We start from the raw sequence: 57,671 nt of genomic DNA, 5'->3' as shown, positions 1-57,671 counted from the left end.
CTATTACCGAATAGATGCTCCAAACAATAAAACGGTGACCTACTACGAACCAGCCCCAAATAAGGACAGGTAAGTTTAAAACAAAGAATAAAGTCGCTATGTTTCCTCCGGTAATATATCCGATCATCATGGAAATACCGGAAATGCCGCCGGCTAACAGCTGATGTGGAATGAGGAACAAATTGAAACCAAGTGCCACCAGAAAAGCACCTGCTGTCATGATGGGCAATGTGATCAAATACCGCTGTGAGTAGGGGTTCAAATTAATCGCTCCAATGCAATCTGAGTTGTAAAGATTGGTTCATTTTGTCATGAGTAGTATGGCTTTAATTGCATTGCTGGTATTCACGAATGATTCTGTGCTATAATGTTTTAGATATTCTTAAGTAAGTTGCAGATAAAAGGAGTTTGAGAAAAGTTTGAAAACATTTGCTGAATTTGGCTTGGAACCAAAAGTGTTACAAGCAATTACCGAACTTGGTTTCGAGGAATCCACCCCGATCCAAGACAAAGCGATCCCTATTGCTATGGACGGAACAGATTTAATCGGCCAAGCACAAACGGGTACAGGAAAGACAGCGGCATTCGGAATTCCGCTCATTAACAAAATTCCGACAAGCGAGGAACGCATTGTCGCATTAATAATGACGCCAACCCGTGAACTCGCTATTCAAGTGGCTGAGGAAATTGGGAAGCTATCACGTTTTAAAGGAATTCGTTCCTTGCCAATCTATGGTGGACAAGAAATTGGCCGTCAGATCCGTGCATTGAAAAAGAAGCCGCAAATTATTATTGGTACACCAGGGCGTTTGCTTGATCACATCAACCGTAAGACGATTCGTCTTGAAGATGTACAAACTGTTATCTTGGATGAAGCGGATGAAATGCTTGACATGGGTTTCATGGAAGATATTCAATCTATCCTAAAGCAAGTGCCTGAAGAGCGTCACACGATGCTGTTCTCCGCTACTATGCCGATTAACATTCAGAAGCTTGCTCAGCAATTTCTGAAAAATCCGCAGCACATCTCAGTTATGCCTAAAGAGATTACTGCACCGCTTATCGAACAATTCTATATCGAAGTGCATGAGCGTCAGAAGTTTGAAGCTCTTAGCCGTTTGCTCGACATGGAATCACCTGAGCTAGCTATTATCTTCGGCCGTACTAAGCGTCGGGTTGATGAGCTAAGCGAAGCGCTTCAAAAACGTGGTTACACAGCTGATGGCTTGCATGGTGATTTGTCGCAGAACCAACGTGACAGCGTAATGCGTAAATTCCGTGACGGCAGCATTGATGTATTGGTAGCAACAGACGTTGCTGCACGTGGTCTAGATGTTTCCGGCGTAACACATGTTATCAACTTTGACCTTCCGCAAGATCCTGAAAGCTATGTTCACCGTATCGGTCGTACTGGCCGCGCAGGTAAAGAAGGTACAGCTTGGTCTTTCGTAACGCCTCGTGAAACGGATCACCTTCATTTCATCGAGAAAATTACTCGCCAGAAAATGAACCGCAAGCCGCTTCCAAGCATTGCTGAGGCCATTGAAGGCAAGCAACGCATAACGGCTGAACGTTTGCTCGAAGTTGTACAAAATGAAGAGTTCTCAGAATACAAAGCGATTTCCATTCAATTGCTGGAGCAATACGACTCCGTGCACTTGCTATCGGCAGCTATTAAATTGCTGACAGGCGAGAAGAAAAATGTTGAAATCGAATTGACTCCTGAAGATCCACTTCGTGCGAAGAAACGTAGACCGGACGTACGTTCGAGTGGACGTCCATTCAATCGCAGCGGCGGCTCTTCTTCATACGGCGGCAACCGCAGCAGCAGCACTGGTGGTAGCAGCAGCGGCGGCGGATATCGCGGACGCGATGACCGCCGTAGCAGCGGCAGCAGCACTGGCGGCAGCTCACGCGGCGGGTACGAATCACGCGGCGCAAGCGGCGGCAGCAGCGGCGGATATGGCGGCAAGAGAAGCAGTGAAGGACGCAGCAGCAGCAGCCGTCCTAAGAGTTCCACTGACGGATTCTCGAATAATTAACAAATAAACCGAGGAAGTCCGTGATGCCTTACGGGCATCCGGGCCTCTTCGGTTCTTTTATTTTATCCGTTAACTAAATCTGTTAACTAGTAAGATGCAGACCTACTTATAATAACAAGAAATACAGACATAACGAGAATGGAACCTGCAGAGAATGAATACATCGCAGTCTGCGCTGTTCATGCAGACGGTTATATAATCTTTGCAAGCTAGTCTGGTGGGCGTAATCTTACTATACTGGAGGCAGATCAGATGGAACCAAGAGGGCTAATGGGTGGGTTTTACCGTATTTCCGAGTGGATAATGCGATTAGCAGTAATTAATGTTTTGTGGTTGATTTGTTCTGTGCCATTCGTATTCTTTGGTGCAACTTTGTTGCTTTCTGGCGGCACCGGTACGGATGCGCAAATACTCAGTCAGATATACATGACACTTATTATTATGGCAATTGTCGCTCCATTTACTTTGTTTCCAGCTACTGCAGCAATGTTTGCAGTTGCTCGTAAATGGGTAATGGGAGAAACGGATGTATCTTTGTTTAAGACGTTTTTCAAAGGTTATAAGGAAAACTATAAACAGAGTATGATAGGCGGATTGCTTTACACGGTACTGCTAGCCATCATGGTCGTAGATTTTATTGTTTATCGTGAACAATTAAACTTATTATCATACATTTTCATCGCCTTTCTAGTACTGTTAATCGTATCGCTGTTTAATTTTTTCTCTATGCTTGTCCACTATCATATGAAAACGTTTCAATTGCTTAAAAATGCTTTGCTTATTACAATAGGTAAACCTTTCCGTTCTTTATCAACCGCTTTAATGAGTGGAGCGGTCGTATATTTTAGTACGAAGTTTACTTTTCTAATTCCATTCTTCATGGGCAGTATAATTGCTTATCTAGCATTCTGGAACTTCCATTTAATTTATACGAAACTCCAGGATCAAGCAGAGAAAGCTCGTTTAGCTGAGGAAGAAGAAGCGGAGCAAGCAGAACAAGCTGCTGAAATAGACCGAATCGATTTAGTGAAAAGCGATTCGAGCAACTCCAATAAATAACTGCGAACATAAGTTTACTTTTCTTGATGTTCAGTCTATAATAACTATACCTCCTGCGATGTTCGTTGCGGCTTTACGCTGTTTTGAACCAATGGCTGTTTCACGGGAGACCAAAATCGAAACGTAGCTGACATGCCCCCGAAAGGGGATCTCAAAAGCGGTTCTGCGGTCACCCACCTGCGTAAGCGGGTTCAGAAACATGTGAGTCGGACGGCATAGGCGGGTACTTATTTTATAATCAAGAGCATTTACTGGTTAAATCCAGTAAATGCTCTTTTTTCATGGGACAAATCATGGTATCATATAGAGTAATGTACATAGATTCCGGAGGGGGAGATCGTTGGTGTTGAAGCGGACCTTGATCGGGTTGCTGCGCAGTCACGAACAGACTGGAGACAGGGCTAAGGATCCAATGCTCAAATCGCATTTCTACAAGCTGTCTAGAGAGAAAGCTTGGGATGAAGTGGTTTCGACTCTTAAGAAGATTCAAGGCTATAAGATATTGCACGAGGTTCAATCAGTTGGAGAAATTGTGCTTGAGAAGCGTACCGCATTTGGAAGAACGATGGACATTACTGTATCCGTCATAAGTGTTACACCATTACAGTCAGCGGTTGATATCTACTCTGCATCACGCGGCTCGCTTGGGGATCTTGGATCTAACTACAGAGTGATTTTGGACCTCTATCGTACGCTCGATAAGAAGCTTGCGGCATTCAAAGTGTGATTCGAATAAATAAACAAAGCGAGGAAGGATGTCCTTCACTCGCTTTGTTTGCAATATTAGAGTATTAAGGTTCTGGAATTAGGGAATTATACGAGCGCCTGGGCAGCGTTTATCGCTTGCTCATAGTTAGGATGCTCTGTCATTTCAGTTAAGTATTCAATATATTGAATCTTATCGTCAGCATCAAGTACAAAGATCGCGCGATGATCAAGACCGAATTCTTTGATATACACGCCATAAGATTCTCCGAAGCTATGTGCTTTGTAATCAGAAAGCAAGACTACCTTGTCGATACCGGCAGCACCGCACCAGCGTGCTTGTGCGAATGGCGTGTCTACACTTACAGTAAGGATAACGACGTTATCTCCTAGTGCTCCAGCAGCTTCATTGAAACGGCGAGTTTGTGCATCACATACGCCAGTGTCGATAGAAGGTACTACACTAATTAATTTAACTTTACCGGAGTAATCTTTCAAAGAAGCGGTTTCCAGCAGTGATTTGTTCAAATTGAAATCCGGAGCTTGGTCTCCAACTTTCAATTCAGGTCCAACTAATGTGATTGGGTTGCCTTTAAAAGTGGCAGCACCATTACGTTCTTGTGTCATGTGTAAACTTCCTCCTCTTATTTGATTGGTCGATACCAGATTAATTATAATCGTAATGAAATGACATTGTCCAATTGTTGAGGGGAAAAAATAGGGGGCAATTTAATGATCTTCTTAAGATATGAAAGTTTTCGCTCATATTTGCGGCTGTATCCAGTGACGTCTGCGTTGATAGCCTTGAATATCGCTTATTATATTGTAATCGTTTGGAATGGCAGTTCAAACAATACAGGGCATTTGGTAGAATTTGGGGCTTTTGTTACGAAGTGGCCAGAAGACCCTTATGGAATGTTCCAGCCATGGAGATATATAACTTCGATGTTTATGCACAGTGGTATAGATCATATTCTCTATAATATGTTTGCTTTACTCGTGTTTGCTCCACCTCTGGAGCGGTTAATGAGATCTCTGAAATATGCGATTTTTTATTTACTATGTGGCGTAGCAGGCAATGCAATGAGTGCTTTAGTAAATGTGATAGGGCATGATCCTTCTTGGAATATAGGTGTGGGAGCCTCAGGGGCTATCTATGGCATTTACGGTGCCTATCTGTATCTTTCGTTATTCAGAAAGTCGCGGCTTGATGAGGGCTCGCGTAAAACGGTATATACGATTTTGATTTTTGGTGTTATCTATTCCTTTGTTGTGCCAGGTATTGGGGTATGGGCGCATATAGGGGGGGGTATTGCTGGCTTCTTGCTTTACAGCATACTTGAACGAAGTAATGTACGGAAGCAACGGTATCGAAACTAAAACTACTTGTCGACGGGAGAGAAACGAACCGTTATGGAACTTCGTCAGCTTTATTATTTTGTTAGAGTTGCAAGGAAAGAACATGTAACAAAGGCTGCGGAAGAACTGCATGTTGCACAATCGGCGGTTAGTCGCCAAATTCATCAGCTCGAGGAAGAGCTTGGTGTTAAGTTATTTGCTCAGAAGGGTAGAAATCTTCAGCTAACACCTGTTGGTCAGCTATTTCTCAAGAGGGCTGAAGTCATTTTGTCTGATTTAGAGCGCGCGGTGATTGAGATCCATGAATTTCTTGATCCTGAGAAGGGTGAGATTAGACTTGGATTTCCGCATAGCTTAGGCACCTCATTGATTCCGCAGGTAGTTGCCGCATTCCGCAAGCAGCATCCAAATGTAAAGTTTAGATTCAAGCAAGGGATGTATCCATCGCTTATTAGAGATATGGTTAAAGGCGAGATTGATCTGGCGTTTATATCTCCGTTTCCGGATGATCATGAATTTGTCTGCGGCGAAGTGGTTTTGACAGAGGAGTTATATGCCATATTGCCTCCTGGACATCACTTATCTTTGAAAGAATCCATTGAATTAAATGAATTGGAAAATGAGACGTTTGTATTGTTCAGCGAAGGCTACTCATTGAGACCTATTGTGTGGGAAGCTTGTCGAGAGGCTGGTTTTACACCGAAAATTGGTTTTGAAGGTGAGGAGACTGATACGATCCGTGGATTAGTTGCTGCGGGAATGGGTGTAAGTTTGCTGCCAGAAATGGCACTGCATTATACAGGGCCTTTGCAACCGGCAAAAGTTCGTGTAACTAATCCTCATGTAACGCGCACAATAGGACTTATACAACGTTCTAACGAGAAGCTGCCATTGGTAGCCAAAGTATTCCATGGTTTCTTGATTCGTTACTTTCAGGATCGAATGAAGTAATCGCTCATAATAGAAAGAGCAGCTCCGATTGGTCGATTACTGACCGGTCGGAGCTGCTCTTTCTTTGCTTTTTGCAACGGTTGTGCATTAATCTCGATTGTTTAAAAAAATCATAATGTATCGAATTAGCTCGAGTAAGGATAAGAGGGCTGCTGCAACGTAAGTTAAAGCTGCTGCATTCAGTACCTTAGCTACGCCGCGTTCTTCATTATTAGTAATGAATCCTTCAGATATCATCAAGTCACGTGCGCGATTGCTAGCGTTAAACTCGACAGGAAGTGTAATCAACTGAAATGCTACCGCTACTGAGAAGAAAATAACGCCTAGACCGATTAGATTTACAGCAGAGAATAAAAAACCACCGATAAATAAGAAAGGGGCTATGCCCGATGCGAAATTGACGACTGGGAAAATGCGATGACGCAGCACAAGCATGGGATAATGCTCAGCATGTTGAATGGCATGACCGATCTCGTGACAAGCAACGGAAATGGCGGATATTGATTTTTGGTAATACACAGGCTCCGATAAACGCACTACCCGGTGAATGGGGTCGTAATGGTCAGTCAGTGTACCTCGTACCGGTTCGATTTGTATATCGTGCAGCCCATTAGAGTCGAGCATTCTTCTCGCTGCTTCGTAGCCAGTTAGACCACTGTTTGCTTCGACCTTTGTCCATTTATTGAATGTACCCTTGACTCGAAATTGTGCCCAAATCGTTAGTATGAATGCCAGTATAGTAAGAGCGTAAATAATAATCATCGAATCATTCCTCCATTATGGTGTAATCGTTACATTAGATTCCCTTTGTTAATGAGCAGCATGATAGCCTCGATACAAGCAGCCGTTTGAGGCATTAGACGCGTATATAAATGATTGGCTTGGCGTGGCTTCAAGTTTTGGATAACGGGCTCTAATTCCTTCACTTCACGCTCAAGCTGACTTAGATGAAGCTGTAAATCCGTCAGCTTACGAGAAAGTTGCTCCTCTTGGGTTAATTTGCTCCAGCTGTTCAATTGAGCCTTAATCTCATCTAATGTATATTTATCTTTTTTCATCTCTTCAATACGTTCCAAGCGTACCAAAGTTTCATGTGCATATAATCGATAGTTCTTGTCAGAACGCGTAGCTGGTGCAATTAAACCAAGTGAGGTGTAATAATCAATTGTCCTTGGATTAATCGATGCAAGCTTAGAAAGCTCCCCGATTCGATACATTAATATATTCTCCATCCGATCACCTTCCTTCCATAACAAATACTAACTTACATTATAAGAAAAAATATCTCTATACTACTCATGATAATAGGAAGTAACCATACAGTCAAACGTCATACATGACTATGTTACTAGAAAGCGAGTGTTTTATGAGAATTGGGACAAAATCGTTTAGAAAAGCTAAAATGCGAAGGTTGTGTCCTTGTGGATAGCATATTGATGTATGAATTATCAAAAATCTTAACGTTCGTGTTAGATTTCATGCCGAACGTTAGATTTTTTTTTGAAAAAATTATGAAAATGTATTGTCAAATCAAACATTATTGACTATAATGACATTAAGTCTTTCGCAATGTGTTAGATAATATAACATATAGGGAGTGGTCGTGATGTTCAAGAAAACGATGTTAGGTTTATGTGGTTTGACACTTTTGTTCCCTACAATGGTATTCGCAGAGGATCCATCAAATGCAACTTTGAACATGGGTCTGGACGCGCTTTGGGTTATGCTATCTTTTATCTTAGTTCTACTTATGCAAGCTGGATTTATTCTTCTGGAAGCCGGCTCTACTCGAATGAAAAACGCAGGCCATGTAGCAGGTAAAACAATTTTCACTACAGGCTTAGCTGTACTTATCTATTGGGCTTTCGGTTACGGCTTCTCATTTAGCGGTGATCATGCATTTTTTGGCTGGGGCAACTTCTTCTTCGATCCAGCACGTACTTCTGTAGAAAATGGCTTGCCGAGTTCGATTCACTTCTTATTCCAATTAGCATTCGCGGCAGTTTCGCTTTCCATCGCATGGGGTGGCTTCGCAGAACGCGCAAAGCTTTCGTCTTACATTGTATTTACGGTATTTTTCGTAGCTATTATTTATCCTACAGTTGCTCACTGGATCTGGGGCGGAGGATGGCTTGCTAAAGACGGTGCACAAGATTTCGCAGGCTCCACTGTCGTTCATTTAACAGGTGCACTTGCAGCTTTTGCGGCAACAGTGCTGCTTAAACCTCGTATTGGCAGATTTAATAAAGATGGCTCAGCAAACGAAATTTTAGGGCATAACCAAGTGTTTACAGCACTATCCGTTTTACTCTTATGGGTGGGTTGGTTTGGTTTCAACGCTGGCTCCACAGTAATGATCGGTGACGGATTCTTCGGATATGTAGCATTTAATACGATGCTTGGAGCAGGTGCGGGTGGAGTTGCAGCGCTGCTTATTTCCTGGGCAGTATCAGGTAAAGCTGATATTACAACCATGCTAAACGGTACACTGGCAGGTCTTGTTGCCATCACGGCGTCTTGTGCATTCGTTGATCCATGGGCAGCGGTTGTTATCGGTCTAGTAGCTGGAGTGCTTGTATTCTACAGCACGAAGTTTTTTGAGAAAATTAGAGTCGATGATCCAATCTACGCAATGTCCGTTCACGGAGCTGCAGGTATTTGGGGTACTCTTGCTAATGGTATTTTTGCAACACAAGCTTTGGCTGACAAAGTGGGTGTAGGTACTGGTGGTTTGATCGATACTGGCAGCTGGAAGCAATTATGGGTGCAATTTGAATCTGTAGTTGTAGTAGGTGCATTTGTACTCGCAGCGTCGTTCCTAATTCTAGGACTTATGAAACTTGTTATGGGCTTCCGCGTAACGGAAGAACAAGAAATTGTTGGTCTTGATCTAAGCGAGCATGGTACTTACGGCTATCCAGAGCAAATGAAAAAGTCTGGACAAAACTTGCAAAGCTAATTAATCTGACAATAATGGAGTGACCGAGGGGAGAGCGCTTAGCATGAGTGATCCGGTACGGTTGCAGTTACTGAAGCAGATTAGTTCAACTGATCATGTTGAAGGGTTGCGCAGCTTGCGGGATCAAGCACACGAACATATGGAAGCTCTTCTGTGCTCGCATCCGGTTGAACAATTTAATGAACAATTGAATGAGGTCTATGACGCGGTCATTAATCGCGCGATTATCCTCGGAGAAGCGGATATGGCACGGATGGGGAGGGGTTCTCCTCCCGTGCCTTATGCGTATATATTGTTTGGCAGCGGTGGGCGGGAAGAGCAGACATTGTCTAGTGATCAAGACAGCGGAGTTGTCTATGAGGATCCAGTGTCTGATCCGGAGGAAGTTCAGAAATATTTTATGGAATTGTGTAAGCATATTGTCAATTATTTAGAAAAAGTAGGCTACCCGCGATGTGAAGGTAATGTGCTTAGTGATAATTCGGAATGGTGCTTATCATTATCAGCGTGGAGTGCGAAGTTGAACGCTTGGTTCGAGGAGCCAACTTGGGAGGCCGTTCGTTATCTGTTAATCGTTGCAGACGGGCGCTGTATTTATGGAGAAAAGCAGCTCATGGATTCGCTGAAGGATCTCTTTTTTACCGATACGCTTAATCATTCGATTATTGTGCGTCGTATGCTTGAAAATACAATGAGGCATAAAGTGCTGTTAGGAATATTTGGTCAATTATTGAAGGAGCAATACGGTGAGGATGCGGGCAGCTTAGACATTAAATATGGAGCTTATATTCCAATGGTGAACGCTATTCGTCTGTTTTCCATTCAAACGGGTATTCGGGAAACTTCAACGCTGGAACGGATTAGGCGACTTGTTCAGCTTGGTAAAATGTCCGCGGGAGATGCGGCGATTTATGAGCAAGCTTTTCGATTGTTTCTGCGTCTGAGGCTTATGACGACGGAGCAGAGGGAAGAAGGCTTGTATGCAAACAACGGCAAGCTTGCGAGTAATAAGCTTACGAAAGAATTGACCGATGAGTTAAAAAGCAGTCTGCGACTAGGCAAGAAGCTGCAACGTGCGGTATTCAAGCAAACAATGGGCAGGCTTACGTAAGGCGGTGGTACTTCGATGAAAGAACAAAAAGGCGTCGGCCGTATGTGGAACCTTTACAAAATGGGGGGAGTTACGCCTGCCATCGCCTCAATACTAGGCTCGCCCAATGCACAGCAAATGGCGTTTATTCGTAATGTGAATCGAGAGCAGCGGAAGCAGTCCGTGATCGATACACCCCTTAAGGAGCTTGAAGTTGTCGTATTTGACTTAGAGACGACAGGTTTTTATCCCAATAATGGCGATGAGATTATTTCTTTTGGGGCTGTCATTTTTCGCGGGGGAGAGTTGATTGAGAGTGAGTCTTTCTATAGCTTAGTTAATCCAAAGCGACGAATTCCAAGAGCAATCATTGAATTGACAGGCATTACGAATGAGATGGTTCAGGATGCTCCTGATTTGATGCAGGTGCTTCACGACTTCATGGAGTTTGTTGGCAGGCGCTTGCTTATTGCACATGCTGCCGGACATGATAAACAGTTCCTTCATGCTGCGCTGTGGAGAACTTCGAAGGTTAGCTTGAATCATAGAATATTGGATATGATGATGGTAGCGAAGTGGTTAGAGCCTAAGCGAGAAGGGTATAGTCTGGATGAGTTGCTCGAGAGCTGTGGAATACCGATTACGGAACGTCATCACGCGCTGCATGATTCTATTATGACGGCGAAATTGTGGAAGAACTATTTAGCCCGTATTATGGAGAGGAATATTATAACGCTTGGTGATTTATATGCTTACTTAAGCAAACACTAGTTGAAGCGGAACGAATATATTGCCCTCTCGAAAGTAAGGCTGAACATCTGGATTAGATGGATTTTTGAGCGAGATGATCCAGTAAGATAGATTGGAAGCTGGCAAAAAACCAGCTAAGTCACTTGTAGATGGAATTGCATCTGTCTTTGGGTGAGAATGGAATAAGCCGACAAGCGATTGTCGGTTTTTTTGTATTTCAAAATAAATACGCGTCCACTCAGCAGGATCGAAGGAAAATGATTGTGTCGGGTTGATATGAGTATTTCGAACTGGAATGACAATATCAATTATAAGGGAGCCAGATGTGCCGATGCCGCCGTTAGGATCAGATGGGTGTGAATGGCTGCTGATCAATATGCCACAGGCTTCGTAGGGCATTTCAGCTAAGCTCAGTTGGATTAGCATGTTATAAGCTTGCTTGGTTATGATGGCTCTTGTTAGATTAGCTTTCATGAAATCGCCCCTGAAGTAGGTATTGCGGATCTTGGTTTATTATAACTTCACATAAGGGGTATAAACAAATCTACGTATACCTAGAATAGATATATGGTAATAAAGGCTGTATAGCGGTGTTGATTTGAGAACTCCTCATATCAAAAGCAAAAGTGACGGATTTAAGGCTTTATGGCTCTGTGCCTTGAGCTTGTAAACGGTGCATGATAACATATATGCAGTTGAATTTGTTTCGGAAAGAAGGATTGCTATGAAGCGCGTCTTTACGCTGTTTACGATTGCATTTGTATTTGCCGGATTAGCTGTTTATCAATATATGAGTGATGATCCTAAGACCGTCACTTCAGCAGCATCCTCAGGAGACTTCAAACCAAAAGCTGATTATCAAGCTTTGACTTTTGAACTTCCGGATCTAGAGGACAAAAGCTATAAGGTTGGAGACAAGCAGGGGAAGTTGATGTTCGTCAATTTCTGGGCGTCCTGGTGTGGGCCTTGTGAGCTGGAAGCTCCTGATTTGCAGCAGTTGCATGAAAAATACGGAGAAACTATGCAGATGTATGGAATAAACGCTACGAAATATGATAAGGAGCGTTCTGCCCGCGAGTTTGTTGTAGAGCATGAATTTACGTTTCCGATCTTAATGGACCGTGTGGGTGATGTGACGAAGCAATACAAAGTGGATACATTCCCCACTACTTTTTTGATTGATGGTGAAGGTGTAATACGTGAACGTATTAACGGTGTCATTCCTTATGAGGAATGGGAACGATTAATTAAGAAGTGGATGTAGCAGGAATGAAAGAAAAGGGTTGCGTTGCCATTCAAAATGAGGCAACGCAACCCTTTTTCAATTTAGTGATTGATAAGACCGATTCGATCCTGTGTATCAGTAAGACCGCTGTCCACCTTAACCATATTAAGTAGTGCGTACCGAATGCTGTCAACGAGCGCTTCCCAGCTTGCTTCAATGACATTGCTGGAGACACCGACTGTACTCCATGTGTTGTCTAGTCCGGTTGATTCAATGAGTACGCGTACTTTGGCAGCTGTAGCGTCTTTCTCGTCAATAACTCGAACCTTATAATCGGATAAATGTATGCCTTCAATCTTAGGGTAAAATTGTACGAGTGCTTTGCGCAGCGCGTTATCAAGTGCATTAACGGGCCCATTACCTTCAGCGACGGTGTACACTTGTTGACCGCCGACGGTAATCTTAACGATAGCTTCTGAAACCATTTGTCCATTTGTTTTTTCGACGAGCATTTTAAAGGAATCGACCTTGAAAATCTCCTTCGTTTCACCAAATGCTTCCCGAAGCAGCAATTCCAAAGATGCGTCAGCACCTTCGAATTGATAGCCTTGATGCTCGAGCTCTTTAATTCGATCCATGATAAGCTTCGTTTTCTCGTTATTGGCGTTAATGTCAAGACCGAGCTCCTGCGCTTTGGAAATAATATTGCTTTGTCCAGCCAGCTCTGACACGAGAATCCGCTGTTTATTGCCGACAAGCTCAGGTTGGATATGCTCGTATGTTTTTGAATCCTTCATGATTGCGGATACGTGAATACCGCCTTTGTGCGCGAAAGCAGCGTTGCCGACAAAAGCTTGGCCGACAGGCATATGTACATTTGCGATTTCGCTTACAAAACGTGCTGTTCCTGTAAGGGAACGAAGTTTATCATCAGGCAAGCAGTTATAGTTCATTTTGATTTGGAGATTTGGAATGATGGAGCAAAGATTAGCGTTGCCGCAGCGTTCGCCATACCCGTTAATCGTTCCTTGTACTTGACGGACCCCAGCTTGTACCGCCGCTAAAGTATTCGCAACAGCGAGCTCGCAGTCATTGTGTGTGTGAATGCCGATTGGCGTTGTTAACTCCTGCGAGATACGAGCTACAATCTCACTTATTTCGCCTGGCATAGTGCCGCCGTTTGTGTCGCAAAGCACAAGCCAGTTTGCACCTGCATCCTGAGCTTTCTTTAGAACGGATAACGCATATTCCGGGTTGTTCTTGTAGCCGTCGAAAAAATGCTCCGCATCGAACAAAGCTTCCATGCCGTTGTGCCTTAAGAAAGCAACGGAATCGTAAATCATTGCCAAGTTCTCTTCAAGCGTTGTTTGCAGGGCAGTATGTACATGGAAATCCCATGACTTCCCGACTAGTGTAGCCGCCGGAACGCCAGATTCAGCGATACGAACAAGGCTTGCATCATGCTCCGCAAGACTGTTCTTACGTCGTGTGCTGCCGAAGGCGGTTATCTTGGCATTCAGGTTCAATGTCTTGACTCTCTGGAAAAACTCAATATCTTTACTGTTGCTTCCCGGATTGCCGCCTTCAATATAGTGAACCCCAAGCAAATCAAGCTTCTGGGCAATTTTTAGTTTGTCATCCGCTGATAGGCTAATTCCTTCACCTTGAGTACCGTCACGCAGCGTCGTATCAAATATTGAAATGTTTGTTGTCATTATCGGGACGCCTCCTTCACTGATTACCTATACAAATCATAATTTAATATTATAACACTTAATGAAGCGAAAGTAGAGAGGGGAACTACATTTTTTGTTGTCGTAAAGGAAAATTTAAAAGAATGAAAGTAATAAATCTAATTATATTTTGCTCGGATACGAGTTTTTACAGTGAAGGAAAGTATAGGTTTCTTTACTCTTCATTACGCCYTGACTTCGTTGACTTAAGCCAATTGGAATTGTATGCTGGGGGTGGTTGATCTTATATAGTTTTTTTATAGTTAACGCTTTTGCCGCAAGGACGGCGATAGCTGTTTACGCTTGAAGTGAATAGGCGGTGTTAGTTGCTGTTATGATAAATGTGAATGAGCATTACCCAGCCAAAGGCCGTGTCATCATTCATTTAGATATGAATGCTTTTTACTGCTCCGTGCATGAAGCGGAGCAGCCAGAGAAATATAAGGATAGGCCAACTGCTGTATCGGGAAGTGTTGAGCAACGCAAAGGGATTTTGGTCACCAGCTCTTATACAGCTAGAAGGCTAGGCATAAAGACGGGTATGACTGTTCATCAAGCTTTGAAAATATGCCCAGACCTTATTTTGATCAAGCCAGACTTTGATTTGTACCGTAAATATTCGCAAGGATTCATGGCAATTGCAAGGCAGTTCACCCCACTGGTGGAGGCAGTTTCGATTGATGAATGTTATATGGATATTACAGGATCCAAAATGTTTGGATCGCCGCTGGAAATCGCCGCGATGCTGCAGCAGCGTATTCAGTCGGAGTGGTCACTGCCCTGTTCCATAGGCTTAGCGCCTAATAAACTGCTTGCTAAGATGGCGTCTGACATGAAGAAGCCAAACGGTCTGACAGTATTGCGAATTCGTGATGTGAAAAAGGTTTTATGGGATAAGCCTTGTGATACGTTGTTTGGTATCGGCCAGAAAACGGCTGTTAAGCTCCAGAAGCTTAACATTCACACGATTGGACAATTAGCAGAGACTGATGAATCGGTGCTCATCAAGCAATTTGGTGTTGTCGGTTCTTGGATGAAATCGGCAGCATACGGTATTGATCACTCGATTGTTAATCCGAATAGAGAGCGCAATAAGTCAATTGGTCATACTACAACGCTTCCAAGTGATATTACAAAACAAGAGGACGTCCATCGCGTACTGCTCAATTTATCAGATCAGACTGGTCGAAGGCTGAGACGGCAGAAGCTTGTTACTACGACGGTGCAAATTACAATTCGTAAACCGGATATGACGACCATTGCGCGGTCACATACGATGGATGCGCCAACGCAGTCAACGGATGATATTTATAGAGAAGCATGCAGGCTTTATGACAAACATTGGAAGTCTGGGGAATCCATTCGTTTGCTTGGTGTAACTTTGCAAAATTTATCGTTATTAGATGAAACCGGCCTGCAATTGGACTTATTCAGCTATGAGCAGCAGCCTCGTAAAGAAGCGTTAACGAAAGCAATGGATCTATTGCGGGATAAGTTTGGGGAAGATGCTGTTTTGACAGCGGGAATGCTTGGTGATGATCCATCTACCTTAATTAGGAATAAACGAATTCGCGGGACATCCTTGCAAAAGGATGATAGTATGTTATATATTGATGAGTGAATGTTTATTATGTAGAATGATCAGAGAATGTATTATTCGATACATTTATTTTAGGAGGGAATTTCCATGGGTAAGTTTACTTGGGTAGAAAAAGATACGTGCATCGCTTGTGGAGCTTGCGGAGCTACTGCTCCTGACATTTATGATTATGATGATGAGGGCATTGCTGAGGTTATATACAAGGCTGATGGCAATAAAGGGAATACAGAAATTCCAGAAGATTTGTATGATGATTTGCAGGATGCGGCTGACGGTTGCCCGACAGACTCCATTAAAATTGCAGACGAGCCATTTAACTTTTAATTTACGTTATTGAGTATAGGTCCTTCTCTTTTCGCACACGCGATGGAGGAGGACTTTTTTTGCTTGTTCATCCACTAAGAAACGTTCGATAAAATGAAACGCGTCTTCTGCCGATAAAAGAAATATAGCTGTCGCAGGGGGGATAAGGATGGACTCGCCAGAGGATATATTTTATTTGAAGCAATTCGTGAAGCAGCATCCCGATAATCAAATGGGCTGGTATTTGCTTGGGAAGCAGTACTTGCTCGCGGGAAAAGAAGGCAAGGCGAATTATTGCTTTATTCAAGCAGGGGACGTCTATGATGCCTTCGAACAAGAAAGTCACCCGATTGCGGAGTATCAGTTGCAAATGCTGAAGGCTTGGGATAAAGATCAAAAGAAAAAGAAATTAGCGGGAAGAACAAGAGCTTTAGCTTTACTTTTATTGTTTATTGCTTTTTTTATACCTGCGAATGGAGCCTTATACAATAAAGAGACGCAGCAGTCAATTCCAGAAATAATAGATGATGCTTCTCCATTTGGTGTCGTATTCGTACCTCAGAAGGAGCTTCGTCCAATCGGAAGGGTATGGGATACTCTAATGAGCGCGGGGAGGGAAGCTCCGTTGGTTACTTTAGCAGTTCGTATGGAGGAAGAAGCAGGCTGGCGTAAATGGACAGGCAAAAATAAATTTATTATGGCTGTACAGAAGCAGGATACGAGCAGTGAGCAGCTAGTTACGATGTACGATCGGGGTATTTGCGACTGTGAGCCTTCAGATAGGGAGAGGATAGGTGAGCAGTTCCTTGAGTGGAGCAAGCAGCAGGAGCTGCATTGGACGCTTTCCAGCGCGCTGCAGCACTATGAGAGGAAGTATGGAAAGTGGCCTCAGAAGCTTGATGATCTTATACGTCCTTATCCGGATAATGTGTTGTCGGGGGAGAAACAGGGGATGAGGACGATGTTCGATAAAATGCTGACCAAGCTGAAGACTGTCCAGTCCAAAGAGGTTGAGGGAAAGTCTGAACAGACGAATGATAAAGCTCATCAGGAAAAGCAGTCAAAGAGTCAGCTAATAGGGACTAATGGATTATTAGAGCAGCAATGGAGTAAACCACTTGAGGTTATTGTGGACAAAGCGACGCATAAGCTAGCGGTCATACAAGGCAATATCATAGTGCGCAGCTATAAGGTGGGATTGGGGGGAGAAGAAACCCCAGAAGGCAACTTCTATATAAGTGAAAAGGTCAGAAATCCGAATGGGAGCGACAACGGGATTTTTGGAAGCAGAGGGATGACCTTGTCTAACACTCTATACGCAATTCATGGAACGGATGAGCCTGATAGTATGGGTAAAAACGAATCGTTAGGCTGCATTCGAATGAAAAAGGAAGATGTAGAGGAGTTATACGATATGATTCCGCTCGGAACGATAGTAAAAATAAAAAACGGGACGCTCCCGTTAGATTCTCCTGCTCCAGCTGAACGTTTCCAGCTAGAGCCGAGACATAACGAAACTAATCCCGCAAAAGTATATAAATGGTTATAATGATCTAACTACGAACCGACAATCAAGAGAACTGCAACTGTAATAACAATAACTGCAACTACAACACCAATCCAGATCAAGGCTTTTTTATTGACCTCTTCTTTTGGCTTTACTTTCATTGTTGCGGGTTTTCTTTTTGGTGAACTCATTGCGAATCAACCTCTCTATTTTTAAAGTTATGTATATGCTAGTTTCATTGTAATCGTTTTCTACATAAGCTGCAATATAACGGATGCTTGCATATGAGCTGCAAGCTCTTTTCTTTTTGTTTCAAAAAAGTTAAAATGTCAGATAGAACATATATCTTAGAACGGAGTGACTAAGTGCTCTATACATCATTTTTAAAGCCTATATTTTTCAAGTTAGACCCTGAGAAGGCACATCACCTAGTTATTGACGGTTTAACCATCGGCGGACGGGTACCCGGTATGAACGGAATAATGAACGCTATGTACGGCGTAAAGAAGTCGCCTGAGCTTGCGACAGAGCTATTTGGACTGCAGTTCCCTCACCCTGTTGGTTTAGCCGCAGGTCTTGATAAAAATGCAAATGCAGTAGACGGGTTTTCAAGTATAGGTCTGGGATTTGCCGAGGTTGGCACAGTTACTCCAAAAGGACAGGCTGGAAATGAACTACCAAGATTATTCCGCCTTCCATCGGATGAAGCCCTTATCAATCGAATGGGCTTCAATAATGAAGGTGCGCAAGCGATGGCAGAGAAGCTTGCTAAGCGCAAAATAAGCCGTATTCCGATTGCTGTTAATATTGGCAAAAACAAAATAACGCCGAACGAAAAGGCTCACGAGGATTATCAAGCCTGTATTCGAGAATTATATACATATGGAGATTTTTTTGTTGTGAATATAAGCTCTCCGAATACACCCGATTTGCGTGATCTGCAGCATGGGGAAGAATTGCGGACATTACTTCGTGCGGTAAAAAAGGAAATGAGCATTCAAGCGGCGAAGTTAGGAGCTGAAACGAAGCCTGTACTCGTTAAGATAGCACCTGATATGACGGACGAGCAGCTCGAGCTCACAGTTGCAACTATAATGGATAGCGGAGTATCGGGTATTATTGCAACGAATACTACGTTATCACGAAAGGGTCTTCAGCATGCAAACGCAAGCGAAGCGGGCGGATTAAGTGGCAAGCCAATGCGAGACCGTTCTACGGATGTTATTCGTGCAGTTTATCGGCAGACAGGCGGGAAGCTGCCGATCATTGGATCTGGCGGCATTTTCACAGCACAGGATGCATACGATAAAATTCGCGCAGGAGCTTCTTTGGTTGAAATTTATACAGCGCTTATTTATAAAGGACCAGGAGTGTTCCGCGAATTGGCGAGCGGATTGAAGGAATGTTTGCGTAAAGATGGCTACCGAAATATTGCGGAGGCAGTAGGGGCAGAGCATCATTAGAACAGGAGGCGGCCGGATGGACGGTAGAGACTGGAATCTTTTTTTACAGCCTTATGAGCAAGCCGTTGAAGAACTGAAAGTGAAGTTTAAAACAATGCGGGTTGAACTGAAAACAAGAGAATCTTATGCACCGATAGAGTTTGTCACCGGCCGGGTAAAGCGTATTTCTAGCATTCTGGAGAAGGCAAAGCGCCTTAATGTTGCTCCAGATCGGTTGGATGTCGGAATTGAGGATATTGCAGGCATTCGAATTATGTGCCAATTTGTCGATGATATACATCGCGTGGCTGGTTTGATACGTACCCGTAGAGATTTAGTGCTTGTATATGAGAAGGACTATATTACAAATTTTAAAGATAGCGGATACCGCAGCTTCCATATGATCGTGGAATACCCGGTTCAAACGGCATTAGGCTATAAAAAAGTATTGGCGGAAATCCAAATTCGTACACTAGCGATGAATTTTTGGGCGACGATTGAGCATTCCTTAAATTATAAATTTAAAGAGAGCTTGCCAGAGGATGTACGCGATCGATTGAAAAAAGCGGCCGAAGCGGCGTCGCAGCTCGACACGGAAATGACAAGCATTCGCAAAGAAATTTTGGATGCACAGACGGAGTTTGAAGAGCAATCCAACGTCGTGTCAAAAGTGCTTAGCTGTATTCAAGATTTATACTTTTATAATCGTGTGCGTGAAGCGGCACAGTTCCAAATGAAATTTAATGAGCTGTTCGAGAAAGAAGACATACACGGGCTAAGTCAGCTGTCACTCGATATACAAGCGGCTATTAACAAGGCGAAAAAAGGAAGTCAAAATATATAAACCAGCATTTTGATTCCTTTAGCGGTTAACGATTAGTAGGATTATATAGGCGAAAAAACCTCCAGCCTTATGCGTCTGGAGGTTTTTTTATTAATTTGTTGAGGTTAAAAGGGTGAGAACTGATTATTCAGGCAAGACTAACTGCTGATTTTCTTAGGCTTAAAAGCGGCGTCGATGGCGACGCGTATTTCATCAGCTGTCTTGCCTTGTTTGCTTAAAGCGACAACCTGCTCCATTTCCTTCTTGCAAATACCGCAGCTCGTACTATGATTGGTCCAAGTTACGCTGCCTTCATCGGCAGGATGCTCTGCAATATAACATCGCAGCAGAGAATCATGCGGAGTTTCGACAGCTAAACCGTCCATACAGCCGCAATAACAATTAATGCCGCTCATAATATCGGCATGATCATGAACAGCGGCGTACAGCTCGCTAGTATAAGGTGTATAATCGGAAAGAAATCCTGGAAGCTCATCGTAAGAAGCTGTTTTCTGCCAGGTTTCAGAGCCGTGCATATGCTCAGCGCCGTCCTTATCACCGTCAGACATGCCGCAAGCTGTTAGCAGTGTTATGAACGCGAATGCAAGCAGCATAGCATACATGATTCCGCGAATTCGTGAGCTGCGAACTTCAGCGGCAGCTTGCCCTTCGATCTCTGTAGTTTGGCGCTGACGCTTCATCATTTTGCCTCAGCTCCTGAATATTTGTTGAAGAATGCTCTGAAATCATCCAGCGTATACCCTTGTGTGGTACCTTCTGCTGCAAGGCCGCCTTCCAATGTCTCAACTTGAACGCCATCCTTGAAGTAAGCCAGTGTTGGCGTGAATTCTACATTATACTTGTTGAAGTATTCTGGGAATTCTCGTAAGTTGAATTGCGGAAAATCGATGCCTAGCTCATCCACAAGCGGCATAAGTTGAGGCGTTGTATTTTTGCAATGAGAGCAGTCGGATGCGAAAAAGTAGACGAAGAAGTCTTCTTTATCGGCGACCTTCTTGTCCAATTCAGCCGGTAATATGATATTCTGGTAATTAGGATCGTCAAGCAGCTTGCGTGTTTCTGGATTCATTTCAGAGACTGGCTTGTCATACAAGGCGTTAACAGGTTCATTTTTATTCAATACAAATATAGCTCCGAATAAAATGACAATAATTCCGATGTACACATAAATCATCTTGAACTTATTTTTCTTTTTCATTTGCGTGCCTACCTCCGAATCAAATTTATAAGACATTATTATTGCAGCAAGTCCTTACTGTATTTTATTATATAACAAAGTACTATACAAATGTAAGTGTGACAGATAGAAGATAATTGGCAGGAGGAAATCAGGATGAGCGGCAATTTGCCGCGTAATTTCACAGACAAGATGGAGAAGCTGTTAGGTAATGAGTTTGACAATTTTATGGCGTCCTATGATGCACCGCGCGTATATGGCCTTCGGATAAATCGATTAAAGCTTAGTGTGGAGCAGTGGAGAGATCTATCACCGATGGGTGATGATGTCAGACCAATCCCTTGGACCGAGGACGGCTTGTATTATAAAGAGGGTGAGCGACCAGGAAAGCATCCGCATTATCATGCAGGCATCTATTATATTCAGGAGCCTAGTGCAATGGCGCCTGTAGAGCTGTTAGACGTAAGACCAGGTCAACGCGTACTTGATCTGTGCGCAGCTCCTGGCGGTAAATCGACTCAAATTGCTGGGAAGCTGCAAGGAATCGGTGTACTTGTAACGAATGATAACGCGAAGGAACGAACGAAAGCATTAGTGAAAAATGTAGAACTCGCCGGTATTCGTAACGCGATTGTATTAAATGAGGAGCCGGCAAAGCTTGCTCCTGTATTTAAGGAATGGTTTGATCGCATTCTTGTTGACGCACCTTGCTCTGGAGAGGGAATGTTCCGTAAGGATGAATCGATGATCGCGGAATGGGAGAAGCATTCAATCGAGCGATGCTCTGTCATGCAGAAGGATATTTTGCGGCATGCGGCATCCATGCTTGCGCCTGGTGGGAAAATAGTTTACTCAACCTGTACTTTTTCTCCGGAAGAAAATGAAATTCAAATTGCTGCCTTCTTAGCAGAGAATTTGGAGTTTCACATAGAAGCTGTGCCGCACCTCTATGGTTGGACGGCTGGCCGATCTGATTTGGCTGATGATAATGGACAACTGACTGGTGAGCAACTAAAGAGCCTAGACGGAACTGTTAGGCTATGGCCGCATCGAATTGAAGGAGAGGGCCATTATGCAGCTGTGCTAAGGCGTGATGGTGAACGTAATCAGGAGCTTGAAGAAGCAGGTTTTGCTAATAAAGAGACTAACCCTTCCGTGCGTAAGGAAGATAGGTCAAATAAGAGTATGAATATAAAATCAAGACCAGATAATTCGAGTGCAACGAATTCAAATGGTGGAAGTTTAAAGCGTCAACGTCCAGGTGATGAACGAAGAGGAGGCAAGCGACAGACGGCCGATGCTTGGAAAAATATCGGCATGGACAAGCAGTCTGGAAAACGGAATAAAACACAAGGTAAAGAAGATAACAGCAAGACAATTGCGGAAGAGGTAAATCCGGTACAATTATGGCGACAATATGCTGAAGAGTATGTTGTTGATGCATTAGCATGGCCGGGAAAATATGTTGCATACGGCTCTAGAGTATATATTCAACCCGCTCAACTGCCTTCACTAGACGGACTTCGTGTTGTAAGAGCGGGCTGGTATTTAGGAGAAGCTGTGCGTGATCGGTTTGAACCGTCTCACCCATTAGCGATGGGACTAAAGCGGAATGAAGCAGTCAGATCGGTTAATTGGAATTCGGACGATCCGCAGACGCTGCGTTTTTTAAAAGGAGAAACTTTATTTATAGAGGAATCTGAATTATCGATACAAGCAGATGCTCCGGCTAAAGGATTTGTACTTATATGTACGGACGGGTTTCCAATAGGTTGGGGGAAATATGCTGGAGGCATGATCAAAAATGCGTTACCTGCAGGATGGAGAATGATGTAAGATGGCGAAACGAATAAGAATTGACAAGCTGTTAGCACATATGGGTCTAGGAACACGAAGTGAAATCAAAAAAGCAGTGAAGCTTGGAAAAGTTTCTGTTGACGGCCGAGTAATTAAGGATAGCGGATTAATTGTCGATCCTGAGCTTGCAGAGGTTGCTTTTGAAGGTACTCCTGTCGTATATCGGGATGTTGTGTATCTCATGTTGAACAAGCCAGCGGGTGTCATATCGGCAACTGAAGACAGTCGCGAGCGAACAGTGATTGATTTGCTGGAGCCGGAAGATCGTTTGCTGGAACCATTTCCAGTAGGCAGACTCGATAAGGATACTGTTGGGTTACTGCTTCTTACAAATGACGGTCAGCTTGCGCATGAGCTGCTTTCCCCTCGAAAGCATGTTGCAAAAACGTACGAAGCCGAAGTTCACGGCAATGTTGGAGAAGAGGATAAGCTGCTTTTTGCAACTGGAGTTACATTAGACGATGGATATATAACGATGCCTGCGGAACTTCATATCTTGAGTAAAGAGCAGAGGGAAGAGGATATCTTTTCCACCATTTCACTCACGATTATGGAAGGTAAGTTTCACCAAGTGAAAAGAATGTTTGAAGCGGTTGGCAAAAAGGTCATTTACTTAAAACGAGTGTCGATGGGCCCACTTAAGCTGGATGATACACTTCCTGAAGGCTCGTATCGAGAGCTGACTGAGGATGAGGTGGAGCTGCTTCGCTTGCATAAACGAATAGGTGAATAAGTGGAATAGGCCAATTTGGATAAAATTATTGTAGAGGTAGATATAGAGAAAAAGTGGTATAGGAGTGAAGGTATGGCTTTACATTATGATTTGATTGCGCTAGATGTGGATGGAACATTATTGACGGATGATCATGTATTGACGGAAGGAATAAAGGAAACGGTTCGCGAAGCATCAGCTCGCGGCGCACAAATTGTGTTATGTACGGGCAGAGGCCCGCTTAGTACAATTCCTGTTCTAGAGGAGCTTGGGCTTGGTGGTATTTTGATTACACATAATGGAGCAGTGACAATTAATGCTGACGATCGAACCATTTTACATCAATTTGCTATGGAACCAGATCATTTATTACCGTTCATAACGTATTGTCGAGACCGCAATATCCATTTTGATTTGAATACAGCTTTTGGAATGATGACTGAAGGAATAACGCCTGAGGCTGAGGTGATGTATAACCATTATCAAGCTAATCCGGTCATTCAGGATTTTAAATTGGGTTTGCCAGAAGGACTTGTGAAATTTACTGTGTTTGGAAGTAAAGAGAAGATGGATGAGGTTCAGCAGGAATGGGCCGATTGGACGCCATTATTACAATCGATCCGCAGTGGAGATTACTTCATTGATGTCCATCATGCGGAGGCCAATAAAGGTAGAGCTTTGCAGCAATTCGCTGACAGCCGTGGAATAGATCGAAGCCGCATATTGGCAATTGGTAATTATTTTAATGATATTACGATGCTGCAATTTGCTGGGATGGGAATTGCAATGGGCAATTCTCCTGATGAAGTGAAGCTTGCTGCTAATGCAGTGGCTCATTCAAATAGCGAAGATGGTGTAGCCATTGCCTTGCGCGAATATGCTTGGAGCTAATGAATAAACAGGTGTTGCTTCAAAGAAATAATGGAAAATCGAGCTGTTTGTTTACAAGCTAACTAATCTTACCTGATATCGAGCCATGATTAAATACTCTCCTCTAGAATGGTCTGAGCAACGCCCTCTAGATAAGTATTTATTTCGTGGCTTTCTTATTAAGAAGTTCATCATTTAAACAATTATATGGACTCAGCCCAAGGGGAGCGCATTGTGTGAGTTTCGTAATTTACTAATGAGGAATTACCCATAAGCTTAATAATCGAGCTTACAGCCCAGAAACTAACCAGAAAACAGGGCTTAAGCTCCATAATCATGCTTACAGAGTCACTTTATGTAAATTTCTTGCCGAATAATGAGTTGTAAGCATGATAATCGGTCTTACAGACAAAAAAGTAACTAAAAAGCGAGCTATAAGCACGAAAATCAAGCTTAAAGAAAAAGAGGCTGCGCCAAGGTAAGTATTTATACTTACGGAACAGCCTGGTTTTATAACTACGTTTATTATTAGCTTATGAGTTGGTTGGTACTAGCTAATTCGAATCATTCATGTGAATGACTACGCGCTTTCATTTATCGATAGCTTCGTATTCTTAGTAGGTTTGTGATAGCTTGTAATTGTAAGATTAGTACAGCACTGATCTGGTGATGATAACCAGAAGAATGAACAATACCAGGATTACACCTATTGAAGTAAAACCACCGTGTACACCGGACATACCAATTCCTCCTAAAGGATATTTCCGATTTTGGGCTGTTGACCTCGTGGTTGATGTCCCACTGATCGGTATATGTTATCGTATGTTTGTTACTGAAAAACGTCTAGGCTGATGTCACGGCTACAGCCTATTTGGGCACTCTTATCGGTTAATCAATCAGCAAACAATATTAAAAAGGTTAATGAGGTGTTCATAATGAAAGCCATACTTTTAAAAAGCTTTGGAGGGCCTGAACAATTATATATGGGCACAGCACCTGAGCCGAAGCTTGGTAAAAATGATTTGCTTGTACAAGTGAAAGCTGCTTCATTAAATAGGGCAGATCTACTCCAAAGTAAAGGACATTATCCGCCGCCGGAAGGAGCTTCTGAAATTTTAGGTTTAGAAATGGCGGGAGAAGTGATCTCAATAGGTGATAATGTTGAAGGCTGGAAAAAAGGGGATCGCAATTGCGGATTGCTTCCTGGGGGTGGTTATGCAGAGAGGGTTAGTATACCCTCGGAGATGGCCATTCGGCTTCCTGATCACTTTAGTTTCGAGCAAGGGGCAGCGGTTCCTGAAGTTTTTTTAACAGCGTATATGAATTTAGTTTGGCTTGGTAAGCTGGGTAAAGGTGATAAAGTTTTGGTTCATGCAGGGGGGAGCGGTGTAGGTACGGCAGCGATTCAAATCGTCAAAGAATGGGGAGCAGAAGCAATAGTAACAGCGGGTTCTATTACTAAGCTCCAGCGATGTTTCGAATTAGGCGCAACTGCAGGTTGGAATTACCGAGATGGTTCCTTCGCACCTTGGGTCCAAGAATATACAGAGAGTAAAGGTGTTAATGTCATATTGGATTTTGTCGGTGAGCCTTATTTTGCTAATAATATAAAATCGCTGGCTACGGAAGGCCGTTTAATAATTATTGGAACGATGGGTGGAGGGAAGGTTCGCGAGCTTAATCTTAATGAAATTTTATCTCGTAAGCTGCAAATTATTGGTACAGCGCTGCGGTCAAGAAGCCAAGCGGATAAAATGAAGTTAACTGCTGACTTTACAGAGTTTGCTATGCCTCGGTTTATAGATGGAAGAATGATTCCAGTAATTGATTCCGTTTATGATTGGAGAGAAGTGGACAAGGCACACGAGTATATGGAGTCTAATGCGAGTGTTGGGAAAATAGTATTGTCTATGACATAAGAAACGCAAAAAATGGAGTATCAAAACTGTTTCCAGCTGATACTCCATTTTTCTTTACCTGTTTGGGTGGATGTGTCCAAATTAATTCTTGATTACTTACGACCGCGAGGACCGCGGGGCTTGCCAAAAGAGTTCCCACCGCCACTGCTTCCGCGTCCGCCAGTTTGGAATCCGCCACGTGAACTACCGCCGCGACTAGCACCGCGTGAACTGCTGCGTTCACTACCAGGTGTAACGTTAGCTTTCCCTTTTGCTGCAGTCCAAGGACTATCAACAGAGGCACCTGAACGACCTGCGCTGCTGCGGTTCTCAGAGCGGAAGCCGCCACGACCAGCGCTGCTGCGGTTCTCGGAACGCTCACCGCCACGACCAGCGCTGCTGCGGTTCTCGGAACGCTCGCCGCCACGACCAGCGCTGCTGCGGTTCTCGGAACGCTCGCCGCCACGACCAGCGCTGCTGCGGTTCTCGGAACGCTCGCCGCCACGACCAGCGCTGCTGCGGCTCTCGGAACGCTCGCCGCTACGACCAGCGCTGCTGCGGTTCTCGGAACGCTCGCCGCCACGAGCAGCGCTGCTGCGGCTCTCGGAACGCTCGCCGCCACGAGCAGCGCTGCTGCGGTTTCCAGAGCGTTCGCCGCCGCGACCAGCGCTGCTGCGGTTCTCGGAGCGTTCGCCGCCACGACTTGCACCCCAGCCAGTGTTCTCTCCTGCGTTCTCGGTTGCTTGGCTGATAGTATCGGCATTTCTTTCATTTCGTTTGCCGAATGCAGGGCGAACGTCTTCACGTTGGCCTCTGCGACCACCAGGTTTGGAATTGCGGTCCTGTTGACCTGAACGGCCTCCACCGCCGCGACGCGCGTCTGAACGCTGTCCGCCACTTCCGCTGCGAGGACGATCACTGCTGCCTGATGTGCGAGCTTTTGCTTTATAGGTCCCCAATTGAACACTACCTGCTGACTCTACACCATTACTATCAATTGAACGGCGGAGCAATCTTGCATTAATGCTTTCTTCAATAAGGATTACTGTGTTTTTATCATATGGTGTTGCAAGAGTGACTGCCATACCCTCGTGACCAGCACGACCAGTTCTGCCGATGCGGTGAATATATAGCTCGCCGTCTTGAGGCACATCATAGTTATAAACATGCGTTACGCCTTCGACATCTAGACCGCGCGCGGCAACATCCGTCGCGACTAGAACTTGTAGACGAGCATCTCTAAAGCGTTTCATTACTTGCTCACGCTTTGCTTGTGTTAAATCGCCATGTAATTCATCGGACTCAATACCAAGCTCTTGCAACGCTTCATTTAGTTTTTTGGCACGAACTTTTGTCCGGCAAAAAACAACTGCCAAATAAGGCTGATGACGCGTCAATAAGTGTACAAGCGCTTGCTGCTTGCAACGGTCAGTTGTTTCAATAACAACCTGTTCGATGCTATCAAGCGTTACGTTTGTACTGCGTACACGAATATCAACAGGCGATTTCATGTAGTCAGCCGCTAACTTACGAATTGCATCCGGCATCGTTGCAGAGAAGAGCATCGTTTGACGTGCTTTTGGCGTTTGTGTAATAACGCTCTCAACATCAGGCAGGAAGCCCATATGAAGCATTTGATCGGCTTCATCAAGAACTAGCATTTGAAGCTTTCCAAGGCTAATCGTTTCACGTCTCATATGATCCAGAAGACGTCCCGGTGTAGCAACTACGATATGCGGGGAACGCTTCAGCTTACGATTTTGTGCTTCGACATCTTGACCGCCGTAAGCAGCAAGTACATCAGCCCCAACGGACGGAGCTAGTTTTTTAAGCTCGCTCGTTATTTGAATGGCAAGCTCCCTTGTTGGTGTTAAAATCAGAGCTTGAACCTGTTCTTTTTCTACATTGATACGTTGCAATATTGGCAACACAAATGCAATGGTTTTACCAGTTCCTGTTTGAGCTTGCGCAATGACATCCTGCCCGTTCATAAGCAGAGGAATGGCTTGCTTTTGAACCGGAGTTGGTTGAGTAATACCATCTTGATGAAGCAATTCGCTTAACTTGGGTGATATACCCAGAGCGCTGAATGCGGTAGACATTAGTACATTTCCTCATTTCGTTTACATCGTTTGATGTTAAGTATAACAGTTGTCCCCTTATTGTGCATCATAACCTTATATATGATATGCTAAAACTGACATCAGCCAGAAAAGGAATGATAATATATGAACGGAACAGAACGTTCGGCAATTAGAGCAGGGCTTGCAGTGCAGATTGTTTTAAAGCAAGATCAGCGTACGGGAAAGCTGACACAGGGTATCGTGAAAGATATTTTGACGAATTCACCAAAACATCCTCACGGCATTAAGGTACGACTAACCGATGGTCAGGTAGGACGAGTAAAACAGATCATTTCATAAGCGTGGGAGTATATGCTTACGGAGTTAGTTTTGCTTTGCAAAACCAAGTTTATGCTTACGAGGCTAGTTTTGCTTCGCAAAACTTTAAGGAGTGTCGATGCAATGGCATTTGGCATAAAAAGAAAAGAAATGGAGCTATGGAAGGCTAGAGTCGCAAGCCGCGAAATCGCTTTTTTGACACACTTTTGGATTGATCCTCGGTTTCCTGAAATGAGAACAGTGACGAAAGTCGGCTGTGCCGATTTGGAAAAGCTGTCTCGCTGGTGTCTAGATAACGACTTAAATCCTCGGTATATTCATAAAAGATCACAGTATCCTCATTTCGATTTATTTGGACCTAAGCAGCGTGAGATATTACTTCGAGCAAACTATCTGGACCATCTTGAAAGATTTGGTATAAATTAAGGAAGTCCGCCTTCGAGCTGATTGCTCTTAGAGCGGCTTTTTGTTTGATTTAATCAATCGAATCGTATTACTATCTTATTTAATAATAAAGGGGATAGGGGAATGGTCGTTAGCCGAACTGAGCTATTGAGAGATTTTGGTGAGTGGATAGCTTTTATAACTGATCTTGGAAGGTTCAACGAGCAGATATGGAATCAAAGTATTGCACCGGGAAAATGGTCTGTTCGCGAAGTAACAGCGCATATTTTGCAGTGGGATCACTATTTTTATGAAAATGCCGTATCTATATTAGGATCAAGTTTGCCATTGACGCTAAAGCATTTGAATTATGATACGTTTAATGAGGATGCCAAAATTTACGGTAAAAGTGTTTCAGTACCAGAGCTTGTTCAAAAAGCTGTTCAAATTCGTATGGAAATATTGAAAAAACTTACTGAACTGACAGATGAGCAATTCGAAGTCCTCCATATGGATGCGGATGGACAACCCTTTCAGGCAGCTCAATATGTACAAGACTTTATTTGGCATGATCAGCATCATATCAATCAAATAAAAAAACGGCTTCATTTTCGAATAGAGGAAATGAGTCTGAATGGCTGGCCTGCTTTGCAGACTATGACGTATGACGGGTGGCTGCTGCGTTTTTCAGAAGGCTATACAAAGCGGTCGAATTCAATTAATCCGATTTATGGCCACCAATTAGAGCTGGATTCGAAAATCAGTGAATGTGAGCAGCTATATACTAATCAACAATTACGCACTGTTTTTAAAATAACGCCATTTGCACATCCATTTAATCTAGATGAAAAGCTAAATGATCGAGCTTATGAAAAAATCGATCATACGCTTGTGAAAACCATCCATTTAGAAGATGTAATTGAGCCTGCCCATTCGGACATTTGGATCGAAGAGCAAGTATCCGAATCATGGCTTGATGCAGTTACTGCTTTTAGTGAATTAAATGAGCAGCAGAGAATCATTACTCGCAAAATGATGGAGCGCTCTCCGTTAGTCAAATGCTTTGCAGTGCTGCACGAAAATGGTATACCTGTCGCTTGCGGACTCGCTGTGATTGAGCAGGGTTGGATCGGTTTATACGATATCGTGACTGATCCAAGTAAGCGGGGCTGCGGCTATGGGGAACAGCTTGTGTTAAATATTTTAGATTGGGGCAAGAAACAAGGAGCAACCGAGGGATACTTATTGGTAGTGAAGGATAACGCTCCTGCGAACCGCTTGTACGATAAAATAGGCTATTCGCAGCGATACGATTATTGGTACAGAGTCCAAGCGGATTGAATTTAACACTCATCACCTCAGGATTTACTACAGCGAGAGAAAGTAGGATTTTTTTTGTGAAGAAGTACAAAGCAGATTTAACAAAAGTGACACCCACAACCTCATCACCAGTCGCTATAACAAGCTCGTGGTTATTAATTATTGGGATTTTGCTAATAGCGGCTAATCTTAGAGCATCTCTTACGGCTATTGGGCCTATCATATCTGATATACAGCAAACATTGGGCATTTCAAGTACACTAGCCGGCTTGCTTACTACACTTCCGCTTCTTGCATTTGCGGTTATATCTCCTTTAGCACCACGGATAGCACAGCGTATTAGTGCAGAGAACACGTTGTTTATAGCTATGATTGTACTTACGGGAGCTATTTTAATGCGTTCATTGTCATCCATTGCAGCTTTGCTCGCAGGTACGATTTTGCTTGGAATGGCAATCGCAATAGCTAATGTGCTGCTGCCGAGCTTGATCAAACGCGATTTTCCAACGAGAGTCGGTCTCATGACCGGCTTATATTCCGTGGTTATGAATTTAGGAGCAGCCATTGCTTCTGGACTTAGCATTCCGATTACAAAGCAGCCTGGTATTGGTTGGCAGGGGATGCTTGCTAGCTGGTCGATACTAGCACTTATTGCTACTGTGGCTTGGCTTCCGCAAGTACGCAGGGTTGGTCGTGATCAGTTACTTAGCACGAAGAGCAATAAAAACAAGACTAATCTATGGACTTCAGGTTTGGCTTGGTATGTGTCGTTATTTATGGGAATTCAATCTTTTTTCTTCTATGTAAACATTTCATGGATTCCGGAAATTTTACATAATCGTGGAATGAGTCCTGTCGATGCTGGATGGATGCTTTCCTTGCTGCAGTTCGTAAGTTTGCCGGCTACGTTTATTATTCCTGTGCTTGCTGGTCGGAAAGCGAGTCAACGCGGTTTAACTCTTATGACTGCTTTACTTCTTATCATTGCATATTTAGGGTTGCTAAGTGGAGGAAGTGTAGCTCTTATACCGTTATGGATGATATTGCTTGGTATTGCGGGCGGGTCAGGATTTAGCTTGGCGGTTATGTTTTTTGTTCTTCGGACAAGCAGCACAGCACAATCTGCCGAGCTATCGGGGATGGCACAATCGATGGGTTACTTATTAGCTGCTGCTGGGCCGTTTTTATTTGGTTTATTCCATGATTTAACGAAAGAGTGGACGGTATCCCTAGTTATGCTTATTGTCTTAACGATTATGTATGCGGTCGTTGGCTATGGCGCAGGTGCAAATAAAACAATTCAAGATTGCAACAAATAATGGTAATTATTCGTATGAATAGGTACATCGGTTAAGTTTGGAGGTATTTTCCTATGAAAAGAAAAAAATGGTTGATCTTGTTTGTGAGCATCTCGTCTATTTTGGTTGGCATCGCATATTTGTATGGACTTATGATGGGCTTTCAATTTCTCGGCTCTGAAGCGGGGTCTGAACAAGAAGTCGTTCAATATTGGGGGAAGATATCGCTTGGACTTGGGCTTACGCTTCTTATGACGATCCTTACTCGAACAAAAATGAAAGAGAAAGTCAATGATGGGCTGTTGATTTTCATTTTGATACTTTTATTTATAACTCAACTGCCTCCTATAGCATTATGGTTTCTTGTTGTTATTTTTGGTTTCTGGGGCGGGATTACCGGACTTATCCTACACAGTCTTTTACTTCTATTTATTGTTAGAATTGTTACGCTGGGTCACCGGCAAGACAAGGTGATCAAGTTGGTAAGCCCGGACCCTGTCTCTTGACATGGCGAGGTAGGAACTTTATAATCGTGAATAATCATGTTTAATTCATAAATAAGCGTTGAAGAGGAACAGTAGTTTCGTAAGTAAGGCCTAGAGAGCCGGTGATATTGGTGTAAGCCGGACCTACTGCGGAATGAATCTCGCCTTGGAGCTGTGCGATAATCTTGTCGATTCTAATCATCGATAATGAAACGTACCGTTTGGCCTGCGATAAAGGCGACAAGTGAGTAATGGGCAAAGCATGCCTGTTGCTAACTAGGGTGGTACCACGGGAGAATTGCCTCTCGTCCCTAGCGTTAATCGCTAGGGACGAGGGGCTTTATTTGTTTAAATATAAGAAAGTAGAGTTTCACTATATACTCAGCTTATATTTCAACATTAGGTCAATGCTTACGAGGTAAGTTTTACTTCGTAAAACTTTAGGTCAATGCTTACGAAGTAAGTTTTACTTCGTAAAACTTTTGAGGAGGATTCAAATGAGTCAGGAACAGCAAATTCAAGGCTATAATCCACTTGTTGTCGAGCCGAAGTGGCAGCAATTTTGGGATAAGAACAAAACTTTTCAAACAACAGAGGATGCAAGCAAACCGAAATTTTATGCGTTAGATATGTTTCCTTACCCATCAGGAGCGGGACTGCATGTAGGTCATCCAGAAGGTTACACAGCAACAGATATCGTATCTCGCTATAAAAGAATGCAAGGTTACAACGTTCTTCATCCAATGGGATGGGATGCGTTCGGCTTACCTGCGGAGCAGCATGCGTTAGATACAGGTCAGCATCCGCGAGATATTACATTCAAAAATATCGATAATTTCCGCAGACAAATTAAGTCGCTTGGTTTCTCTTATGACTGGGACCGCGAAATCAGCACAACAGACCCTGAATACTACAAATGGACACAATGGATTTTTATCCAACTGTATAATCGAGGACTTGCTTACGTAGCTGAAGTATCAGTGAACTGGTGTGAGGCGCTTGGCACGGTGCTAGCGAATGAAGAGGTTATTAACGGTCTTAGTGAGCGAGGCAATCATCCGGTAGTTCGTAAGCCGATGCGCCAGTGGATTCTAAGAATTACTGAGTATGCAGATCGCTTGCTAGATGATTTGGAAGAGCTGGATTGGTCAGAGAGCATTAAAGACATGCAGCGCAACTGGATCGGGAAGTCAAAGGGCGCAGAAGTAACGTTCGAGATTGATGGTCATGAAGGTGCATTGGTTGTATTTACAACTCGTCCTGACACATTGTTCGGCGCGACATATTGCGTGTTAGCCCCTGAGCATGAGCTAGTTGCCAAAATCGTAACGGGCGATCAGAAAGCGGCTGTAGAAGCATACCAGACTGCAGCTTCACGGAAAAGTGATTTGGAGCGTACAGATCTAGCAAAAGATAAATCAGGTGTATTTACTGGTGCGTATGCTATTAATCCTGTGAACGGCGTGAAAACACCTATCTGGATTGCTGACTATGTATTAGCTGGATACGGTACGGGTGCCATTATGGCAGTGCCGGGCCACGATGTTCGCGACTGGGAATTTGCAAAGCAGTTCGACCTTCCGATTGTTGAGGTTGTTCAAGGCGGCGATATTTCAAAAGAAGCTTATGCTGGTGACGGACCTCATGTGAATTCTGAATTTTTGAATGGATTAACAAATGTTGATGCCATTGCTGCGATGATCGAGCATTTAGATGCTTCGGGTAAAGGTAAAGGCAAGATTACTTACCGTCTTCGTGACTGGCTGTTCAGCCGTCAACGCTATTGGGGTGAACCGATTCCGATTCTTCACCTGGAAGACGGCACTATGAAGCCTGTACCAGTTGATCAGCTTCCGTTGTTGCTTCCAGATGTTGATGCGATCACGCCTTCGGGCACGGGAGAGTCACCTCTAGCAAATGTAACGGAATGGGTGAACACGATTGATCCGGAGACGGGTATGAAAGCTCGTCGCGAGACGAACACGATGCCACAATGGGCAGGAAGCTGCTGGTATTACTTGCGGTTTATCGATCCGAAAAATGACAAAGAAATTTGTTCCCCAGAGAAGCAAAAGGAATGGCTGCCGGTTGATCTGTACATCGGTGGTGCTGAGCATGCAGTACTGCATTTGTTGTATGCACGCTTTTGGCATAAAGTGCTTTATGATATCGGTGTTGTTCATACGAAGGAGCCATTCCATAAACTAGTCAATCAAGGGATGATTCTTGGTAACAATAACGAGAAAATGTCGAAGTCACGCGGCAACGTTATTAATCCAGATGATATCGTAAACGAGTTCGGTGCAGACACACTTCGCATGTACGAAATGTTTATGGGTCCGCTTGAGGCGACTAAACCTTGGAACACAAATGGTGTAGAAGGAACATACCGTTTCCTAAGCCGGGTATGGCGTTTGTTTATTAGCGAGGATGGCAGCCTAAGTGCCAAAATTGGCGATAGCGAGACCAGTGAGGCTTTCAAACGTACATGGCATCGCTCAATAAAGAAAATTACGGAAGATTACGATAACCTGCGCTTTAATACAGTTATTAGTCAGCTGATGATTTTTGTCAATGAAGCTTACAAAACGGATGTGCTTCCACGTGAAGCGATGGAAGATTTCGTACAAATGATCTCGCCAATTGCTCCTCATATCGCGGAAGAGCTTTGGGAGAAGCTAGGACGTAATGATTCCATTTCCTATGCAGCTTGGCCAACGTTTGAAGAAGCTTGGACAATCGATCAAGAAGTAGAAATCGTTGTACAAGTGAATGGTAAAATTGTTGACCGCGTATCGATAGCGGCTGACATGGATGTTGCGGAGATGGAAAGCATGGCGAAGGAGCTCGAGAAGGTACAAGAGCTCATTGCCGGCAAGACGATTCGTAAAGTTGTTGCGGTAAAAGGTAAGCTTGTCAATATAGTCGCGAATTAACGCAAACCGAAGAGGTGAGCGGGCTCTAGCTGAAGAACAGCTATTGTCCGTTCACCTCTTCGACGATAAAGGCAGTTGAAACCTTCGTTAAATCTTCATTAAACTTGGAATGTGTTGTCCGAATAAGCTGGTTAAATACGCCGCTTGTTTCACGCTGCAGCAAGGCGAGTGCCTGCGCTGTAATACCTCCTGGCACGGCGACTCTTTCTTGCACTTGTGCAGGTGTCAGTCCACCTTGTGTGAGCAGCAAGCCGGTTCCAAGCAGCATAGCACTAGCCACCTGTAGAGCTTCATCTCGTCCAATGCCCGTTTCATCTACTGCCGCTTCTACAAATTGTTCGAGAAAAAATGAAATGAATGCGGGCCCACAGCTGGATAGGTCAGATACAATTCGCGTATAGCTTTCGTCAATTCGCAGCGGTTCGCTAATAAAACATAACAATGTCTCCAGCGCAGTCATATCTTCTTCTTGCATTCTTTTTCCATAAATACAGAGAGAAGCTCCACTCCATACATAATTTGTAATGCTAGGTATGACTTTTGCTATTTTGCAGTCTAATTCTCCCTCTAAATGAGCAATCAGTACTGGACTCGTAATGGAGACGATAATTTGATCAGAGCTTATAACAGGCTTTAAATCGTCAACTACTTTTTTGAATTCATGCGGCTTGACACATAGAAAGACGATATCGTTGCCGCAGGCAGCTTCGGCATTCGTATGTTCGGCCCTAATGCCGGAATAACGGTCGGCCAATGCTTGCGCTTTTGCAAAAGTACGGTTGCTGACAGTAATTTGAGCAGGCGAAAGAGCGCCTGAAGAAATAAAAGCTTCTATGAGCAGGCTTCCCATCGTGCCCGTTCCGATAAACCCGACATTCATGCTGAACCCTCCTATATGGTTTCGCACTTGCAAAACCAGTGTCACGTGAAAAAGATTCTAAAAAAGATAGGCATTGCGAAGCATAGTCATTCCCTGAAATTAGGATTGTGCTTTGTATGCTCTCTTACCTTATTCTCTAGGACTTGTTTCATATGTCAAAAAATCCTAAATGATTTTTTCTGTTAGAAAGGAGCTTCGCTTTCATGAAGCAACAGTTAGGGGGATTATCGGTGAAGCAAATACTGATTGCGGCTATTTGTATTTTAGCAGCGGTCAGTTTATTGATTATCGCATTAATGGAACCGAAACAACCTCAAGAGGGAAAATGGATTGTGTTAAATGATGAAGTGGAGAGAGCGTTGGTCGCAATGGATAATGTAGAGGAGAAAGCTGATACGGGAAAGTTGGATGTTGGAAAAGGTTCAAAGGATGCAAAGGATTCGGAAGAAGTTGGGGCGGGGAAAGTACAAAATTCAAATGCAGGGAATGTAAGCAAGCTAGAAGGCCATGAAGCAATTGGATCTGCAACTGAGGACGCTGAAGTTGTAAAAGAAGATTCTAGTGTGAAAGAGGAATCAGGCACCTCTGAAAACGAGAAGTTGGACGTTAATAGAGCCACAGTTGCTGAGCTGGACCTGCTGAAAGGAATTGGACCAGCTAAGGCGCAAGCTATTGTTGCAGATCGGGAGAAAAATGGTTATTTTGAGTCAATTGATGAGCTGCTGCGGGTAAAGGGAATTGGCAATAAATTACTTGCAGGTATTGAAGAAAATATTGTCGTTCGTCCATAATTGTGAGAGAATGGAAGGAAGCGGGGTTTTGATAGATTTCGTAAATTTCGCTTATATTACTAGTTTTGATAAGCAAATTGTATAGGAGGAATTATTAAATGTCAGAACAACGCAAGCTCTCGCTAGAAACGCTATCCGTTCACGGAGGCCAACAAATCGATCCGACTACGATGTCACGTGCGGTACCTATTTACCAAACGAGCTCATTCGGATTCAAAGATACAGAACATGCTGCAAATCTATTTTCACTATCGGAATTCGGCAACATTTATTCTCGCATTATGAATCCGACATCGGATGTATTCGAGAAACGTGTAGCGGAGCTGGAAGGCGCTCCTGCAGCTTTGGCTGTTGCATCCGGACAAGCAGCTACTACATATGCAATTCTTAATATCGCAGGCGCTGGTGATGAAATCGTATCCTCCTCAAGTATCTATGGTGGAACGTATAATTTATTTGCAATTACGCTCAAGAAACTAGGCATTACTGTTAAATTCGTAGACCCATCCGATCCTGAAAATTTCCGTGCTGCGATTACAGAGCGCACGAAAGCAGTGTTCGCGGAAACGATAGGTAATCCAAAGGGTGATATTATTGATTTAGAAGCGGTTGCTGCTGTTGCTCATGAGAACGGAATTCCGTTTATTGTTGATAACACTTTCCCAAGCCCATACTTATGCCGTCCGATTGAACATGGAGTAGATATTGTTGTTCATTCTGCTACTAAGTTTATCGGTGGACATGGTACATCTATCGGTGGCGTAATTGTTGATGCGGGCAAGTTTGATTGGAAGGCCAGCGGTAAATTTCCTGGCTTGACTGAACCTGATCCAAGCTACAATGGTGTTGTATATACGGATGCAGTTGGTCCGATTGCGTATATTATTAAAGCGCGTGTGCAACTGCTTCGTGATATGGGAGCGGCATTGTCACCTTTTAATTCGTTCTTGCTGCTGCAAGGACTTGAAACTCTTCATTTGCGAATGGAGCGTCATAGCTCAAATGCACAGAAGGTTGCTGAGTATCTAGAAGGGCATGAAGCAGTAGAATGGGTTAATTATTCCGGATTGCCAAGTCATTCTTCCTACGAGCTTGCTAAGAAGTATTTACCGAAGGGTCAAGGCGCGATTATGACCTTTGGTATAAAAGGCGGAGTTGAAGCAGGCAAGAAGGTAATCAATTCGGTACAGCTGTTCTCGCATCTTGCGAATGTCGGCGACTCGAAGTCACTTATTATTCATCCAGCAAGCACGACGCATCAACAGCTAACTGCTGAGCAGCAGTCAGCCGCTGGCGTATCCCCAGGAATGATTCGTTTATCGATTGGAACAGAAGGAATCGATGATATTTTAGCGGATCTGTCGCAAGCGTTGGCAGCAAGCCAATAAAAATGGTTTAATTAGCTTGAATGACAACTAGAAATACAGATGCAGTAAGAGAAAGGAAGTTTATGCAATGACTACCCAAACAAAGGATACCCTTCGTAAGGACTGGGACACGTATTTTATGGATATCGCTTATATGGTATCGACGCGTTCACGCTGCCCACGCAGACATGTCGGAGCTGTGCTTGTACAAGGGAAAAAGCTGCTAGGTACCGCGTATAATGGTGCTCCAATGGGCGTGCAAGACTGTCTAGAGGCAGGCTGCATGATGACTGAAGAGGCTGAAGTGAAGGTTGTCGACGGCGAGGAGCATGTGATTAAGAAGCAGCGCTGTATTCGAACGATACATGCTGAGCAAAATCTGCTTATGTTCACTGACCGAGCTGATCGCGAGGGCTCAATCGTCTATGTAACCGACCAGCCTTGCTGGACATGTGCCAACATGCTTGCAAACAGCGGCGTCATTGAAATCGTGTACCATCGCACTTATGCAAAGGACAGCGACAAGGTCGAGAGGCTGATGGAGCAGAAGGGTATTGTTTTCAGATGTTTGGCGTCTTTTGAGCCTTCCGCTGGAGAGCATATGGAAGTCATTTCCTAGTGATGATTGCTCTTTAATAATTGAATAAAGTTTAGTAGAGGAGGAACCTCTGGCTGCAACGGTTGATGCGGCTGGAGGTTCTTTTTTTGATATATAAGAATTTATAAGCATTCACTTATAAATGTGCTTATATAACTCCGCGAAACGAATGCTTTTGCCGAAGAGGAAGGCGACAGCCGTTTACGCTTGTTTGGGAGAAGGGAGGGACAATATATGTTAAGGATGAACCGGCGGCCTTTGATCTGGTTTGTATTGAGTTGGGTTTGCGGCAGCGCCGCGGCTGCGGGTCTGAGCAGTCGCGGCGCTGTGCTTATGACGGGTGCGCTGGCTTTGCTAGCGCTGGCCGCTGCACTGAGCAGGCAGGCATCATGGCCGCTGGCTGCTGCCTGCGTGGTTGCGGCAGGGCTTGCCGCAGGGGAGAGAATGTGGGCGGATGCCCGCAATGTGACCGCGCTGCCGGCCCTGCTTGCCGCCGCTGAGGCGGATGGTCAGCAAGCTGCGTATGCAGCGGAAGCGGTGGGCACTATTGTGTCCGCGGTGGAGGTCGACGGCGACCGCGTTATGTTTCGCGTAGCGGCGAATAGCGTCCGCGTCAAGGGTGAAGCTGCGCCGCGAGAGCTTCGCGAGCGCTTGATCGTGCATGTCCGGCTTGCGGAGCAGCCGGAGCAGGCTGTCGCCGCGAAGTGGCAGCGCGGCGATCTAGTTCGCATTGCCGGCGAGCTGACGCGGCCGGCTGGCGCATCCAATAGCGGCGGCTTCGACTACCGCCGCTACCTCAGCAGCCAGCGCATACATTGGCTGCTCAAAGCTAAGGGCACCGCCGCCGTAAAGTCGGCGCCGGGCCCCAAGCTCACCGCGGCCGCGCTGCTCGGCCGCGTAGACGAGGCGCGCGCTGCGCTGGGAGCGCGCTTCGACAGACTGTATCCGTCCGATCAGTCCGGATACATGAAAGGTCTCGTCCTCGGAATTCGCGAGGACCTCGACCCCGAGCAGTTCCAGCAGTTTTCGCGGCTTGGCCTCACGCATATATTGGCTATCTCAGGCTTGCATGTTGCCGTGTTTATCTACGTATTCAGCGGTCTTCTTCGAATGATGCATATGACTCGCGAAAGAATACTGCTTCTCCTCATATTTGCTGTTCCTCTTTATGTATTGCTCTCTGGCGGCTCCCCCTCCGTCGTACGCGCTGGTGTAATGGCTGTTCTCGGCTTGTTTGCTGCTCGGTTCGGAAAGCTGAAGGATGGCTTGCATCTGCTTGCTGCAGCTGCTTTACTTATGCTGGTGGTAGACCCTTTCTTTATCGAAAATGTTAGTTTTCAGTTATCTTATATCGTTACGATTGGCTTAATTATAGGTGTTCCGCCAGTTAGGAAGGTGATGCCGCAATCAAAAAAGGGAAAGGCATGGTTTGATTTGGCAGCTGTTACAATCGTCGCACAGCTTGTTTCTTTTCCGGTGTCGATCTATTATTTTAATCAATTTCATGCTTTATCTATACTCGCGAATTTTTTGTTAGTGCCGTTTATTAGTTTTGTAGTTATGCCGCTTGGCGCGGTATCGTTAATTATTGCGATCCCATGGGAGCCAGGGGGCAAGCTGCTTGCTTATGCGTCGCATTATGCAAATGACTGGACGTTTTTATTAGTCGATAAGCTCTCGCAGGTCGATTCGCTGCGTTCTATATGGCCCTCTCCCCCTTTATGGTGGATGGCTTTATGGTTCGTACTGCTTGGTGCTGTTTTTTATACACTTAAAATAGGGTCAGAACACTCCAATGCTGTAATTTCAGATCACTCCTTAATAATGGACGAGACTTTGCCGATAGAGATAAGGACAGTTGAAGCTGTTCCAAAGGCATCGTTGGGACTGGCAGTCTCTGATCCAGATGTGATCCAAAGCAAAAAGAGATTCCGATTGGGTTTTTCAATGCTAGCTATAAGCGCATTTGGATTGCTATTCTACGCTTATCAGCCTCAACTATGGAACAGGACGGCAACCGTCAGTATTCTGGACGTTGGTCAAGGTGATGCAATCCATATTCGGACCCCAAGCGGCAAACATCTATTGATTGATGGAGGAGGAGCGGTCTCCTTTCGTAAGCATGGCGAGGAATGGAAGGAGCGAAGTGATCCTTTCGAAGTGGGTCGCAAGGTTATCGTACCTCTGCTGATGAAAAGAGGGGTTCAGCAAATAGATCTGCTCGTAGTTTCTCATTTAGATAGTGACCATATAATAGGGTTGAAAGCGGTGTTAGATACCATTCCAGTTCGCCGTATATGGTGGAACGGTACAGTAAAGGATGCGGGAGACGCGAAAGAGCTGCTTCAGCAAGCAATTGATTTAGGTATTCCTTTATATGCGGCTTACGAGGGCTTGGATTATAAGCTAGATACAGATTTACAGTTGAGGGTATTATGGCCTGAAGCACCTCGGAATGATGATATCGCAATTGCAGAAGATCAGAATGAAAGCAGCGTTGTCTTAAACGTTGATATATATGGTAAGTCGTTTTTATTTTCAGGTGATATAGGGAATGAAACGGAACGGACCATTGTTAGGAAGCTGCAGGATAAAGACCAAAACCAAGCACGTCCAACCATTTCCATTATGAAGGTAGCGCATCATGGCAGCCGTTTTTCGACAAGCAGTGAATGGCTGGCATATTGGAGGCCGTTTGGTGCGGTGACATCTGTAAGTGCGAAGAATAGCTACGGTCATCCACACCCAGATGTATTAACGCGAATAAAGGAAGCTGGCACTCAGAATTGGCGAACAGACAAGGATGGAGAAGTACGCTTCGCAGTGACCAATAAAGGATTATACTTAATTGAATAGAACGATTTCTATATACGGAATACCATTAATTTGGTATTCTTTAATGTGGAGTTCGTTTACTAGCAAATACGAAAACTTTAGTGGAATACCCACTATTTCACACAGCTAATTCGTTTTAATAGAAACGCAAGCACAGAACTTGAAGCAAGTAATGGCAAGAAACTATTTCCACTAAAAAAAATTAAGTTAAATTATCTTTTATCTGCAACATTTAAAGTAACCAGTTCGTCAGAATGGTTGCAAGAGAGGGGGATCCTTCGTGGTGGAGCCGGGCATTATACGAGCCGCTCAGTCGGGAGATCGCGACGCATTAATTACTCTATTGCGAGAGATTGAAACGCATGTTTATCGGACAGCCTACTATATATTAAATAACGAGCAGGATGCACTTGATGCAGCTCAGGAAGCATTAATCCGTATTTATACTAAAATAGGCTCGTACGAAGAGAAAGCACAATTCAAAACATGGATTCAACGTATTGTAACGAATATTTGTATTGATAAATTTCGGAGAAATAAACCGACAGTATCCATAGATGAGCATGACATGGTTTTCCATGAGAAGCAGAACGTGGAAGACGAGGTGATGACCGCCTATGCCGTACAAGATATTCGTACAGCGATTGATAAGCTGCCTGAGCATCATCGTGCGGTAGTCGTACTTAGGTATTTACAAGATTTTTCATACAATGAAATTGCTGATTCACTGGATTTGCCACTCAATACGGTGAAATCTTATTTATTCAGAGCTAGGCAGCAGCTGCATACTTTACTTCATGATTATCAGAAAGGTGGTGTCCGGGGATGAATTGTCAAGAGGTGATGGAATATATGCAAAGACAGCTTGACGACGATCTCGATGAACACGAGAACGAAGTCTTGATAAATCATACTAGACATTGTCCGGACTGTGCAGCCATGTTTGAGCGGCTTCAGCTTCTCTCCGCGGAATTGACTAGTTTACCAAAGGTTATTCCCAGCTATAGCTTAGTTGATGCTATTATGCCGCAGCTAGAGCGGATGGAACTGTTTAGTCAGCAGCAAACTGGAACAAATTTCACGGAATCGGACATTAAACCGGCAGAGGTTTTATCTCGTCGTAAGATACAGAATCGCCGTTGGCCTTCTATGAAAGTGATGAGCGGTGTGATAGCAGCTAGCATTGTTGCAGGCCTTTTCCTAGTAACCTATGGTTCGGGCAATGGGCCAGACTTTGCAAGAATGGGCTTGTTCAGTGCAGATGGTGCGAAAAGCAATGCGGATACGGCTTCTTCTCCACAATCGCTCATGAGTGAGACTTCTGAGTCATCGGACGTCAATACTTTATCAGCAGAAAATCAAGCGGGTGGCATGGAAAGTCGTAAAAGCGCAGAAGAGCCTGAAATGGCTTCAAGTGAAAATGGAAATGTTTCTGATGATAAAACTAAAATTGCCGCCAAGTCGGGTGCTGTAGCACCAGATGCAATTTCAGACTTCGGTAACAATTCGGGCGAGGCTGATGTTCCACCGGCCCCGGGATTTCAAGGTTTAGTAACGGGCAGTGGTCAGGAAGAAACACCATTGACCGGATATGAATTAAATCTAAGTCTGCCTCAAGTCTCCTCCCCAGACGGGAAATATATAGCACAAGTATCAGGCAATAAGGTCATCCTATTTACAGCAGGCGATCAAGCCCCTGTAGGTGAATCTTCTCCGAGGAACGGAACACTGGAAAATCTGGTCTGGTCAGAGGATAGTAAGCAGTTGACTTATGAGGTTCACTTGGAGCAGGCCGCAATTGAGAAGTATGTTCTTGATCTTGCAAGTGGGAAAGACGAGAAGGCTGCACATTAATAATAAGGTGTTCGCACACATTTCTCAGGCTTTGCATATTGTATAAGCAGTGAGAATGTCTGCGACGAGGCCTTGACGTCGTATGACCATCAATTGGAAGGTACCATGGACCTGCCATTGATGTTTATATAGATGCTCGGCAAGTGGGAACGAGCAAGTCGCCCAAATGCGTTGGGCGGCTTTGCTTCGCGAAGGAAGATAAGAAACGCATCATGCCATGCATGTGCGAGCTGATCTTTGAACAAAGGGATGATGCCTTCAAATGGCTCATCCCTTTATTGCCGTTTATTCGTACATAGTCATTAATGAGGTGATAAAATGGATGCAAAGGAAGCATTGAAGGAAATAAAAGGCGGGAGTTTTCGCCCGATCTACGTATTATACGGCAAGGATCGTTATCGCTTGCAGCATTTTATTGATAGCTTAACAGACGCTATGTTTACAGCAGAGGAAAAAGAGCTAGGCATTGTGAAGTTTGATACGGCTGAATCAGCCATTGAAGAAGCGGTATTGGAAGCAGAGACGCTGCCATTTTTCGTTCCGCGTAAGCTCGTACTCATTCGGGATGCTGCTGTACTTGCCGCTAGCGTCAAGGAAAACACGAAGATTCAGCATCAACCCGAGAAACTTATTCAATATATGGAATATCCTGCAGAAACGTCAGTAATCGTGTTTGCTGTATTTGCTGAGAAGCTGGATGAAAGACGGAAGCTGGTTAAGTTGCTGAAGGAGCGTAATGCTCTTGTGGCCTTTCCGGAGCTGGATGCTGCCCAGCTTAAGCAGTGGATGATTAAACGGGCGGCAGAGCAAAAGCGCACGATGAGTGCTGAAGCAGCTGATTTGTTACTCGTTCGAGCGGGGACGAATATGCAGCAGCTTGCTCAAGAAGTGGATAAGCTATGTCTTCATGCTGGCGTAGGCGGTATGATTGATTTGGAGCAAGCTTCCTTACTCACAGCAGCAACAGTCGAGGAGGATGTGTTTGCTTTAGTCGATTCGATTGCAGAGCTGCGAATTGACCGTGCGCTGCGTTTGTATAGGGAGCTGCTCGTACGCAAAGAGGAGCCTATTAAGATAGCGGCGCTGATCGCCAGGCAGCTGCGTATCATGCTGCAAATTAAAGAACTGGAGCAGCAGCATTACTCCCCACAGCAAATGGCAGGTCAACTGGGTTTGCATCCTTATGCGGTCAAGCTTTCTGCGGAGAAGAGCCGCAAGTTCACTGTACCTAGGCTAGGCCAGCTGCTTGCATCATTAGCTGATCTGGATTATAAGATGAAAACGGGAGCAATTGATAAAACGCTCGGCTTAGAGCTGTATTTATTGTCTCTTGGGGTAGAGAAACGTACTTAGCGTTTCTCTAACTAACAAAAAAAGGCTTCACATGCTCTATTAGAGCAGTGAAGCCTTTTTTGCATCCATCTTATTAAGCTTGAGCGGAAATTGCGTTCACTCTTTTAGCAAGACGAGATTTTTTGCGGGAAGCCGCATTTTTATGAATCAGGCCCTTAGTTACTGCTTTGTCCAATTTTTTCGTTGCAGCGATTAGAGATGCTTTAGCAGCATCAATATCAGTGCCAGCGATAGCTTGGTCTGCAATCTTGATGGCCGAACGAAGTGCGGATTTTTGGGAAGCATTTAAAGCACGACGCTTTTCGTTTGTCTTAACGCGTTTAATCGCGGATTTAATGTTTGGCATAGAATTCACCTCCTAAACTGGTTAAAGCGGTACACATTCTGTTAAAAGCTAGATAACACAACTTAAAATATATTATCATGCCCCTGCCCAAAAAGCAATAGTACTACCTCCAGTGTCCATTGGAATTCATCATATCATATTAGGTATGAAATGGGCGCTCTTGCAAACAATAACGAAAGTACATTTGCATGAAGGGAGATTGAACAAAAGTGAACGAGCTTGACTTGCAGTTATATAACGTAAGAACCGATCTAGCGCTTGAAGCGAAGGAGATAGCAGAACAGCCGCTTGGTGGAAATATACCGGGGATTCAATCCGAAACAACAGAGGAAGATGGTATTACAATAACGCAGCTGCATGTGCAAAATGAACAAGGCGCTCAAGCGATCGGTAAAATGCAGGGACGTTATGTGACAATCGAGGTGCCGGCTCTGCGCAATCAGGATACCGTATTGCAGGATCGTGTTGCCACCCTGTTTGCTAAGCATTTTGAAAGCTTTCTAGAGGATCTATCCATAAGCAAAACGGCGCGCGTGCTGATCGTAGGATTAGGTAACTGGAATGTAACGCCGGATGCGCTAGGTCCAATTGTAGTAGAGAACGTCATGGTGACCAGACATTTCTTTGAGCTGATGCCAGATCAAGTGGCGCCTGGTTATCGACCGGTCAGCGCGGTTGCGCCAGGCGTACTTGGGATTACGGGTATTGAATCAAGTGAAATTGTACAAGGGATCGTAGAACGCACAAAACCTGAGGTTGTTATTGCGATAGATGCGCTCGCCTCGAAAGCGCTTGAGCGAGTGAATACAACGATACAGATAGCCGATACAGGCATTCACCCAGGTTCGGGTATCGGGAACAAGCGGAAGGGTCTGACGAAAGAAATACTAGGCGTACCTGTTATAGCAATCGGAGTACCAACGGTAGTGTACGCTTCAACGATTGTAAATAATGCGATTGATATGATGCGTACACATATGGAAACGCAAAAAGGTAACAATGATCAGATTTTTGGCTTAATGAATCAAATGGCGGAGAATGAACGACTTCAACTGGTCAAGGAGGTGCTCAGTCCGCTTGGTCATGATTTACTTGTAACACCTAAGGAAATTGATGAGTTTATCGAGGATATTGCTAATATTATCGCCAGTGGGCTAAATGCTTCGCTCCATGAGGCTGTCGATACCGATAATGTAGCAGCTTATACACATTAGAATTTTAGACATGTCTATCCAAAAAGTCGTCTCTATATGAAGAGGCGGCTTCTTTTGCATGTACATTTATTTATTATTTTTATTTTCCACTCTCATGTTGAACTCTAGTAAATTCGAAACTTTCACTTCCAGCAGGTTCTATGAACTCTATTACTCTCATAAATTAATAGTAACTTAGCCGAAGGAATAGAGAATCGGGAGGTAATGAATCAATGAAACGTAACATTATGCTGCTGGATTTCGGGAGAGAAAGTAAAAGAATGAGACAGTTGCTAGCTACCGGGCGGACATTTGCGCTGCTTTCTTTTAGTTCCATGTTGTTTTTTGTTGTAATGGGGCTTGCAGGTATGGTTCATCAGCAATCGACGATCGTACCCGTTAATTCGATGAAAGGTTTTGCGGCTGCTGTATCGAGCGGGTTTTTTGGGGATATGCTAGAGATAGAGATGCCAGCCTTCCAGAGCAGTATACAGTCTGACTCATTTAATACAAAACAGATGAGCGCTTTTCTTATGAGGGCGCTAACCGAAATAAATCCGAGCGATCCGAAAAGTTTGCTGGCAGGTGAATTGCCTGGACTAAGTGTGAATGATGCTTTTCTTATTCGAAAAGGAATTGGTACAGATACAGCTGTAGGACCTGAGGACAATGCGCCCATCCCGCACGACTCTAGCGATGGTTCAAGCAATGGGGGCGAAGCAGTGAATAATGACCCAGGCAATAGTGGCACGGTAAAGCCGCCACCTGGCGAGGTAACTTTACCTGAAGACGAAGGAGAAGAGACAGTCAAGCCAGAGGCCACCAAAAAGCCAACAAGCACGAAAGCGAAAGTAGCATTCATTTATCATTCTCACAATCGAGAATCCTGGTATCCAGAACTAAAGGAAAAGTCTAAGGATCCTAACTCCACCACCAAAAATATTACGTTAGTAGGCAAGCGGCTCGCAACCAAGCTAGAGGAGCGAGGGGTTGGCGCTATTCACTCCAACACCGACTACCCGACAACCATGGAGAAATATAGATGGGAGCTGTCTTATAAATATTCGATGAAGACGGTGAAGGAAGCAATCGCGAGCAGCAAGGATTTGAAATTCTTTTTTGATATTCATCGCGATTCTCAGAAACGAAAATATACGACCATCGATATTGACGGTAAAAGCTATGCGCAGGTTTATTTTATTATCGGTCATAAAAACCCGAATTGGGAGCAGAACGAAGCGTTTGCTACTAAAATCCATCAGGCGTTAGAAAAAGAATACCCCGGGATTTCAAGAGGGATTTGGGGGAAAACGGCTGCGACCGGCAATGGAGAATATAACCAATCGCTTGCTGAGGATAGTGTGCTGGTTGAAATTGGCGGGGTAGATAATACATTAGTGGAATCTTACCGTACGGCTGACGCTCTTGCTAAAATCATTGCGGAAATTTATTGGGCGGATGAGAAGGCGTAGGCGTCGAGGATAGGGGTGAATAATAAATAATAAGAGGGGGATTGCTGCAATGAAACGGAATGCACTAAAATTTACGGCGCTGGGCGGGGCAATAGTCTTTATTATTTTGTATGGTATTGAGATGTCCTCTACGGGGATTGAGCGTATATATGGACCAATTGAGGGAGGAGAAGCCTATGTGGAAATGGAGTCTCCAATACAGACGAAGGATCCTTCGACAAGACTTGTTGCTCTTAAGCAGCAAGCAAAGATTGCAGAATTAGAAAAGCAATTAGAAGAAGTAAAACGATTGGCTCTATTAGCTGAAAAGCAGGACGACCGTTTGCTTGGAATTCCGTTTGAAGGAGAGCAGCCTGCCGTCAATAAAATTGCGGATTCAACGTCTGGAATGCTGCAAAACGTCTCAAGTGAAGGGATTCGTTTTGTCGTATCTCTGTTTGATGGATTAACGAAATAAGAATGCACATTGCTGGGTGACCCCTTAGCTGGTATAATACTAGGAATGAATAGCATTATTGGACTTGTGGGGGTTAGGCATGGCTGACGTACGTGACCGACAAAAAAGAATTAGAAATTTTTCCATTATCGCGCATATCGATCATGGAAAATCGACTTTAGCTGATCGGATATTAGAATTTACAGGCGCTTTGTCATCTCGTGAGATGCAAGAACAGGTTCTAGACAAAATGGATCTAGAGCGCGAGCGCGGCATTACGATAAAACTGCAAGCGGTTAGACTTTCCTATGTTGCAGATGATGGTATTGAATATCTCCTTAATTTGATTGATACTCCGGGGCATGTCGATTTTACATACGAGGTTTCACGGAGCTTAGCAGCTTGTGAGGGAGCTTTGCTCGTAGTAGATGCTGCGCAAGGGATTGAAGCACAAACGCTTGCTAATGTCTATTTAGCGCTAGATAACAATCTTGAAATCATACCTGTTATTAACAAAATCGATTTGCCGAGTGCGGAGCCCGAACGGGTGAAGCAGGAAATTGAGGATGTAATCGGAATTGATTCCAGTGATGCGGTGCTGGCATCTGCTAAAGCGGGTATCGGGATTAAGGAAATATTGGAGCAGGTGGTTGCGAAAGTGCCTGCACCTACTGGTGATCCAGATTTGCCGCTTCAAGCACTTATTTTTGACTCGCATTATGATCCGTACAAGGGTGTAATCGTTTATGTGCGAGTTATGGACGGAAGCATTCGAGCCGGCAAAAAAATTCGCTTCATGGCAACAGAAGCTGAATTCGAGGTTATTGAGGTTGGTGTGTTTAGACCAAGCATGACGATCGTAGACGAACTTGCTATTGGTGATGTAGGGTTTGTTGTAGCCGGGATTAAGAATGTGAAGGACACGCGCGTAGGGGATACGATTACTGACGCGAAGAAGCCTGCTGCAGAACCATTACCAGGTTATCGCCGAATTAATCCGATGGTTTACTGCGGATTGTACCCGATCGAAACACAGGATTATAACGATCTTCGCGAAGCGCTAGGTAAACTTGAGTTGAACGATGCATCGCTTCGATATGAGCCTGAGTCATCTACAGCGCTTGGATTCGGTTTCCGTTGCGGATTCCTTGGCTTGCTGCATATGGAGATCATTCAGGAACGGATTGAACGTGAGTTTAATATACCGCTTATTACTACAGCGCCGAGCGTTATTTATAAAGTAACACTAACGAATGGCGAAACAATGGAAATCGATAATCCTTCGAACTATCCAGAGGCAGGCAAGCTTGATTATGTGGAAGAGCCTTATGTGAAAGCAGGCGTCATTGTACCTAATCAATACGTTGGTACAATAATGGAACTTTGTCAGAACAAACGCGGCGAATTCGTTAACATGGAATATTTGGATACGAATCGCGTAACTCTTACTTATCAAGTACCGCTGTCTGAAATCGTTTATGATTTCTTTGACCAACTGAAATCGAGCACGAAGGGTTATGCTTCGTTTGATTACGAAATTTCTGGCTATCGGAAATCTAGTCTAGTCAAAATGGATATTATGCTTAACAACGAGCAAGTAGATGCTCTCTCCATTATTGTCCACCGCGATCGTGCGTATCATCGCGGGAAAATTATTTGTGAGAAGCTGAAAGAGCTTATACCTCGTCAAATGTTCGAGGTGCCGATCCAAGCATCAATCGGTAATAAAATCATTGCGCGTGAGACTGTAAAAGCTATGCGTAAAAACGTACTTGCCAAATGCTACGGCGGTGACATTAGCCGTAAGCGGAAGCTGCTTGAGAAGCAGAAAGAAGGCAAGAAGCGTATGAAGCAAGTTGGTAACGTAGAGGTGCCGCAGGAAGCGTTCATGGCGGTGCTCAAAATCGACGAGGATTAAAACGTACGAGGATGAGGGAGGGCGCTGCTCTCCCTCTTTCCTATTTAAAGATTTATAAGATTTAAATGGTAATAAAAGGAGGTATCATTGATGATCGTACAGCAATCACCACGCGCTTTATATATACACATCCCATTTTGTACAAACAAATGTCACTATTGTGACTTTACATCATACGTGCTCAAGGGGCAGCCAGTTGATCAGTATTTGGATGCTCTTGAGATGGAGATGCAAAGAACGGTTAGTGAACTGCCTCCAGTAGAGATCGATACCGTGTTTGTGGGAGGCGGTACGCCGACAGTGCTGACACCTGTTCAAATGGAACGGTTTCTGAAGTCGGTCCGTACCTATTTTCCACTTGCGGCTGATGTAGAGTTCACAATGGAAGCGAATCCTGGAACAACAGACATCGATAAGCTTACAGCCATGTTTGAGGGCGGCGTGAATCGAATCAGCTTTGGCGTCCAGTCATTTGATAATGAATTATTAGAGCGTATCGGACGAATTCATAGCGTAGATGATGTTTATCGCAGCCTAGAAAATGCACGAGCTGTTGGCTTTACGAATATGTCGATTGATTTAATGTTTGGGCTGCCTGGTCAAACCTTAAAGCATCTTACTGATAGCGTTGATCGTGCTTTGGAGCTCGGACTCAAGCACTATTCCATATACAGTTTGAAGGTTGAAGAAAATACATTGTTCCATAAATTATACGAGAAAAATGAGCTGCCACTGCCTACTGAGGATGAAGAGTTCAATATGTTCATATTGCTTTTGGACATGCTTAAGCAAAATGGCTATTCTCATTATGAAATAAGCAACTTTGCTAAGCCGGGATTTGAGAGCCGTCATAACTCCACGTATTGGCGCAATGAAGCGTATTATGGTCTAGGAGCGGGAGCGCATGGATATGCCAATCGTACACGCCATGTGAATCTAAAAGGTATTACACCTTATATAGATGCTGCTGCTGGCAGATTGCCGCGCCTTGAAACGTTTGAAGTGGCTGAGAATGAGGCGATGGAAGATTTCATGATGGTTGGACTAAGGCTGCTTGAGGGTGTGCCTGCATCGCGCTTTAAGGCTCAATTCGGTGGTCAGACACTTGAAAGCAAATTTGGAACGATTATTGATAAATTGCTCAAGGATGGGCTGCTTGAACGAATTCAGACGGAAGATGATACGATCTATCGTCTAACTGATAAGGGCGTTCTTCTCGGTAATGAAGTATTCGGAGCTTTTATAGGCTTTACTGTATAAAAAACTATTGAGAATTAATTCGTCATGTTGTATATTTATTCATATATTTATTTTATGGATTTTTTTACTTGCACCGGGTGGAGGCGAAGGCGATCATGCAGACCGTACAGGTTGTATGCAGAAAAGCAACATCTGCAGATGTTGAAACTTTATTTCTATTGATTAAGGGTTATGCTGAGAAGGGTATCATGCTGCCTCGCACCCGGGAAGCACTCGATTATATGATCGATTCCTTCATCGTCGCTGAGGTAGGAGACGAGGTTGTTGGCTGCGGTGCTCTTACAAGATTAGGTACGGAATTAGTTGAAATTCGCTCACTTGGGATGTCGGAGGGCTTTAAAGGACTTGGTATCGGAAGCAAGATTGTCGATGCATTGATTGACCAAGCAAGAGAACAGCAAATTCCTAAAGTAATGGCACTAACATACGAAGTAGCCTTCTTCGAAAAAAACGGCTTCACCGTTGTMGAAAAGGAAATTTTTCCTGAAAAAGTGTGGAAAGATTGCGTGAATTGTCCGAAACAGCATGCATGTGATGAAATTGCTGTTCTAAGAATGTTGAGTTAACGGCAGCTGTATGATTTTAATAAAATGTAAATCATTGTCCCAAGTAGTGCATGAACATGACTAATGGGAGAGTGATTTTTTTATATTCGCATTAAAAATGCCTAACTGACTTGACAATCGTTAAGCTGGTTTGGTATTTTTGTATTAATGATTAGCACTCGATTCGATTGAGTGCTAACGATGGGAAACCGAAATAGCGGTGTACACCATTTTTGAGGAGGAATTCGAATGCTGACAGAACGACAACGGATGATTTTGAACGCGATAGTGGATGATTATATTCGCTCGGCTGAACCGGTCGGTTCAAGAAGTATTTCGAAGCGCGGTGATGTTGGCTTCAGCCCGGCTACAATTCGCAATGAAATGGCGGATCTTGAAGAACTAGGTTTTTTGGAGCAGCCGCATACGTCGGCAGGACGTATTCCTTCAACGAAAGGCTATCGTTACTATGTTGACCATTTAGTGAAGCTTAGCAAAGTGGATGAGAACGATCTGGGTAAGGTTCGCTCGTTCGTAACCGATAAAATGAATCAAATGGAGCAGGTCATACAGCAAACAGCTATGATATTGTCCAATTTGACGAATTACACATCCATTTTACTAGGACCAGAAATGTTTAGTACTTCACTGAAGCATTTCGGGATTGTTCCGCTTGATCAAACATCGGCTGTTGCCATTATTGTGACCAACACCGGACATGTGGAAAACAGAACTATTTCTATTCCAGCGGGACTTAAGATGGACGACATGGAAAAAGTCGTTAACATTTTGAATGCTAAGCTGGCAGGTGTTCCATTAATTCGTTTGAGGGCGAAGCTTTACTCCGAAATCGGGCAAGAGCTTGAAAGGCATGTAGAGCATTACGAACAGCTATTGCAGGTGCTTGATCACGCTCTTCAGAGTGAGGATGAACATCGCATCTTTCTTGGCGGTACGACTAACATGCTGACACAGCCCGAATTCAAGGATGTTGACAAAGTAAAAACGATTTTGGATCTGCTTGATGAGACACCGACAATTATGAAAATGTTTTCCGGTCTTCCTTCGGGTATACAAGTACGCATTGGAACAGAAAATGACCATAAGGCAATTAGCGACTGCAGTTTAATTACAGCAACTTATGCGATTGACGGTCATTCGCTAGGAACGATCGGTATATTGGGACCAACACGAATGGAATACGGTAAAGTAATTAGTCTCCTTGACCTCATATCCAAGGATATGGCGAGCCTTTTGGGCCGCTGGTACAAATAAATTAATATTATGCCAAGTTTGCATCCGCAAACTTTAAGTTGATGCTTACGATGATAAGTTTGCATTCGCAAACTTTAAGTAACGCTTACGATGCCAAGTTTGCATTCGCAAACTTTTAAGGAGGTGAATTCATGAGTACAAAAGAACAGCATAATGAAGCAGCTGAAGTAGAAGAAGTAGTGGCGGCTGAGCAAATGGAACAATCCACTGAAGAAGCTGTATTAGAAGAAGCAGGCGAAGATCAACGCTATGTGGAACTTGTGAAGCAAGCGGATGAAAGCCAGCAGCGTTACCTACGCGCGCAAGCGGATTTTGATAATTTCCGTCGTCGTACGATCAAGGAAAAGGAAGAGCTTGGCCAATATGCTTCTATGAAGCTAATTGATCAACTGCTGCCGGTTGTTGATAATTTCGATCGTGCAGTAGCTGCAGCATCCGTTAATGGTGACTTTGAATCACTTGCCAAGGGTGTTGATATGATTTTCCGTCAAATGATGCAAACATTGGAGCAAGAAGGCCTTAAAGCGATGAATGTTGTCGGCGAGCCTTTTAACCCTGAATACCATCAAGCGATCATGCAAGTCGAGTCCGATGAGTATGAGGAAGGCATGGTAGTGGAAGAAGTGCAGAAGGGCTATATTTTGAAAGAGAAAGTTCTGCGTCCTGCAATGGTTAAAGTAAGCGGCTAGTTACAACTTTTTTTTCAATATATAAGGATTTATAAGTTTTCACTTATAAAAGTGCTTATATATCTCCGCGAAACGAATGCTTTTGCCGAAGATGAAGGCGACAGCCGTTTTACGCTTGTATAAAATGATAAGAAAGATATAGGAGGAACTTAAACGATGAGTAAAGTAATCGGTATTGACCTTGGTACAACGAACTCTTGCGTTGCAGTAATGGAAGGCGGCGAAGCCGTCGTTATACCAAATCCAGAAGGCAACCGCACAACGCCTTCAGTTGTCGGCTTTAAGAAAGATGGCGAGCGTGTTATCGGTGAAACGGCAAGACGCCAAGCTATTACTAACCCTGATCGTACGATCAGCTCGATCAAACGTCATATTGGTACTAACCACAAAGAAACAATTGATGGCAAAGATTATACAGCACAAGAAATTTCCGCAATTATCCTGCAAAAGCTGAAAGCTGATGCTGAAGCGTACTTGGGACAAACAGTAACACAAGCGGTTATTACGGTTCCAGCTTACTTTAATGACAGCCAGCGCCAAGCTACTAAAGATGCTGGTAAAATTGCAGGTCTTGAAGTTCTTCGTATCGTCAATGAGCCAACTGCAGCAGCGCTTGCATACGGCCTTGAGAAAACCGAAGATCAAACAATCCTCGTTTATGATCTTGGCGGCGGTACTTTCGACGTATCGATCCTTGAGCTTGGCGATGGTTTCTTTGAAGTTAAAGCAACTAGCGGAGATAACAAGCTGGGCGGCGACGATTTTGACCAAGTCATTATCGATCACCTTGTTGCTGAATTTAAAAAAGACCAAGGTACTGACCTCTCGAAAGATAAAGCTGCTGTACAACGTCTAAAAGACGCGGCTGAAAAAGCGAAAAAAGAACTTTCCGGCACATTAACATCAGCTATTTCCCTTCCATTTATTACGATGGTTGACGGCGTTCCTCAGCATTTGGAGCTTAGTCTAACTCGCGCTAAATTCGAAGAGCTTTCAGCTGCACTTGTAGAGCGTACGCTTGGACCTACTCGTCAAGCGCTTAGCGATGCAGGCATGACTTCCAACGATATTGACAAAGTTGTACTAGTTGGCGGATCTACTCGTATTCCAGCTGTACAAGATGCTGTGAAAAAATTGATCGGTAAAGACCCTCATAAAGGCGTTAACCCAGATGAGGTTGTTGCTCTGGGCGCAGCTGTTCAAGCAGGCGTATTGACTGGCGAAGTGAAAGACGTTGTATTGCTTGACGTTACTCCATTGTCTCTTGGTATCGAAACTGCTGGCGGTGTGTTCACGAAAATGATCGAACGCAACACAACTATTCCAACGAGCAAATCACAAGTGTATTCCACTTACGCTGATAACCAGCCAGGCGTTGAAATTCACGTTTTGCAAGGTGAGCGTTCAATGGCAGCAGGCAACAAAACTCTTGGCCGTTTCACTTTGAATGATATTCCTCTAGCGCCGCGCGGTGTTCCGCAAATCGAAGTTACTTTCGATATCGATGCTAACGGAATCGTTAACGTATCGGCTTTGGATAAAGGTACAGGCAAAAGCCAAAAGATCACGATTACGTCATCAAGCGGCCTAAGCCCTGAAGAAATTGAACAAATGATGAAGGACGCGGAACTAAACGCAGAAGAAGATCGCAAGCGTCGTGATCTTGTAGAAGCGAAAAACAACGCTGACCAACTGGTTTATTCTGCTGATAAAACAATCAAAGATCTTGGCGATAAAGTAGATCCTTCTGAAGTTGAGAAAGCAAATGCAGCGAAAGAGAAAGTAGTTGCAGCACTTGCAACTGATGATCTTGAGCAAATTAATGCAGCAACTGCAGAGCTTACTGAAATCGTACAACAGCTATCTGTTAAGCTTTACGAGCAAGCTGCTCAAGCAGAGCAAGGTGCAGAGGGCGCAGGTCCGGATGCAGCTTCAGCTAAAGGCAAAGACAATGTTGTTGATGCTGAATATGAAGTGGTTGACGACAATAAATAAGTAGTAGAGGGGAGAGGTCAAATACAGGCGCTGCCTGGGTTTTGACCTCTCTTTTGCGCGTAAATGCATATAAAATCACAAGCATAAACGGCTGTCTCCGTCCTTGGCGACATAAGCAAAGTTTCGCGGTGAATTATAAGCATATTATAAGTGTGAAACTAATTAATTCTTATAATTTAGAATAACAGCGGAGGTGAGAACAGGTGGCAAATAAACGCGATTATTATGAAGTGCTAGGTATTGGCAAAGAAGCATCAGCAGATGAAATTAAAAAGTCATATCGTCAGCTAGCTCGACAGTATCATCCAGACGTTAATAAAGCGGCTGATGCAGAGACGAAGTTCAAGGAAGTCAAGGAAGCTTATGACGTTTTAAGTGATGACGGTAAACGCTCAACCTATGACCGTTTCGGACATGTAGATCCGAATCAAGGCATGGGCGGTGGAGGCGGTCAAGACTTTGGCGGCGGCTTCGGTGATATTTTTGATATGTTTTTTGGCGGAGGCGGAGGCGGACGACGTGATCCGAATGCTCCACAGCGCGGTAATGACTTACAATATACGATGACTGTCGAGTTCAAGGAAGCGGTATTCGGCAAAGAAACCGAAATCACGATTCCGCGTACGGAATCCTGTGATACTTGTCATGGCAACGGTGCTAAGCCAGGAACGAAGCCTGAAGCTTGTTCGACATGTAAAGGCAGCGGACAGCAAGAGGTTGTACAGAACACGCCGTTTGGTCGTATGGTCAACCGTCGTGCATGTACAAACTGCAGCGGTACTGGACGTGTCATAAAAGAAAAATGCGGAACTTGTCACRGCGCGGGTAAAGTGAAGCGTCAACGCAAAATTAATATTAAAATCCCAGCCGGTGTAGATGATGGCGCTCAAATCCGTATGACTGGTGAAGGTGAAGGCGGGCTGCGTGGTGGTCCTGCAGGTGACCTATACATTGTCATTCGCGTGAAGCCGCATGAGTTTTTTGAACGGGAAAATGACGACATTTATTGTGAGGTTCCACTTACGTTCGTACAAGCGGCGCTTGGAGATGAAGTTGAAATTCCAACGTTAACCGAAAAAGTGAAGCTTAAGATTCCAGCTGGAACACAAACAGGAACCTATTTCCGTCTTAAAGGTAAAGGTGTTCCTAAGCTGCGCGGTTATGGTCAAGGCGATCAGCATGTAAAAGTGACGATTGTTACGCCTACAAGCTTGTCGGATGAACAGAAAGATCTTCTGAAGCAATTCGGTGGACTCAGCAAAGATTCGAATAACGATCAAGAGCATCATGAATCTATTTTTGATAAAATGAAAAAGGCGTTCCGCGGTGAATAACCCGGTACGTCTTTTTTTTCGCAACTTGTATAGTTTTTGCATTGCAATGGTATCCTATGCAGGTAGAAAAACATTCAGCTACCATATAGGAGGCAATAAAAAATGACTTACAATAACGAAAACAATACTAACAATGCCAACAACAGCATGGAGAAAGTAAATTTCGCGAATTTACCTATAGTTGAAAATGAAGATGTTGAATTTGCAGAAGAGTTTGCTGATGAAGCTGACCGCGAAGCGGCAGATCGTGCTGCTGCTGCGGATGCTAGAGCGAAGCAGCAATAAAAGTAATTCTGGCTTATTTGTAGTTTGGGATTTCTGAACTTATTAGGAGGACCTGCTTTGAGCCCTATCGAAATTCAAGCAACATTTAGCGATGAGAGCGCTGCTCAAGAAGCACTCCATAAATTACAGGCGCTGAGAGCTTTTGATGTGAATGGTCTATCTGAGAGTGGTATGTTGACCGCGACAGTTGATGAAGAAGTAGCTGAGCGAGCCATTCATCTTATACACCAGGTAGGCGGACATACATCGATTACTTAAAAAAAGAAGAGAGTCTGCGGGCATTGTGCCTGTAGACTCTCATTTTTTTGTGCAAAGGTACTACTCTGGTGTACAATAG

At 44.1% G+C, this 57,671-nt stretch carries 56 protein-coding genes, 1 other RNA gene and 1 other annotated feature (1 of these 58 running past the window's edge); of the genes, 44 read left to right on the top strand and 13 right to left on the bottom strand.

Going from position 1 to position 57,671, the window contains the following annotated elements:
- Window positions 1-220, bottom strand: the start of a protein-coding gene (locus AC1DWN_RS00955; RefSeq protein ID WP_477557094.1) for a YitT family protein. The gene continues 578 nt to the left of window position 1, outside the view; only the first 220 of its 798 coding nucleotides appear in the window; its start codon is at window positions 218-220; its stop codon lies off the left edge, out of view.
- Window positions 221-419: 199 nt separating this feature from the next.
- Here AC1DWN_RS00955 and cshA point away from each other — a divergent pair, with 199 nt between their 5' ends.
- The 4 genes from cshA (at window position 420) to AC1DWN_RS00935 (ending at window position 3,828) form a co-directional block, all read left to right on the top strand.
- Window positions 420-2,042, top strand: a complete 1,623-nt coding sequence (gene cshA, locus AC1DWN_RS00950) for a degradosome RNA helicase CshA (protein ID WP_477557076.1) — start codon at window positions 420-422, stop codon at window positions 2,040-2,042.
- A gap of 252 nt (window positions 2,043-2,294) precedes the next feature.
- The gene (locus AC1DWN_RS00945) at window positions 2,295-3,101 is read left to right on the top strand and encodes a YesL family protein (RefSeq protein WP_477557075.1); all 807 of its coding nucleotides are present in this window, start codon (window positions 2,295-2,297) and stop codon (window positions 3,099-3,101) included.
- A gap of 47 nt (window positions 3,102-3,148) precedes the next feature.
- A non-coding RNA gene (gene ssrS, locus AC1DWN_RS00940) (6S RNA) lies at window positions 3,149-3,331 on the top strand.
- Window positions 3,332-3,444: 113 nt separating this feature from the next.
- Window positions 3,445-3,828, top strand: coding sequence for a DUF1499 domain-containing protein (locus AC1DWN_RS00935; RefSeq protein ID WP_477557074.1), 384 nt, complete (start codon window positions 3,445-3,447; stop codon window positions 3,826-3,828).
- A gap of 86 nt (window positions 3,829-3,914) precedes the next feature.
- Here the strand turns inward: AC1DWN_RS00935 and tpx are convergent, their stop codons facing one another.
- Window positions 3,915-4,433, bottom strand: coding sequence for a thiol peroxidase (gene tpx / locus AC1DWN_RS00930; RefSeq protein ID WP_477557073.1), 519 nt, complete (start codon window positions 4,431-4,433; stop codon window positions 3,915-3,917).
- Window positions 4,434-4,538: 105 nt separating this feature from the next.
- Between tpx and AC1DWN_RS00925 the strand changes: the two genes are divergently transcribed.
- Window positions 4,539-5,186 (top strand): rhomboid family intramembrane serine protease, encoded by a 648-nt coding sequence (locus tag AC1DWN_RS00925; RefSeq protein ID WP_477557072.1) that lies wholly within the window; start codon window positions 4,539-4,541, stop codon window positions 5,184-5,186.
- A gap of 33 nt (window positions 5,187-5,219) precedes the next feature.
- Window positions 5,220-6,116, top strand: a complete 897-nt coding sequence (gene gltC / locus AC1DWN_RS00920) for a glutamate biosynthesis transcriptional regulator GltC (RefSeq protein WP_477557071.1) — start codon at window positions 5,220-5,222, stop codon at window positions 6,114-6,116.
- An 87-nt stretch (window positions 6,117-6,203) separates the two neighbouring features.
- On the opposite strand, the gene AC1DWN_RS00915 is transcribed toward gltC, so the two are convergent.
- Both AC1DWN_RS00915 and AC1DWN_RS00910 read right to left on the bottom strand, forming a co-directional pair.
- A complete protein-coding gene (locus AC1DWN_RS00915; RefSeq protein WP_477557070.1) occupies window positions 6,204-6,878 on the bottom strand; it encodes a zinc metallopeptidase in 675 nt (224 codons plus the stop codon).
- Between the two features lie 29 nt (window positions 6,879-6,907).
- Complete coding sequence (locus AC1DWN_RS00910) at window positions 6,908-7,348, bottom strand: MerR family transcriptional regulator (RefSeq protein ID WP_477557069.1); 441 nt, start codon at window positions 7,346-7,348, stop codon at window positions 6,908-6,910.
- Between the two features lie 374 nt (window positions 7,349-7,722).
- Here AC1DWN_RS00910 and AC1DWN_RS00905 point away from each other — a divergent pair, with 374 nt between their 5' ends.
- The 3 genes from AC1DWN_RS00905 to AC1DWN_RS00895 are packed head-to-tail and all read left to right on the top strand — an operon-like array spanning window position 7,723 to window position 10,936.
- Window positions 7,723-9,075, top strand: coding sequence for an ammonium transporter (locus AC1DWN_RS00905; protein WP_477557068.1), 1,353 nt, complete (start codon window positions 7,723-7,725; stop codon window positions 9,073-9,075).
- A gap of 43 nt (window positions 9,076-9,118) precedes the next feature.
- Complete coding sequence (locus AC1DWN_RS00900; RefSeq protein ID WP_477557067.1) at window positions 9,119-10,186, top strand: DUF294 nucleotidyltransferase-like domain-containing protein; 1,068 nt, start codon at window positions 9,119-9,121, stop codon at window positions 10,184-10,186.
- Window positions 10,187-10,201: 15 nt separating this feature from the next.
- Entirely contained in the window at window positions 10,202-10,936 is a 735-nt protein-coding gene (locus AC1DWN_RS00895; protein WP_477557066.1) for an exonuclease domain-containing protein, read from the top strand.
- Here the strand turns inward: AC1DWN_RS00895 and AC1DWN_RS00890 are convergent.
- Window positions 10,922-11,389 (bottom strand): M67 family metallopeptidase, encoded by a 468-nt coding sequence (locus AC1DWN_RS00890; RefSeq protein WP_477557065.1) that lies wholly within the window; start codon window positions 11,387-11,389, stop codon window positions 10,922-10,924. The two genes, AC1DWN_RS00895 and AC1DWN_RS00890, sit on opposite strands and share 15 nt — an antisense overlap.
- A 250-nt stretch (window positions 11,390-11,639) precedes the next feature.
- Here AC1DWN_RS00890 and AC1DWN_RS00885 point away from each other — a divergent pair, with 250 nt between their 5' ends.
- A complete protein-coding gene (locus AC1DWN_RS00885; RefSeq protein WP_477557064.1) occupies window positions 11,640-12,179 on the top strand; it encodes a TlpA family protein disulfide reductase in 540 nt (179 codons plus the stop codon).
- A 62-nt stretch (window positions 12,180-12,241) separates the two neighbouring features.
- Here the strand turns inward: AC1DWN_RS00885 and cimA are convergent, their stop codons facing one another.
- Window positions 12,242-13,855: a citramalate synthase gene (gene cimA / locus AC1DWN_RS00880; RefSeq protein WP_477557063.1), complete on the bottom strand. Its 1,614-nt coding sequence runs from the start codon at window positions 13,853-13,855 to the stop codon at window positions 12,242-12,244.
- 352 nt (window positions 13,856-14,207) lie between these two features.
- Between cimA and AC1DWN_RS00875 the strand changes: the two genes are divergently transcribed.
- From AC1DWN_RS00875 to AC1DWN_RS00865, 3 genes are all read left to right on the top strand, one after another.
- Window positions 14,208-15,494 carry a DNA polymerase IV gene (locus AC1DWN_RS00875; protein WP_477557062.1) on the top strand — a complete coding sequence of 429 codons (1,287 nt, stop codon included), beginning with the start codon at window positions 14,208-14,210 and terminating at the stop codon, window positions 15,492-15,494.
- 66 nt (window positions 15,495-15,560) lie between these two features.
- Window positions 15,561-15,797: a 4Fe-4S domain-containing protein gene (locus tag AC1DWN_RS00870; RefSeq protein ID WP_475809482.1), complete on the top strand. Its 237-nt coding sequence runs from the start codon at window positions 15,561-15,563 to the stop codon at window positions 15,795-15,797.
- 148 nt (window positions 15,798-15,945) lie between these two features.
- Complete coding sequence (locus AC1DWN_RS00865) at window positions 15,946-17,325, top strand: L,D-transpeptidase (RefSeq protein WP_477557061.1); 1,380 nt, start codon at window positions 15,946-15,948, stop codon at window positions 17,323-17,325.
- An 8-nt stretch (window positions 17,326-17,333) separates the two neighbouring features.
- On the opposite strand, the gene AC1DWN_RS00860 is transcribed toward AC1DWN_RS00865, so the two are convergent.
- Entirely contained in the window at window positions 17,334-17,474 is a 141-nt protein-coding gene (locus AC1DWN_RS00860; RefSeq protein ID WP_477557060.1) for a hypothetical protein, read from the bottom strand.
- Window positions 17,475-17,648: 174 nt separating this feature from the next.
- Between AC1DWN_RS00860 and AC1DWN_RS00855 the strand changes: the two genes are divergently transcribed.
- Entirely contained in the window at window positions 17,649-18,746 is a 1,098-nt protein-coding gene (locus AC1DWN_RS00855; protein WP_477557059.1) for a quinone-dependent dihydroorotate dehydrogenase, read from the top strand.
- A 16-nt stretch (window positions 18,747-18,762) separates the two neighbouring features.
- Window positions 18,763-19,569 (top strand): GTP diphosphokinase, encoded by an 807-nt coding sequence (yjbM, locus tag AC1DWN_RS00850; RefSeq protein WP_477557058.1) that lies wholly within the window; start codon window positions 18,763-18,765, stop codon window positions 19,567-19,569.
- A gap of 137 nt (window positions 19,570-19,706) precedes the next feature.
- Here yjbM and AC1DWN_RS00845 read toward each other — a convergent pair whose 3' ends face one another.
- Both AC1DWN_RS00845 and AC1DWN_RS00840 read right to left on the bottom strand, forming a co-directional pair.
- Window positions 19,707-20,252, bottom strand: a complete 546-nt coding sequence (locus AC1DWN_RS00845; RefSeq protein ID WP_477557057.1) for a PCYCGC motif-containing (lipo)protein — start codon at window positions 20,250-20,252, stop codon at window positions 19,707-19,709.
- Window positions 20,249-20,767: a thioredoxin family protein gene (locus AC1DWN_RS00840; RefSeq protein ID WP_477557056.1), complete on the bottom strand. Its 519-nt coding sequence runs from the start codon at window positions 20,765-20,767 to the stop codon at window positions 20,249-20,251. Before AC1DWN_RS00840 ends, AC1DWN_RS00845 begins: the two co-directional genes overlap by 4 nt.
- 135 nt (window positions 20,768-20,902) lie before the next feature.
- Between AC1DWN_RS00840 and AC1DWN_RS00835 the strand changes: the two genes are divergently transcribed.
- The 3 genes from AC1DWN_RS00835 to AC1DWN_RS00825 all read left to right on the top strand — a co-directional run bounded on the left by AC1DWN_RS00835 (window position 20,903) and on the right by AC1DWN_RS00825 (window position 24,206).
- Window positions 20,903-22,582 (top strand): RsmB/NOP family class I SAM-dependent RNA methyltransferase, encoded by a 1,680-nt coding sequence (locus AC1DWN_RS00835; protein ID WP_477557055.1) that lies wholly within the window; start codon window positions 20,903-20,905, stop codon window positions 22,580-22,582.
- A gap of 1 nt (window position 22,583) precedes the next feature.
- Window positions 22,584-23,336 (top strand): pseudouridine synthase, encoded by a 753-nt coding sequence (locus tag AC1DWN_RS00830; protein ID WP_477557054.1) that lies wholly within the window; start codon window positions 22,584-22,586, stop codon window positions 23,334-23,336.
- A 72-nt stretch (window positions 23,337-23,408) separates the two neighbouring features.
- On the top strand, window positions 23,409-24,206 hold the full coding sequence (locus tag AC1DWN_RS00825; protein WP_477557053.1) for a Cof-type HAD-IIB family hydrolase: 798 nt from the start codon (window positions 23,409-23,411) through the stop codon (window positions 24,204-24,206).
- A 626-nt stretch (window positions 24,207-24,832) separates the two neighbouring features.
- Here AC1DWN_RS00825 and AC1DWN_RS00820 read toward each other — a convergent pair.
- Complete coding sequence (locus tag AC1DWN_RS00820) at window positions 24,833-24,925, bottom strand: YjcZ family sporulation protein (protein WP_477557052.1); 93 nt, start codon at window positions 24,923-24,925, stop codon at window positions 24,833-24,835.
- A 195-nt stretch (window positions 24,926-25,120) separates the two neighbouring features.
- On the opposite strand from AC1DWN_RS00820, the gene AC1DWN_RS00815 reads away from it, so the two are divergent.
- Window positions 25,121-26,104: an NAD(P)H-quinone oxidoreductase gene (locus AC1DWN_RS00815; protein WP_477557051.1), complete on the top strand. Its 984-nt coding sequence runs from the start codon at window positions 25,121-25,123 to the stop codon at window positions 26,102-26,104.
- A 92-nt stretch (window positions 26,105-26,196) separates the two neighbouring features.
- Here the strand turns inward: AC1DWN_RS00815 and AC1DWN_RS00810 are convergent, their stop codons facing one another.
- The gene (locus AC1DWN_RS00810; protein WP_477557050.1) at window positions 26,197-28,185 is read right to left on the bottom strand and encodes a DEAD/DEAH box helicase; all 1,989 of its coding nucleotides are present in this window, start codon (window positions 28,183-28,185) and stop codon (window positions 26,197-26,199) included.
- A gap of 126 nt (window positions 28,186-28,311) precedes the next feature.
- Between AC1DWN_RS00810 and AC1DWN_RS00805 the strand changes: the two genes are divergently transcribed.
- The 6 genes from AC1DWN_RS00805 to leuS all read left to right on the top strand — a co-directional run bounded on the left by AC1DWN_RS00805 (window position 28,312) and on the right by leuS (window position 34,908).
- The gene (locus tag AC1DWN_RS00805) at window positions 28,312-28,506 is read left to right on the top strand and encodes a YwbE family protein (protein ID WP_477557049.1); all 195 of its coding nucleotides are present in this window, start codon (window positions 28,312-28,314) and stop codon (window positions 28,504-28,506) included.
- Window positions 28,507-28,608: 102 nt separating this feature from the next.
- Window positions 28,609-28,911 (top strand): hypothetical protein, encoded by a 303-nt coding sequence (locus AC1DWN_RS00800; protein WP_477557048.1) that lies wholly within the window; start codon window positions 28,609-28,611, stop codon window positions 28,909-28,911.
- A gap of 102 nt (window positions 28,912-29,013) precedes the next feature.
- Entirely contained in the window at window positions 29,014-30,210 is a 1,197-nt protein-coding gene (locus AC1DWN_RS00795; RefSeq protein WP_477557047.1) for a GNAT family N-acetyltransferase, read from the top strand.
- A 56-nt stretch (window positions 30,211-30,266) separates the two neighbouring features.
- A complete protein-coding gene (locus tag AC1DWN_RS00790) occupies window positions 30,267-31,508 on the top strand; it encodes a CynX/NimT family MFS transporter (protein ID WP_477557046.1) in 1,242 nt (413 codons plus the stop codon).
- Window positions 31,509-31,561: 53 nt separating this feature from the next.
- Window positions 31,562-31,993: a hypothetical protein gene (locus AC1DWN_RS00785; RefSeq protein ID WP_477557045.1), complete on the top strand. Its 432-nt coding sequence runs from the start codon at window positions 31,562-31,564 to the stop codon at window positions 31,991-31,993.
- A 49-nt stretch (window positions 31,994-32,042) separates the two neighbouring features.
- Window positions 32,043-32,288: a binding site (T-box leader), on the top strand.
- Window positions 32,289-32,469: 181 nt separating this feature from the next.
- The gene (gene leuS, locus AC1DWN_RS00780; protein ID WP_477557044.1) at window positions 32,470-34,908 is read left to right on the top strand and encodes a leucine--tRNA ligase; all 2,439 of its coding nucleotides are present in this window, start codon (window positions 32,470-32,472) and stop codon (window positions 34,906-34,908) included.
- Window positions 34,909-34,948: 40 nt separating this feature from the next.
- On the opposite strand, the gene comER is transcribed toward leuS, so the two are convergent.
- A complete protein-coding gene (gene comER, locus AC1DWN_RS00775; protein WP_477557043.1) occupies window positions 34,949-35,788 on the bottom strand; it encodes a late competence protein ComER in 840 nt (279 codons plus the stop codon).
- A 203-nt stretch (window positions 35,789-35,991) separates the two neighbouring features.
- On the opposite strand from comER, the gene AC1DWN_RS00770 reads away from it, so the two are divergent.
- From AC1DWN_RS00770 to holA, 7 genes are all read left to right on the top strand, one after another.
- On the top strand, window positions 35,992-36,579 hold the full coding sequence (locus tag AC1DWN_RS00770) for a ComEA family DNA-binding protein (RefSeq protein ID WP_477557042.1): 588 nt from the start codon (window positions 35,992-35,994) through the stop codon (window positions 36,577-36,579).
- 98 nt (window positions 36,580-36,677) lie between these two features.
- Window positions 36,678-37,967 (top strand): homocysteine synthase, encoded by a 1,290-nt coding sequence (locus tag AC1DWN_RS00765; protein WP_477557041.1) that lies wholly within the window; start codon window positions 36,678-36,680, stop codon window positions 37,965-37,967.
- Between the two features lie 67 nt (window positions 37,968-38,034).
- Window positions 38,035-38,565, top strand: coding sequence for a deoxycytidylate deaminase (locus AC1DWN_RS00760; protein WP_477557040.1), 531 nt, complete (start codon window positions 38,035-38,037; stop codon window positions 38,563-38,565).
- A 213-nt stretch (window positions 38,566-38,778) separates the two neighbouring features.
- The gene (locus tag AC1DWN_RS00755) at window positions 38,779-41,400 is read left to right on the top strand and encodes a ComEC/Rec2 family competence protein (RefSeq protein ID WP_477557039.1); all 2,622 of its coding nucleotides are present in this window, start codon (window positions 38,779-38,781) and stop codon (window positions 41,398-41,400) included.
- Window positions 41,401-41,659: 259 nt separating this feature from the next.
- Entirely contained in the window at window positions 41,660-42,208 is a 549-nt protein-coding gene (locus tag AC1DWN_RS00750) for a sigma-70 family RNA polymerase sigma factor (protein ID WP_475810400.1), read from the top strand.
- Complete coding sequence (locus AC1DWN_RS00745) at window positions 42,205-43,233, top strand: anti-sigma factor family protein (RefSeq protein ID WP_477557038.1); 1,029 nt, start codon at window positions 42,205-42,207, stop codon at window positions 43,231-43,233. The genes AC1DWN_RS00750 and AC1DWN_RS00745 overlap by 4 nt, the downstream gene beginning before the upstream one ends.
- Window positions 43,234-43,551: 318 nt before the next feature.
- The gene (gene holA, locus AC1DWN_RS00740) at window positions 43,552-44,586 is read left to right on the top strand and encodes a DNA polymerase III subunit delta (protein ID WP_477557037.1); all 1,035 of its coding nucleotides are present in this window, start codon (window positions 43,552-43,554) and stop codon (window positions 44,584-44,586) included.
- 73 nt (window positions 44,587-44,659) lie between these two features.
- Here holA and rpsT read toward each other — a convergent pair whose 3' ends face one another.
- Complete coding sequence (rpsT, locus tag AC1DWN_RS00735) at window positions 44,660-44,932, bottom strand: 30S ribosomal protein S20 (protein ID WP_477557036.1); 273 nt, start codon at window positions 44,930-44,932, stop codon at window positions 44,660-44,662.
- 209 nt (window positions 44,933-45,141) lie between these two features.
- Here rpsT and gpr point away from each other — a divergent pair, with 209 nt between their 5' ends.
- The 12 genes from gpr (at window position 45,142) to AC1DWN_RS00675 (ending at window position 57,592) form a co-directional block, all read left to right on the top strand.
- Window positions 45,142-46,146: a GPR endopeptidase gene (gene gpr / locus AC1DWN_RS00730; RefSeq protein WP_477557035.1), complete on the top strand. Its 1,005-nt coding sequence runs from the start codon at window positions 45,142-45,144 to the stop codon at window positions 46,144-46,146.
- A 212-nt stretch (window positions 46,147-46,358) separates the two neighbouring features.
- On the top strand, window positions 46,359-47,597 hold the full coding sequence (gene spoIIP, locus AC1DWN_RS00725; protein ID WP_477557034.1) for a stage II sporulation protein P: 1,239 nt from the start codon (window positions 46,359-46,361) through the stop codon (window positions 47,595-47,597).
- Between the two features lie 49 nt (window positions 47,598-47,646).
- Window positions 47,647-48,054 carry a DUF3679 domain-containing protein gene (locus AC1DWN_RS00720; RefSeq protein ID WP_477557033.1) on the top strand — a complete coding sequence of 136 codons (408 nt, stop codon included), beginning with the start codon at window positions 47,647-47,649 and terminating at the stop codon, window positions 48,052-48,054.
- 79 nt (window positions 48,055-48,133) lie between these two features.
- Window positions 48,134-49,951: a translation elongation factor 4 gene (gene lepA, locus AC1DWN_RS00715; RefSeq protein ID WP_477557032.1), complete on the top strand. Its 1,818-nt coding sequence runs from the start codon at window positions 48,134-48,136 to the stop codon at window positions 49,949-49,951.
- Window positions 49,952-50,041: 90 nt separating this feature from the next.
- A complete protein-coding gene (gene hemW, locus AC1DWN_RS00710) occupies window positions 50,042-51,211 on the top strand; it encodes a radical SAM family heme chaperone HemW (protein ID WP_477557031.1) in 1,170 nt (389 codons plus the stop codon).
- A gap of 95 nt (window positions 51,212-51,306) precedes the next feature.
- Window positions 51,307-51,777, top strand: coding sequence for an N-acetyltransferase (locus AC1DWN_RS00705; protein WP_477557030.1), 471 nt, complete (start codon window positions 51,307-51,309; stop codon window positions 51,775-51,777).
- Between the two features lie 228 nt (window positions 51,778-52,005).
- The gene (gene hrcA, locus AC1DWN_RS00700) at window positions 52,006-53,031 is read left to right on the top strand and encodes a heat-inducible transcriptional repressor HrcA (protein ID WP_477557029.1); all 1,026 of its coding nucleotides are present in this window, start codon (window positions 52,006-52,008) and stop codon (window positions 53,029-53,031) included.
- A gap of 131 nt (window positions 53,032-53,162) precedes the next feature.
- The gene (gene grpE / locus AC1DWN_RS00695) at window positions 53,163-53,720 is read left to right on the top strand and encodes a nucleotide exchange factor GrpE (protein WP_477557028.1); all 558 of its coding nucleotides are present in this window, start codon (window positions 53,163-53,165) and stop codon (window positions 53,718-53,720) included.
- A 156-nt stretch (window positions 53,721-53,876) separates the two neighbouring features.
- Window positions 53,877-55,715, top strand: coding sequence for a molecular chaperone DnaK (gene dnaK, locus AC1DWN_RS00690; RefSeq protein WP_477557027.1), 1,839 nt, complete (start codon window positions 53,877-53,879; stop codon window positions 55,713-55,715).
- 203 nt (window positions 55,716-55,918) lie between these two features.
- Complete coding sequence (gene dnaJ, locus AC1DWN_RS00685; RefSeq protein WP_477557026.1) at window positions 55,919-57,049, top strand: molecular chaperone DnaJ; 1,131 nt, start codon at window positions 55,919-55,921, stop codon at window positions 57,047-57,049.
- Between the two features lie 102 nt (window positions 57,050-57,151).
- Window positions 57,152-57,334 carry a YfhD family protein gene (locus AC1DWN_RS00680; RefSeq protein ID WP_477557025.1) on the top strand — a complete coding sequence of 61 codons (183 nt, stop codon included), beginning with the start codon at window positions 57,152-57,154 and terminating at the stop codon, window positions 57,332-57,334.
- Window positions 57,335-57,391: 57 nt separating this feature from the next.
- Complete coding sequence (locus AC1DWN_RS00675) at window positions 57,392-57,592, top strand: hypothetical protein (RefSeq protein WP_477557024.1); 201 nt, start codon at window positions 57,392-57,394, stop codon at window positions 57,590-57,592.
- The last annotated feature ends 79 nt before the right edge of the window (window positions 57,593-57,671 follow it).

Source organism: Paenibacillus sp. P4_A7 (assembly GCF_056402455.1).
The sequence above is the reverse complement of the archived record's forward strand: the minus strand, read 5'-3'. Positions and strand labels throughout refer to the sequence as shown.

What these genes read in the sequence shown, in the direction of transcription:
- AC1DWN_RS00945 (WP_477557075.1), top strand. Translation starts at nt 2,295, where the DNA reads ATGGAACCAAGAGGGCTAATGGGTGGGTTTTACCGTATTTCCGAGTGG.
- tpx (WP_477557073.1), bottom strand. Translation starts at nt 4,433, where the DNA reads ATGACACAAGAACGTAATGGTGCTGCCACTTTTAAAGGCAACCCAATC.
- AC1DWN_RS00925 (WP_477557072.1), top strand. Translation starts at nt 4,539, where the DNA reads ATGATCTTCTTAAGATATGAAAGTTTTCGCTCATATTTGCGGCTGTAT.
- gltC (WP_477557071.1), top strand. Translation starts at nt 5,220, where the DNA reads ATGGAACTTCGTCAGCTTTATTATTTTGTTAGAGTTGCAAGGAAAGAA.
- AC1DWN_RS00915 (WP_477557070.1), bottom strand. Translation starts at nt 6,878, where the DNA reads ATGATTATTATTTACGCTCTTACTATACTGGCATTCATACTAACGATT.
- AC1DWN_RS00910 (WP_477557069.1), bottom strand. Translation starts at nt 7,348, where the DNA reads ATGGAGAATATATTAATGTATCGAATCGGGGAGCTTTCTAAGCTTGCA.
- AC1DWN_RS00905 (WP_477557068.1), top strand. Translation starts at nt 7,723, where the DNA reads ATGTTCAAGAAAACGATGTTAGGTTTATGTGGTTTGACACTTTTGTTC.
- AC1DWN_RS00900 (WP_477557067.1), top strand. Translation starts at nt 9,119, where the DNA reads ATGAGTGATCCGGTACGGTTGCAGTTACTGAAGCAGATTAGTTCAACT.
- AC1DWN_RS00895 (WP_477557066.1), top strand. Translation starts at nt 10,202, where the DNA reads ATGAAAGAACAAAAAGGCGTCGGCCGTATGTGGAACCTTTACAAAATG.
- AC1DWN_RS00890 (WP_477557065.1), bottom strand. Translation starts at nt 11,389, where the DNA reads ATGAAAGCTAATCTAACAAGAGCCATCATAACCAAGCAAGCTTATAAC.
- AC1DWN_RS00885 (WP_477557064.1), top strand. Translation starts at nt 11,640, where the DNA reads ATGAAGCGCGTCTTTACGCTGTTTACGATTGCATTTGTATTTGCCGGA.
- cimA (WP_477557063.1), bottom strand. Translation starts at nt 13,855, where the DNA reads ATGACAACAAACATTTCAATATTTGATACGACGCTGCGTGACGGTACT.
- AC1DWN_RS00875 (WP_477557062.1), top strand. Translation starts at nt 14,208, where the DNA reads ATGATAAATGTGAATGAGCATTACCCAGCCAAAGGCCGTGTCATCATT.
- AC1DWN_RS00870 (WP_475809482.1), top strand. Translation starts at nt 15,561, where the DNA reads ATGGGTAAGTTTACTTGGGTAGAAAAAGATACGTGCATCGCTTGTGGA.
- AC1DWN_RS00865 (WP_477557061.1), top strand. Translation starts at nt 15,946, where the DNA reads ATGGACTCGCCAGAGGATATATTTTATTTGAAGCAATTCGTGAAGCAG.
- AC1DWN_RS00860 (WP_477557060.1), bottom strand. Translation starts at nt 17,474, where the DNA reads ATGAGTTCACCAAAAAGAAAACCCGCAACAATGAAAGTAAAGCCAAAA.
- yjbM (WP_477557058.1), top strand. Translation starts at nt 18,763, where the DNA reads ATGGACGGTAGAGACTGGAATCTTTTTTTACAGCCTTATGAGCAAGCC.
- AC1DWN_RS00845 (WP_477557057.1), bottom strand. Translation starts at nt 20,252, where the DNA reads ATGATGAAGCGTCAGCGCCAAACTACAGAGATCGAAGGGCAAGCTGCC.
- AC1DWN_RS00840 (WP_477557056.1), bottom strand. Translation starts at nt 20,767, where the DNA reads ATGAAAAAGAAAAATAAGTTCAAGATGATTTATGTGTACATCGGAATT.
- AC1DWN_RS00835 (WP_477557055.1), top strand. Translation starts at nt 20,903, where the DNA reads ATGAGCGGCAATTTGCCGCGTAATTTCACAGACAAGATGGAGAAGCTG.
- AC1DWN_RS00830 (WP_477557054.1), top strand. Translation starts at nt 22,584, where the DNA reads ATGGCGAAACGAATAAGAATTGACAAGCTGTTAGCACATATGGGTCTA.
- AC1DWN_RS00825 (WP_477557053.1), top strand. Translation starts at nt 23,409, where the DNA reads ATGGCTTTACATTATGATTTGATTGCGCTAGATGTGGATGGAACATTA.
- AC1DWN_RS00820 (WP_477557052.1), bottom strand. Translation starts at nt 24,925, where the DNA reads ATGTCCGGTGTACACGGTGGTTTTACTTCAATAGGTGTAATCCTGGTA.
- AC1DWN_RS00815 (WP_477557051.1), top strand. Translation starts at nt 25,121, where the DNA reads ATGAAAGCCATACTTTTAAAAAGCTTTGGAGGGCCTGAACAATTATAT.
- AC1DWN_RS00810 (WP_477557050.1), bottom strand. Translation starts at nt 28,185, where the DNA reads ATGTCTACCGCATTCAGCGCTCTGGGTATATCACCCAAGTTAAGCGAA.
- AC1DWN_RS00805 (WP_477557049.1), top strand. Translation starts at nt 28,312, where the DNA reads ATGAACGGAACAGAACGTTCGGCAATTAGAGCAGGGCTTGCAGTGCAG.
- AC1DWN_RS00800 (WP_477557048.1), top strand. Translation starts at nt 28,609, where the DNA reads ATGGCATTTGGCATAAAAAGAAAAGAAATGGAGCTATGGAAGGCTAGA.
- AC1DWN_RS00795 (WP_477557047.1), top strand. Translation starts at nt 29,014, where the DNA reads ATGGTCGTTAGCCGAACTGAGCTATTGAGAGATTTTGGTGAGTGGATA.
- AC1DWN_RS00785 (WP_477557045.1), top strand. Translation starts at nt 31,562, where the DNA reads ATGAAAAGAAAAAAATGGTTGATCTTGTTTGTGAGCATCTCGTCTATT.
- leuS (WP_477557044.1), top strand. Translation starts at nt 32,470, where the DNA reads ATGAGTCAGGAACAGCAAATTCAAGGCTATAATCCACTTGTTGTCGAG.
- comER (WP_477557043.1), bottom strand. Translation starts at nt 35,788, where the DNA reads ATGAATGTCGGGTTTATCGGAACGGGCACGATGGGAAGCCTGCTCATA.
- AC1DWN_RS00770 (WP_477557042.1), top strand. Translation starts at nt 35,992, where the DNA reads ATGAAGCAACAGTTAGGGGGATTATCGGTGAAGCAAATACTGATTGCG.
- AC1DWN_RS00765 (WP_477557041.1), top strand. Translation starts at nt 36,678, where the DNA reads ATGTCAGAACAACGCAAGCTCTCGCTAGAAACGCTATCCGTTCACGGA.
- AC1DWN_RS00760 (WP_477557040.1), top strand. Translation starts at nt 38,035, where the DNA reads ATGACTACCCAAACAAAGGATACCCTTCGTAAGGACTGGGACACGTAT.
- AC1DWN_RS00755 (WP_477557039.1), top strand. Translation starts at nt 38,779, where the DNA reads ATGTTAAGGATGAACCGGCGGCCTTTGATCTGGTTTGTATTGAGTTGG.
- AC1DWN_RS00745 (WP_477557038.1), top strand. Translation starts at nt 42,205, where the DNA reads ATGAATTGTCAAGAGGTGATGGAATATATGCAAAGACAGCTTGACGAC.
- holA (WP_477557037.1), top strand. Translation starts at nt 43,552, where the DNA reads ATGGATGCAAAGGAAGCATTGAAGGAAATAAAAGGCGGGAGTTTTCGC.
- rpsT (WP_477557036.1), bottom strand. Translation starts at nt 44,932, where the DNA reads ATGCCAAACATTAAATCCGCGATTAAACGCGTTAAGACAAACGAAAAG.
- spoIIP (WP_477557034.1), top strand. Translation starts at nt 46,359, where the DNA reads ATGAAACGTAACATTATGCTGCTGGATTTCGGGAGAGAAAGTAAAAGA.
- AC1DWN_RS00720 (WP_477557033.1), top strand. Translation starts at nt 47,647, where the DNA reads ATGAAACGGAATGCACTAAAATTTACGGCGCTGGGCGGGGCAATAGTC.
- lepA (WP_477557032.1), top strand. Translation starts at nt 48,134, where the DNA reads ATGGCTGACGTACGTGACCGACAAAAAAGAATTAGAAATTTTTCCATT.
- hemW (WP_477557031.1), top strand. Translation starts at nt 50,042, where the DNA reads ATGATCGTACAGCAATCACCACGCGCTTTATATATACACATCCCATTT.
- hrcA (WP_477557029.1), top strand. Translation starts at nt 52,006, where the DNA reads ATGCTGACAGAACGACAACGGATGATTTTGAACGCGATAGTGGATGAT.
- grpE (WP_477557028.1), top strand. Translation starts at nt 53,163, where the DNA reads ATGAGTACAAAAGAACAGCATAATGAAGCAGCTGAAGTAGAAGAAGTA.
- dnaK (WP_477557027.1), top strand. Translation starts at nt 53,877, where the DNA reads ATGAGTAAAGTAATCGGTATTGACCTTGGTACAACGAACTCTTGCGTT.
- AC1DWN_RS00680 (WP_477557025.1), top strand. Translation starts at nt 57,152, where the DNA reads ATGACTTACAATAACGAAAACAATACTAACAATGCCAACAACAGCATG.